Source organism: Faecalibacterium faecis, assembly GCF_040096475.1.
Taxonomy (GTDB): Bacteria; Bacillota; Clostridia; order Oscillospirales; family Ruminococcaceae; genus Faecalibacterium; species Faecalibacterium taiwanense.
Genome location: NZ_JBBMEP010000014.1, coordinates 1 through 57,216 on the forward strand (window position 1 = coordinate 1; position 57,216 = coordinate 57,216).

General features: G+C 48.7%; 59 protein-coding genes, 2 tRNA genes and 2 pseudogenes (1 of these 63 only partly in view). 12 read left to right on the forward strand and 51 right to left on the reverse strand.

Annotated features, from left to right (window positions below; all coding sequences use genetic code 11):
* Positions 1–332: 332 nt before the first annotated feature.
* The 6 genes and pseudogenes from WMO17_RS08465 to WMO17_RS08490 all read right to left on the reverse strand — a co-directional run bounded on the left by WMO17_RS08465 (position 333) and on the right by WMO17_RS08490 (position 4,880).
* The gene (locus WMO17_RS08465) at positions 333–923 is read right to left on the reverse strand and encodes a DUF1003 domain-containing protein (RefSeq protein WP_005924646.1); all 591 of its coding nucleotides are present in this window, start codon (positions 921–923) and stop codon (positions 333–335) included.
* A gap of 51 nt (positions 924–974) precedes the next feature.
* Positions 975–1,196, reverse strand: coding sequence for an MmcQ/YjbR family DNA-binding protein (locus WMO17_RS08470; RefSeq protein ID WP_226815879.1), 222 nt, complete (start codon positions 1,194–1,196; stop codon positions 975–977).
* Between the two features lie 72 nt (positions 1,197–1,268).
* Positions 1,269–2,193 (reverse strand): annotated as a pseudogene (locus WMO17_RS08475) (radical SAM mobile pair protein B); the annotation flags it as partial.
* 46 nt (positions 2,194–2,239) lie between these two features.
* Positions 2,240–2,710: a GNAT family N-acetyltransferase gene (locus WMO17_RS08480; RefSeq protein WP_005924656.1), complete on the reverse strand. Its 471-nt coding sequence runs from the start codon at positions 2,708–2,710 to the stop codon at positions 2,240–2,242.
* On the reverse strand, positions 2,710–4,185 hold the full coding sequence (locus WMO17_RS08485) for an amino acid adenylation domain-containing protein (RefSeq protein WP_055058585.1): 1,476 nt from the start codon (positions 4,183–4,185) through the stop codon (positions 2,710–2,712). Before WMO17_RS08485 ends, WMO17_RS08480 begins: the two co-directional genes overlap by 1 nt.
* Positions 4,186–4,205: 20 nt before the next feature.
* Positions 4,206–4,880: an alpha/beta hydrolase gene (locus tag WMO17_RS08490; RefSeq protein ID WP_349137871.1), complete on the reverse strand. Its 675-nt coding sequence runs from the start codon at positions 4,878–4,880 to the stop codon at positions 4,206–4,208.
* Positions 4,881–5,269: 389 nt separating this feature from the next.
* Here WMO17_RS08490 and WMO17_RS08495 point away from each other — a divergent pair.
* Positions 5,270–5,389: pseudogene (locus WMO17_RS08495) on the forward strand (DUF5131 family protein); the annotation flags it as partial.
* Positions 5,390–5,475: 86 nt separating this feature from the next.
* Here WMO17_RS08495 and WMO17_RS08500 read toward each other — a convergent pair.
* The 6 genes from WMO17_RS08500 to WMO17_RS08525 form a co-directional block, all read right to left on the reverse strand.
* On the reverse strand, positions 5,476–5,679 hold the full coding sequence (locus WMO17_RS08500) for a transposon-transfer assisting family protein (protein WP_015537699.1): 204 nt from the start codon (positions 5,677–5,679) through the stop codon (positions 5,476–5,478).
* Positions 5,669–6,184: a YodL domain-containing protein gene (locus WMO17_RS08505; protein ID WP_349137872.1), complete on the reverse strand. Its 516-nt coding sequence runs from the start codon at positions 6,182–6,184 to the stop codon at positions 5,669–5,671. The genes WMO17_RS08500 and WMO17_RS08505 overlap by 11 nt, the downstream gene beginning before the upstream one ends.
* An 8-nt stretch (positions 6,185–6,192) precedes the next feature.
* Entirely contained in the window at positions 6,193–7,080 is an 888-nt protein-coding gene (locus tag WMO17_RS08510; RefSeq protein ID WP_349137873.1) for an LPD16 domain-containing protein, read from the reverse strand.
* Positions 7,080–8,894, reverse strand: coding sequence for a DNA topoisomerase (locus WMO17_RS08515; protein WP_349137874.1), 1,815 nt, complete (start codon positions 8,892–8,894; stop codon positions 7,080–7,082). Before WMO17_RS08515 ends, WMO17_RS08510 begins: the two co-directional genes overlap by 1 nt.
* Positions 8,881–10,506, reverse strand: a complete 1,626-nt coding sequence (locus WMO17_RS08520) for a recombinase family protein (RefSeq protein WP_349137875.1) — start codon at positions 10,504–10,506, stop codon at positions 8,881–8,883. The genes WMO17_RS08515 and WMO17_RS08520 overlap by 14 nt, the downstream gene beginning before the upstream one ends.
* 677 nt (positions 10,507–11,183) lie before the next feature.
* Positions 11,184–11,390 carry a hypothetical protein gene (locus tag WMO17_RS08525; protein WP_349137876.1) on the reverse strand — a complete coding sequence of 69 codons (207 nt, stop codon included), beginning with the start codon at positions 11,388–11,390 and terminating at the stop codon, positions 11,184–11,186.
* 279 nt (positions 11,391–11,669) lie between these two features.
* Between WMO17_RS08525 and WMO17_RS08530 the strand changes: the two genes are divergently transcribed.
* Together WMO17_RS08530 and WMO17_RS08535 are read left to right on the forward strand one after the other, a co-directional pair.
* Positions 11,670–12,071 (forward strand): helix-turn-helix transcriptional regulator, encoded by a 402-nt coding sequence (locus WMO17_RS08530; protein ID WP_112148167.1) that lies wholly within the window; start codon positions 11,670–11,672, stop codon positions 12,069–12,071.
* Between the two features lie 45 nt (positions 12,072–12,116).
* Positions 12,117–12,671 carry an ImmA/IrrE family metallo-endopeptidase gene (locus WMO17_RS08535; RefSeq protein ID WP_349137877.1) on the forward strand — a complete coding sequence of 185 codons (555 nt, stop codon included), beginning with the start codon at positions 12,117–12,119 and terminating at the stop codon, positions 12,669–12,671.
* A gap of 72 nt (positions 12,672–12,743) precedes the next feature.
* On the opposite strand, the gene WMO17_RS08540 is transcribed toward WMO17_RS08535, so the two are convergent.
* From WMO17_RS08540 to WMO17_RS08675, 31 genes are all read right to left on the reverse strand, one after another.
* Positions 12,744–13,073, reverse strand: coding sequence for a hypothetical protein (locus WMO17_RS08540; RefSeq protein WP_349137878.1), 330 nt, complete (start codon positions 13,071–13,073; stop codon positions 12,744–12,746).
* A 69-nt stretch (positions 13,074–13,142) separates the two neighbouring features.
* Entirely contained in the window at positions 13,143–14,105 is a 963-nt protein-coding gene (locus WMO17_RS08545) for a hypothetical protein (protein WP_349137879.1), read from the reverse strand.
* Positions 14,106–14,257: 152 nt separating this feature from the next.
* Positions 14,258–14,869: a VanZ family protein gene (locus WMO17_RS08550; RefSeq protein WP_349137880.1), complete on the reverse strand. Its 612-nt coding sequence runs from the start codon at positions 14,867–14,869 to the stop codon at positions 14,258–14,260.
* Between the two features lie 6 nt (positions 14,870–14,875).
* On the reverse strand, positions 14,876–15,778 hold the full coding sequence (locus WMO17_RS08555) for a sugar phosphate nucleotidyltransferase (RefSeq protein ID WP_349137881.1): 903 nt from the start codon (positions 15,776–15,778) through the stop codon (positions 14,876–14,878).
* A gap of 215 nt (positions 15,779–15,993) precedes the next feature.
* The gene (locus tag WMO17_RS08560) at positions 15,994–16,542 is read right to left on the reverse strand and encodes a hypothetical protein (RefSeq protein ID WP_353963380.1); all 549 of its coding nucleotides are present in this window, start codon (positions 16,540–16,542) and stop codon (positions 15,994–15,996) included.
* Positions 16,512–17,009, reverse strand: coding sequence for an acyltransferase family protein (locus WMO17_RS13165; protein ID WP_353963381.1), 498 nt, complete (start codon positions 17,007–17,009; stop codon positions 16,512–16,514). The genes WMO17_RS08560 and WMO17_RS13165 overlap by 31 nt, the downstream gene beginning before the upstream one ends.
* Positions 17,006–18,454, reverse strand: a complete 1,449-nt coding sequence (locus WMO17_RS08565) for a flippase (RefSeq protein ID WP_349137883.1) — start codon at positions 18,452–18,454, stop codon at positions 17,006–17,008. Before WMO17_RS08565 ends, WMO17_RS13165 begins: the two co-directional genes overlap by 4 nt.
* Positions 18,455–18,458: 4 nt before the next feature.
* Entirely contained in the window at positions 18,459–19,667 is a 1,209-nt protein-coding gene (locus WMO17_RS08570) for a glycosyltransferase (RefSeq protein ID WP_349137884.1), read from the reverse strand.
* Between the two features lie 9 nt (positions 19,668–19,676).
* The gene (locus WMO17_RS08575) at positions 19,677–20,738 is read right to left on the reverse strand and encodes an acyltransferase family protein (protein ID WP_349137885.1); all 1,062 of its coding nucleotides are present in this window, start codon (positions 20,736–20,738) and stop codon (positions 19,677–19,679) included.
* Between the two features lies 1 nt (position 20,739).
* The gene (locus WMO17_RS08580) at positions 20,740–21,948 is read right to left on the reverse strand and encodes an O-antigen ligase family protein (RefSeq protein WP_349137886.1); all 1,209 of its coding nucleotides are present in this window, start codon (positions 21,946–21,948) and stop codon (positions 20,740–20,742) included.
* 4 nt (positions 21,949–21,952) lie between these two features.
* Positions 21,953–22,876: a glycosyltransferase gene (locus WMO17_RS08585; RefSeq protein WP_349137887.1), complete on the reverse strand. Its 924-nt coding sequence runs from the start codon at positions 22,874–22,876 to the stop codon at positions 21,953–21,955.
* Positions 22,873–23,520 carry a glycosyltransferase family 4 protein gene (locus tag WMO17_RS08590; protein ID WP_349137888.1) on the reverse strand — a complete coding sequence of 216 codons (648 nt, stop codon included), beginning with the start codon at positions 23,518–23,520 and terminating at the stop codon, positions 22,873–22,875. The genes WMO17_RS08585 and WMO17_RS08590 overlap by 4 nt, the downstream gene beginning before the upstream one ends.
* 88 nt (positions 23,521–23,608) lie before the next feature.
* Positions 23,609–23,965, reverse strand: coding sequence for a hypothetical protein (locus WMO17_RS08595; protein ID WP_349137889.1), 357 nt, complete (start codon positions 23,963–23,965; stop codon positions 23,609–23,611).
* Positions 23,965–25,059, reverse strand: a complete 1,095-nt coding sequence (locus tag WMO17_RS08600) for a glycosyltransferase family 4 protein (RefSeq protein WP_349137890.1) — start codon at positions 25,057–25,059, stop codon at positions 23,965–23,967. The genes WMO17_RS08595 and WMO17_RS08600 overlap by 1 nt, the downstream gene beginning before the upstream one ends.
* Positions 25,060–25,061: 2 nt before the next feature.
* Complete coding sequence (locus WMO17_RS08605; RefSeq protein ID WP_349137891.1) at positions 25,062–26,036, reverse strand: DUF6625 family protein; 975 nt, start codon at positions 26,034–26,036, stop codon at positions 25,062–25,064.
* A 28-nt stretch (positions 26,037–26,064) separates the two neighbouring features.
* The gene (locus WMO17_RS08610; RefSeq protein WP_349137892.1) at positions 26,065–26,718 is read right to left on the reverse strand and encodes a D-sedoheptulose-7-phosphate isomerase; all 654 of its coding nucleotides are present in this window, start codon (positions 26,716–26,718) and stop codon (positions 26,065–26,067) included.
* Positions 26,719–26,734: 16 nt separating this feature from the next.
* Complete coding sequence (gene gmhB / locus WMO17_RS08615) at positions 26,735–28,063, reverse strand: D-glycero-beta-D-manno-heptose 1,7-bisphosphate 7-phosphatase (protein WP_349137893.1); 1,329 nt, start codon at positions 28,061–28,063, stop codon at positions 26,735–26,737.
* 21 nt (positions 28,064–28,084) lie between these two features.
* Positions 28,085–29,086 carry a GHMP family kinase ATP-binding protein gene (locus WMO17_RS08620; protein ID WP_349137894.1) on the reverse strand — a complete coding sequence of 334 codons (1,002 nt, stop codon included), beginning with the start codon at positions 29,084–29,086 and terminating at the stop codon, positions 28,085–28,087.
* Between the two features lie 122 nt (positions 29,087–29,208).
* A complete protein-coding gene (locus tag WMO17_RS13170) occupies positions 29,209–29,466 on the reverse strand; it encodes an acyltransferase (protein WP_353963382.1) in 258 nt (85 codons plus the stop codon).
* Between the two features lie 282 nt (positions 29,467–29,748).
* Positions 29,749–30,759: an acyltransferase family protein gene (locus tag WMO17_RS08625; protein WP_349137895.1), complete on the reverse strand. Its 1,011-nt coding sequence runs from the start codon at positions 30,757–30,759 to the stop codon at positions 29,749–29,751.
* Positions 30,759–31,940 (reverse strand): radical SAM protein, encoded by a 1,182-nt coding sequence (locus WMO17_RS08630; RefSeq protein WP_055145751.1) that lies wholly within the window; start codon positions 31,938–31,940, stop codon positions 30,759–30,761. Before WMO17_RS08630 ends, WMO17_RS08625 begins: the two co-directional genes overlap by 1 nt.
* A complete protein-coding gene (locus WMO17_RS13175; RefSeq protein WP_353963383.1) occupies positions 31,933–32,211 on the reverse strand; it encodes a hypothetical protein in 279 nt (92 codons plus the stop codon). Before WMO17_RS13175 ends, WMO17_RS08630 begins: the two co-directional genes overlap by 8 nt.
* Positions 32,099–32,980: an acyltransferase family protein gene (locus WMO17_RS08635; RefSeq protein ID WP_349137896.1), complete on the reverse strand. Its 882-nt coding sequence runs from the start codon at positions 32,978–32,980 to the stop codon at positions 32,099–32,101. The genes WMO17_RS13175 and WMO17_RS08635 overlap by 113 nt, the downstream gene beginning before the upstream one ends.
* Positions 32,977–33,945, reverse strand: coding sequence for a glycosyltransferase (locus WMO17_RS08640; RefSeq protein WP_349137897.1), 969 nt, complete (start codon positions 33,943–33,945; stop codon positions 32,977–32,979). The genes WMO17_RS08635 and WMO17_RS08640 overlap by 4 nt, the downstream gene beginning before the upstream one ends.
* A 17-nt stretch (positions 33,946–33,962) precedes the next feature.
* Positions 33,963–35,162, reverse strand: a complete 1,200-nt coding sequence (locus WMO17_RS08645; RefSeq protein WP_349137898.1) for a glycosyltransferase — start codon at positions 35,160–35,162, stop codon at positions 33,963–33,965.
* Positions 35,163–35,165: 3 nt separating this feature from the next.
* The gene (locus WMO17_RS08650) at positions 35,166–36,290 is read right to left on the reverse strand and encodes a glycosyltransferase family 4 protein (protein WP_349137899.1); all 1,125 of its coding nucleotides are present in this window, start codon (positions 36,288–36,290) and stop codon (positions 35,166–35,168) included.
* 323 nt (positions 36,291–36,613) lie between these two features.
* Positions 36,614–37,054 carry a glycosyltransferase family 4 protein gene (locus WMO17_RS08655; RefSeq protein ID WP_349137900.1) on the reverse strand — a complete coding sequence of 147 codons (441 nt, stop codon included), beginning with the start codon at positions 37,052–37,054 and terminating at the stop codon, positions 36,614–36,616.
* A gap of 89 nt (positions 37,055–37,143) precedes the next feature.
* Positions 37,144–37,542 (reverse strand): hypothetical protein, encoded by a 399-nt coding sequence (locus WMO17_RS08660; RefSeq protein ID WP_349137901.1) that lies wholly within the window; start codon positions 37,540–37,542, stop codon positions 37,144–37,146.
* A gap of 503 nt (positions 37,543–38,045) precedes the next feature.
* The gene (gene gap, locus WMO17_RS08665; RefSeq protein WP_005945602.1) at positions 38,046–39,077 is read right to left on the reverse strand and encodes a type I glyceraldehyde-3-phosphate dehydrogenase; all 1,032 of its coding nucleotides are present in this window, start codon (positions 39,075–39,077) and stop codon (positions 38,046–38,048) included.
* A gap of 198 nt (positions 39,078–39,275) precedes the next feature.
* On the reverse strand, positions 39,276–40,061 hold the full coding sequence (locus tag WMO17_RS08670; protein ID WP_349137902.1) for a hypothetical protein: 786 nt from the start codon (positions 40,059–40,061) through the stop codon (positions 39,276–39,278).
* Complete coding sequence (locus tag WMO17_RS08675) at positions 40,061–41,431, reverse strand: citrate synthase (protein WP_097775297.1); 1,371 nt, start codon at positions 41,429–41,431, stop codon at positions 40,061–40,063. Before WMO17_RS08675 ends, WMO17_RS08670 begins: the two co-directional genes overlap by 1 nt.
* A 246-nt stretch (positions 41,432–41,677) precedes the next feature.
* Between WMO17_RS08675 and spoIID the strand changes: the two genes are divergently transcribed.
* Positions 41,678–42,682, forward strand: coding sequence for a stage II sporulation protein D (gene spoIID, locus WMO17_RS08680; protein ID WP_349137903.1), 1,005 nt, complete (start codon positions 41,678–41,680; stop codon positions 42,680–42,682).
* Between the two features lie 53 nt (positions 42,683–42,735).
* Here spoIID and WMO17_RS08685 read toward each other — a convergent pair whose 3' ends face one another.
* On the reverse strand, positions 42,736–43,755 hold the full coding sequence (locus WMO17_RS08685) for an alpha-hydroxy-acid oxidizing protein (RefSeq protein WP_005945594.1): 1,020 nt from the start codon (positions 43,753–43,755) through the stop codon (positions 42,736–42,738).
* A gap of 247 nt (positions 43,756–44,002) precedes the next feature.
* Between WMO17_RS08685 and WMO17_RS08690 the strand changes: the two genes are divergently transcribed.
* The 3 genes from WMO17_RS08690 to WMO17_RS08700 all read left to right on the forward strand — a co-directional run bounded on the left by WMO17_RS08690 (position 44,003) and on the right by WMO17_RS08700 (position 45,306).
* Positions 44,003–44,094, forward strand: a tRNA-Ser gene (locus WMO17_RS08690).
* 128 nt (positions 44,095–44,222) lie between these two features.
* Positions 44,223–44,314 (forward strand) — tRNA-Ser (locus WMO17_RS08695).
* A gap of 116 nt (positions 44,315–44,430) precedes the next feature.
* Positions 44,431–45,306 (forward strand): hypothetical protein, encoded by an 876-nt coding sequence (locus WMO17_RS08700; RefSeq protein ID WP_097781652.1) that lies wholly within the window; start codon positions 44,431–44,433, stop codon positions 45,304–45,306.
* Between the two features lie 63 nt (positions 45,307–45,369).
* Here WMO17_RS08700 and WMO17_RS08705 read toward each other — a convergent pair whose 3' ends face one another.
* Positions 45,370–46,098, reverse strand: coding sequence for an ATP-binding protein (locus WMO17_RS08705; RefSeq protein ID WP_097775294.1), 729 nt, complete (start codon positions 46,096–46,098; stop codon positions 45,370–45,372).
* An 86-nt stretch (positions 46,099–46,184) separates the two neighbouring features.
* Between WMO17_RS08705 and WMO17_RS08710 the strand changes: the two genes are divergently transcribed.
* On the forward strand, positions 46,185–46,835 hold the full coding sequence (locus WMO17_RS08710) for a Crp/Fnr family transcriptional regulator (protein ID WP_349137904.1): 651 nt from the start codon (positions 46,185–46,187) through the stop codon (positions 46,833–46,835).
* Between the two features lie 71 nt (positions 46,836–46,906).
* On the opposite strand, the gene WMO17_RS08715 is transcribed toward WMO17_RS08710, so the two are convergent.
* Positions 46,907–47,716 carry an RICIN domain-containing protein gene (locus tag WMO17_RS08715; RefSeq protein WP_349137905.1) on the reverse strand — a complete coding sequence of 270 codons (810 nt, stop codon included), beginning with the start codon at positions 47,714–47,716 and terminating at the stop codon, positions 46,907–46,909.
* Positions 47,717–48,089: 373 nt separating this feature from the next.
* Here WMO17_RS08715 and WMO17_RS08720 point away from each other — a divergent pair, with 373 nt between their 5' ends.
* From WMO17_RS08720 to WMO17_RS08735, 4 genes are all read left to right on the forward strand, one after another.
* Positions 48,090–49,472: an MATE family efflux transporter gene (locus WMO17_RS08720; RefSeq protein WP_349137906.1), complete on the forward strand. Its 1,383-nt coding sequence runs from the start codon at positions 48,090–48,092 to the stop codon at positions 49,470–49,472.
* Positions 49,473–49,613: 141 nt separating this feature from the next.
* Complete coding sequence (locus WMO17_RS08725; RefSeq protein ID WP_349137907.1) at positions 49,614–51,233, forward strand: DUF5046 domain-containing protein; 1,620 nt, start codon at positions 49,614–49,616, stop codon at positions 51,231–51,233.
* 20 nt (positions 51,234–51,253) lie between these two features.
* Positions 51,254–52,255, forward strand: a complete 1,002-nt coding sequence (locus WMO17_RS08730; protein ID WP_097775289.1) for a substrate-binding domain-containing protein — start codon at positions 51,254–51,256, stop codon at positions 52,253–52,255.
* An 84-nt stretch (positions 52,256–52,339) separates the two neighbouring features.
* Positions 52,340–52,927: a transporter gene (locus WMO17_RS08735; RefSeq protein ID WP_097781646.1), complete on the forward strand. Its 588-nt coding sequence runs from the start codon at positions 52,340–52,342 to the stop codon at positions 52,925–52,927.
* Between the two features lie 66 nt (positions 52,928–52,993).
* On the opposite strand, the gene plsY is transcribed toward WMO17_RS08735, so the two are convergent.
* From plsY to WMO17_RS08760, 5 genes are all read right to left on the reverse strand, one after another.
* Positions 52,994–53,656: a glycerol-3-phosphate 1-O-acyltransferase PlsY gene (plsY, locus tag WMO17_RS08740; RefSeq protein WP_349137908.1), complete on the reverse strand. Its 663-nt coding sequence runs from the start codon at positions 53,654–53,656 to the stop codon at positions 52,994–52,996.
* Positions 53,657–53,683: 27 nt separating this feature from the next.
* On the reverse strand, positions 53,684–55,027 hold the full coding sequence (gene der, locus WMO17_RS08745; RefSeq protein WP_005944256.1) for a ribosome biogenesis GTPase Der: 1,344 nt from the start codon (positions 55,025–55,027) through the stop codon (positions 53,684–53,686).
* A gap of 156 nt (positions 55,028–55,183) precedes the next feature.
* On the reverse strand, positions 55,184–56,509 hold the full coding sequence (locus WMO17_RS08750) for a DUF512 domain-containing protein (protein ID WP_412375963.1): 1,326 nt from the start codon (positions 56,507–56,509) through the stop codon (positions 55,184–55,186).
* A gap of 99 nt (positions 56,510–56,608) precedes the next feature.
* On the reverse strand, positions 56,609–56,788 hold the full coding sequence (rpmF, locus tag WMO17_RS08755; protein ID WP_005920250.1) for a 50S ribosomal protein L32: 180 nt from the start codon (positions 56,786–56,788) through the stop codon (positions 56,609–56,611).
* 26 nt (positions 56,789–56,814) lie between these two features.
* Positions 56,815–57,216: the 3' portion of a YceD family protein gene (locus WMO17_RS08760; protein WP_005944260.1), read on the reverse strand. Its footprint extends 99 nt past the window's final position; only the last 402 of its 501 coding nucleotides appear in the window; the start codon falls outside the window, past its right edge; it ends in the stop codon at positions 56,815–56,817.

The window sequence follows — 57,216 nt, forward strand, 5'->3', positions numbered from 1 at the left end:
GGAAAACAGTCGGCATAAGCATAAATCATTCCTCCAATCCCGGCGTTCGGGTCGGGGCAAAAAATCTGAAGCGTCCACTCGGAAGAGCTTTCCGGGGAGTCTTGCGGCTCTCCTTTTTCCCTTCCTCCTGAGCACGCCACTGTTATAGCACTGCATTTTAGCACTGTCAATAGTAGAGTGCTAAAATTCACAAAAAAATAATACTTTTGCAACAATATCTTGTATCTGTCTTTCCCCCATTACCACAATGAGACAAAAATCAACACCGGGAGATGGAATCGCACACCGTTTTCTTTCCGGCCTATCCCATTTTGGCGCAAAAAAGCTAGGATTCAGTTGTTTTCCTGCTGCTTTGTATGATTTTTGCCATCGTTTTGCAGCCGCTTTTCCAGTGCGGACTGCTTGGCAAGAATGGCGTTTACTTTATCGTACAGGTCCTCGATCATGATCTCGGTCTTCAGGTTGACTTTATAGTCATTTTCCGCTCTGCGGCGGTCTTTTTCCTCCTGACGGTTCTGGCTCATCATGATCAACGGTGCCTGAATTGCCGCCACACAGGACAGTACCAGATTCAGCAGAATAAACGGATACGGGTCAAACGCTTTGGCAGCCAGCACCGTGTTGACCACCATCCAAAGAATCAGAACACCGGTAAAGGAAAAGATAAACGCCCAGCTTCCGGCAAATTTTGCAATGGAATCTGCTGCACGCTGCCCCAGCGTATACTTTTCTTTTTCGCTTTCAGGACTGACGGAGATCTTACTGTCTGCCAGCAGATTCAGCACTTCCTCATCGGTCATGTCGTGCCGGATGTCCTTGAGCACTTCTTTTAATAGTTTTCTGTTTTCCTTCATAACGGTCACTCCTCTCTCATGGATGTTCTTGGGTGGTAAACGGGAATTTATCAGTATCTCTTTTTGCATGTTTTGGGTATCGTTGCTTCATAACTCATATCAAGCAACATTTTGATTTTGTCATCTGATACGCTGCACATCCAGTGCAACAGTAATCCAGCTATCCTTGCTCATGTGATACGCCGGGAAGAAGCCGGGTTCCTCTCGTAGTGTGCCAATCAGAATTGGGTCACATTTGAAATCGACCACTTCCAGCATTTCTTCGCCTTGCAGCCCCAGCTTGTTCTTTGGTACATCCATAATCAGAGCAAACCACTTCCGATTATTACAATGCCGGAACACCTCATAATTCGGATATTTGAGCCACGGATAATCTGTCTCGGCGTTATATGTCTGATTCTAATTCTGCGCGTTTCATAACCTCACCTCTACAACTTCTAGCTTTCTGCATGTTACTATATAGTTTTGATTACCTGTTCTTCTGCATTTTGGCCGAGGGATAATCTCTTCGTTGAAAAAATAATTGACCACGATAGGCGGATCGTTGAACGGGCGTTTGATGGAATCATCATCCCGGACATACAGTAGCCCTTCCTCTTGGCAAAACTGCCGCATCTGCGCATCCAGCATTGACCAGTAGCTGCGTTCTTTTTTATTGTAAATGGTATCGTACAGCGGCAGCAGGTCTGGATGTTTTTCCGTTATATAGTCAAAAATCGTTTTCTTATAACCGCCCCGCAAGTTTAGGTTTTCCAGCCAGACCAAATTACATTGATTCTTCGCCCGGTGGATGATGGAGGGCAGGTCGGTGAGGCCGGGGAAAATCGGCGAGATAAAGCAGGTGGTGCGCACACCAGCATCATGGAATGCTTTCATAGCGGCCAGCCGCCGCTCAATGCTCACTGCATTGTCCATATCAGCGCGAAAATCTTCGTCCAGTGTGTTTGATCGACCAGGATACCCGCGCATTGGGGAATGTTTTAATGAGGTCAAGGTCACGCAGCACCAGGTCAGACTTGGTAGCAATACTGAGGCTACATTCGCTGCCCTGCATCTGCTCCAAAATGGCGCGGGTGCGGCAGGCGGTTTCCTCCAGCGGCTGATATGGGTCGATCACGTAACAGAGAAACAGTTCTTTCCCTGCATACCGCTCCGGGTGTTTGATTTCCGGCCAAAATTTAACGTCTATGAACTCTCCCCAGGGCTCCGGGTGATTGGTAAAACGCTTCATAAAAGATGCGTAGCAATATTTGCAGCCGTGGCCACAGCCCACATAAGGATTGACCGAATAATCACTCACAGGCAAATTGGATTTTGTGAGGACGCTTTTTACTTCAACGTTTCAGATGATTGGCTCCATTGTATGTATGCTCCTTTGATTTTGCTTATTTTTCACGGGACAGTTTCATCATATCCTTCATATCGGCAAAACCGATTGTTTGATACAGCGGCCTGCCTTTGTTTGAGGTTTCAAGATAAATTTTTGAAATATGCCGCTGACGAGCCTGCTCTACAAGCCACCTGACGATTCTGTTCCCTATGCCGTGTCCGCGAAACTGCGGCCGGGTATAAATGTTCATCAGGTAGGCACATTTCCCGTTTAGATTGTCCGGTGAGGGCATCTCATGATAGAGGCATATCCCGCCGCAGCCGACGATTTCCTCCCCTACGTAGGCAAAGCAGGCAATATGTCCGCCCTGCGGCAGTTCTGTTTGATAGTAGCGGCGATTTTCCGATTCCAGCTCTGTTACAGACCGCTCCGAGGGGATGGAGAATACCTCATGCAAGACTTCCATTCGCCATTGCATCAATACATTCAGGTCCTGGATCGTGGCCTGCCGGATCTGAATCTCCATTATAATGCCCCCGCTTTCATTACCACCGGCAGTTTCGACACATCCGGCTTACCGTTGACATTCAAAGGAATCTGCTTCATCTTCACAAAGAACTCTGGGATCATAAAGGAAGTCAAATTTTCAGACAGTTCTTTTTTTACTTCCGAGACTTTCAGCTTATTGTCGGAAGGCACCACATAGGCGGTCATATAGGACAGTCCATCCTCGTCTGTAAAAGCCCGGACAATAGCCTGCTGCACATCCTTGCACCGATAGAGCCGGGACTCCACCTCGGCAAGTTCCACCCGCTTGCCGTAAATCATGATCTGGTCGTCCTTGCGGTGCAGGAATGCAATGTTGCCATCCGGCAGGATATAGCCCAAATCGCCGCTGCGGTACATGGTGCTACCGTCCGGCTGCCGCTCAAAAGCTCTGTTTTCCTCGGCATGGTCGCCAATGTAGCCCAGAGATACACCGCCGCCATAAATGCAAATCTCACCCGTCTGCCCTTTGGCAACCTCGTTGCCAGACTGATCCAGAATCCTGATTTGCGCACCTAGTACAGGATGACCGATGGGATAGGTACCGTCCTCCAGCACAGTTCCACTATTACAACGGTAATAGGAGGCGCAGACCGTTGTCTCGGAGGGGCCGTAGGTGTTGTAAACCTCTGCTTTGTTCAGCAGGTGATCCACATAAACGCCCCGCAACACATCGCCGCCGCTGATAAGCAGCCGCAGAGAGGACGGAATGACAGACAGGTGGTTCATTTCTGCCAGCAGATACGGAAAGCCGCTGATCATAGTCACATGGTGGCGTTCCACAAAAGCCATCAATGCATGGATGTCGGCCTTATCCTCGTCAGCGGGGATGGCCAGAGCGGCACCATTCAGCAGACTGGTGAACACTTCCTCCACAAAGATGTCAAAAGAACAGACGGAATATTGCAGCATGACATCACCGGGGCCGGGATGGAACTCGTTGGCAAAGGCACGGACATAATGGCAAACATTGCGGTTGGTGACACAGACACCTTTGGGCCGCCCGGTGGTACCTGACGTATACAGCACATAGGCGGGGCGTTCCGGGTCTTCGATGGCGTTGCGCTTCCAGGAGGGCGTCTCCACGCCGCAGATCTCACAATCTGTATAGCGGATGGGGAAACTGCTCAGTTTGGGCGCAAAGGCGTGTTCCGTCAGCACAAAATCCACCTGTGCCTCGGTCATCATGTCATGGATGCGCCCGGTGGGAAAATCCGGCTCGGCTGGGACATATCGGCCGCCGCATTTGAGTACCGCCAGAATCGAGGCAATCATCTCGGTTCGGTGACGCATGACGATGCCGATGCTGTGTACTTCCTGCGGAAAGCTGCACGTGATCATATCCACCATGTTGGACAGCTCTCCAAAAGTCATGGTGCGGTCGTTTTCAATGATAGCCGGGGCATTTTCATGTTCTTTAACTACCTTCTGAAAAAGCGAATAGATCGTATCCATCGTTTTATCTCCTTGTCGGTTTATCTATTTAATATCCAGTGAATGCCAGCCGCTGTGCGCTTGTTGCACGCCTGATAGTGGCTGCCACTGTTCAGTACGAAGGTGGTTTCGATGCCTTTCCCGTGGCACAGTGTTTCTATCTCCTGCGTATTCTGCTGCACAACGTTCAAAATCGGATTATCGGTGGAGCTCTCCTTGTCTCCGAGAGAAAAATACAGACAGTCAGGTTTGCGCTTCATCTCATGGGAGCACACATATTCCATGATGCCATCAAACCAGAAGGAACCTGACATACTCGCTGCGCGGGCAAACACATCCGTTTGGTAGAGAGCGTAGAGGGCGAACAGCCCGGCCAGCGAGTAACCGGCGAGGCCCCGCCAGGCGGGCGCACCGGGAAGGAGCGCTTCCGCTTCCGGCATAATTTCATCCAGAAGCAGTTTCAGGTAATCATCCGCACCCCCGGTGCAGGGCGTATCGTGTTTAGAGATCGGCCCCATATACCACGGTGTCATGTCATGATCCCATTTCAGCTGACTGACCGCCACCAGACTGAAATCTGGGCAGCCGAGCGCCATCAGGTTTTTATACACACTGTTAACGGCATTGGAAAAGGTGTTGAGATAGATAACTGGGCTGCCCGGCTTTGCGCTTGGGTATATGTCCACTCTTTTTTGTTCTATGGTTAAAGAAGTCACCTTGTTGCCTCCTCTCTTGACGATTCATTGTATAAATATTGTACGGTATCCGAAAACGAAAGCAAGTACGCAGAAAGTTCGTACATAGTATCAAACTACTGACCAAGGCTATAAACAGGAGGAAGTAGCCGTTGGCGATGTTGTCTGTCTATATGTTACGGCCCCGGTTTCCGCTGTTCTATATCGGTGCGAAGCTACAGAAGTCAATATTCCTTACCATTATGATGATGGCAACGTACATATGAACCATGTGATGAGATTGAAAAAGCTGGATCAGTACAACCCGTCTTTTCTCCCGTTTGAGAAGCTGAAAGCCTATGGGATTGGTGCGGTACGTGGGCCACGAAGAATGCCTCACAGTCTGATTTGCGAACTGGAAAGGAATCGGTATGAGCAGTGATATTTGGAATCCCTGGCATGGCTGCCGCAAATACAGTGAGGGCTGTGACCACTGCTATATGTACTATCTGGACAATGAACGGGGCAAATCAGGCGGGGAAATTTATAAAGTCAAGACAAATTCCGATTTGTCGAGTTCAGTATACCACACCAAATGCAAAAAGAGAATATGTACGCCGCCCGCAGGCGGCAAAAGTCAGTCCGGGGGAAATTCCAGTTCGGCAAACTCTGCATCGGTCAGCAATTTCAGCTTTTCGATAACTCCCTCCGACAACTCCCGCAGGGCAGTCTCATCGGGCATCAGGTAGCACTGCATGAGCCGCAGTTCGTGGATAAGCCCCAGCCGGGTGCCGGTGTTGTAGAGCATCATCAGCATCAGTTCTTCATGGTCAAAGTTCATGGCCATCCCTCGCTTTCCGGCATCCAGTTGGATTGCACTCCGGGGCATCGCACTTTTCCCTGAGATTCATCAGAACCGAAGCACGTTCCGGCTTTTTATCCAGAAACCCCTGTAAATCTTTGAAGCCGATGCTGTCCACATAATGCACAGACACCTCGCCATTGCGTTTAAGTGCAATCACATCGCTGACGGACAGGCTGTGTCCCTCAAAATCCTGCGGACGGGAGAGGTTGAACATCTGAAACAGTTCTTCCAAAATCTCGTTGTTCGGCACATCCTGCCACATGGCGGGCAAATCAGCATAGTAGGTGACCTCATAATGCTCCGGGTCTGGCGTTTTGCCCCGACGATGCAGTTCCCGCATGGAAGCAAATCTTTCATCGGGGATTTTTTCGTCATGCCGCAGCTGCATCACCATATAAACATCGCACCCTGCGTTCAGAAACTTCTGCGGGATGTCTGTCATGGGTTCACCGTCAAAATTCTGGTTCCATTTTCGCTGCATCGTCCACCTCACAGTTCCGGTGCAGAATGTGCAGAGGATTTTGGCGCAGACGTATCACTTGCCAGTTCTGCCAGCTTTTCCAGTGTGGAAGGGCGATGGTCTGCACTCAGTTCCTCGGCTTCCGCAACTTTATCCATGACGGCATCGTAGTCCTGCAACAGCCGCCGCCCCTTTTCCATGTGATGTGCTTTCAGAATCTGCTCACGGGCTTCCTGAATGGTCAGTTCCGGGGCATCCAACTGCCCGCCGTCCATCACGGAAAAATCGCTGTGGTAAATGGTGTAGTTCCATCCATCCTCACAGGACTGGATGGCAAGATAACCTTTGCCACCCAGTTCCCATGCGGCCTGCTCGTCCTGTGTCTGAATTTCGGGGTAGAAGTCGGCATGGTTCCGCTCCATGACCTCGGCAAACTGGCAGATGTGGAACACATTGCCCAGACCGCCCATGTCAAAGTGATAATCATCCAGATGTTCCAACCGTGCCGTAAAGCTGCGCCCATCCGGGTAATCCACCTGTACAACGCCGCCATCTGGAATGCGGTAGAGATCGTCATAGTGGCTGTTGATGAGACGAATATCCTTCGGCAGCGTTTCCGGCTCCCAGATGCGCCGCCTGCCGATGCCCGCCTGCGGGATGTTTTCGAGAATCTTTACGCTTTCCTGTTGGATGACCTTGCGGTCATCGTCCGAAAGTTCAAACAGATACCAGTTCCGGGCAGCAGAAATGGCGTTCCTGCCATCGGGCGGCAGGTTCTTTTCCGAGATCTGCCCGCTTTCCAGCGGCTCACCAGTTACCTTGTTGTAGGTGGCAAAGCCGACGCCTGCACCGTTTTCCCGGAGGTGGAGATAGCGTTCATCGTTGATAAGGTAGACCGCTTCTTTTTTCTGCTCCATCAGCACCCACCTTCAAATTCCAGAGAAAACTTGCTGCGGCCATCCGCTTCACAGGACAGCAGCACGGTGGCGTTGTAGGTCTTTCCCTTGGCACTCTTGCAGTCCTTCAGCCGGACTCGACCATCCCGCAGCAGCTTGTCTGCCACATGAGCATCCAGCCGCTTGCCCAGACGCTTGAAGAACGCATTGTCCTTCCACAGGACAAAACGGCACTCCCGGTTCTCGCAGAACCAGCCTTTTTCACGCTCCACGACAGGCTTACCGCAGTTCGGGCAGACACCAATAATCTTGCTTTTCATAAGTGCATTCGCTCCTTTTTTCATTTCCGTGTTCTTTACCAGTTCGGTAATCATCGTATTGATCTCGGTCATAAATTCGCTCGGCTCCATTTCGCCACGTTCGATTTGCAGCAGCTTTGTTTCCCAATCGGCGGTCATTTCCGGTGATTGGATTTCTTCGGGCATCACGGTGATGAGGGCTTTTCCCTTGTCGGTGGGCAGCAGCACCTTGGTTTTCTTGGTGCCCTTGCGCTCCAGAAAGCCCTTCTGCACCAGCTTTTCGATGGTGGCAGCTCTGGTTGCTGGAGTGCCGATGCCCTGACGCTCTACACCCTCCGGCATACTGTCTGCACTGGCGGTTTCCATCGCATGAAGTAGAAGGTCCTCGGTGAAATGCTTCGGCGGGGACGTTTGACCTTCTTTCAGTTCGGCACCGGCAATGCTGCACTGGCTCTGCTCCTTCACATCCGGCAGAACCGCCGGTTCTTTTTGCTTGCCCAGCAGCTCGCCCAGCATTTTCCGCTCCACAGCTTTCCATCCCTCGGACAGCACCACCTTGCCCTTTGCGGAGAACTCCTCCCCGGCGCAGATGGTGATAATCGTGGTTTCAGCATAGCGGTGCGGCTCACCCACGGCGCAGAGCAGCCGTGTAGCAATCAGCCGTAGGATATTCCGCTCCCCGGCAGGGAGTGCGGCAAGGTCTGCGTTTGCCATGCTTTTCGTGGGCAGCAGTGCATGGTGGTCGGTGACTTTGCTGCCATCGATGACCTGCTGCACATGGATGGGAATCGGCTCCTCCACTGCAAACGCCTTGCCCGTGGCCGTCACCAGTCCCGGAAGGGATGCCGCCATATCCTCCGTCAAAAACCGGCTGTCTGTGCGGGGGTAGGTGATGAGCCTTTTTTCGTAAAGACTTTGGGCATAATCCAACGTCTGCTGCGCCGTAAATCCCAACAGACGGTTTGCATCCCGCTGCAATGCGGTAAGGTCATAGAGCTGCGGCGGGCTTTCGGATTTCTCCTTGCGTTCCATCTTCTGTACCGTGACACGCTCCTCCTTTCGGCATTTGGAAAGCAGCAGTTCTGCATCCGCTTTCTGAGCAAACCGTTTGCTAGATGCGGCGCCGCCGTCTGCAAGGGTCAGGGCAACCGTGTAGAATTTCTCCGGCACAAAGGCGGCAATGGCAGCTTCCCGAACTACCGTCATAGCGAGCACCGGGGTCATAACACGCCCCACTGCCAGCGGTTGCCCGTACAGGCACGAAAAAAGCCGGGACGCATTGATGCCGACCATCCAGTCGGCGCGTTCCCGGCAGAGTGCTGCATTGTACAGCGCGTCGTATTCAGTTGACGGTTTGAGGTGGGCAAAGCCCTCCCGGATGGCAGATTCCTCCATGCTGGACAGCCACAGACGGGAAAAGGGCTTTTTGCACCCAGCCTGCTGGTACACCAAGCGGAAGATCAGTTCTCCCTCGCGCCCTGCGTCTGCAGGATAGTTCTCGGAGGTGACTTTTCTGACATTGTTACTCGATGGCATCCAATGGGCCGATAAAGCGGTAGAAAATCTGGATTTTCTGGACGTATTCGCCATCGACCTTTTCCGCTTTGGATACCAGAATCTTGTCAATCAGCTGATGCAGAATCTTATAGTTCAGTTCGGTGATGCCAGCGTACTTGCTGACTTCATCAATAAAATCCTGAATCTTGTCCAGCTGACCGTGTTCAGCACGGCCTTCCCGCTCGTACTGCTCAATCTTCTCGGTCAGTTCAGCCTGTTCTTTGTCGTAGCGATCTGCAAGCATTTGAAAACGTTTCTCCGGGAGAAGTCCCTTTGATACGTCCTCATAAAGTTTTGCATACAGGTCTTCGATTTCTGCGATTCGTGCTTTACACTGCTTCAAATCCCGTTTGTGCTGCGCCCGGTCAGAGGACATCCGGAGGTGCATCTGATTTGCAATCTTCTTCACAAGGGCTTCCCGATTGCTCACAGCGGCCTTTGCGTGTGCCTGAATGTCCGCAAGGACAGCTTCATGCAGAACACGGGCTTCCAAGTTGTGAGAGTCACAGGCTTTCGCACCATATTTCCGATAAGTGCTGCAACAATAAAAGGTCTGATCCAGAACACTGTTACGTTTGCGCCTGTGCTCGACCTTGACTAACATCGTTCTGCCGCAGTCTGCACAGCGGACGATGCCTTTGAAGATATTGTCGTAGTCGGTCTTATCGCACATAAAACTACTGGAACGGCTGTAAAGGATTCGCTGCACGTTCTCCCAACGGTCTTGTGGGATGATTGCTTCATGTGTATTCGGAACGATAGCACGTTCTTCAAAAGGAATATAACGCCGCTTTTTGGATTTCATGGACACGGTGGGCTTGGCTTCATAGATGATGTGTCCGGCGTAGACCGGGCTGTGCAGAACCTGACTGATATAGGCACTGTCCCAATCATACATCTTTTCATCATCAATAAAGCGGCCAAACATCTCTTTCTTGTAGTAACACGGCTTCAAGACTTTTTCATCGTGGAGCCGCTTGGCGATGCGGTGAAGCCCCAGCCCTTCCTCTGCCATTGAATAGATATACTCAACAACGGGGGCGGTGTTCGGGTCGATCACAAGGTGATTGTGGTCGGCAGGGTCTTTCTGGTAGCCAAACGGTGCGCCGCTGGAGATATACTTTCCACTTTTCTTGCGTGTCCGAAGGGCACTCTTGATTTTTCGGGAAGTGTCTTTGGCGTACATTTCATTGATGATGTTTCGGAACGGGGCAATATCCATCTGAGATTGCTCGTTGGAATCATAACCATCGTTGATTGCAATATAGCGGACACCGTGTTCAGGAAAGAAGATTTCCATATACGTTCCGGTTTCGATGTGGTTGCGTCCAAGTCGGGACTGGTCTTTGGTAATGACTGTTGCCACCTTTCCTTCCCGGATATCATCCAGAAGTTCCTGAAAGGCAGGGCGGTCAGAGTTCGTACCGCTGTAACCATCATCAACATAGTACTGGCAATTCCCGAAACCGTTGCGTGTGGCATACTCCATAAGCATCGACTTTTGAGTGCGGATGCTCAGGCTTTCGCTGTTTGAACCGTCATCTTTTGACAGTCGGCAGTATAAAGCAGTTACTTTTTTGTCCTTTTCCATGTGTACCTCCATTTGTGCTTTTTGCACAGATAGTGATTCTTGAATGATTTGTGCTTCTGTGAGTGGTTATAATGATTATGGAACACGGTGTTTCGCTTCCCTGCAGAAAACAAAACATAACCGCTGTTGTAGACCGTTAAATGACTGCCCTGATCAAATTCCCTGCGAAGCAGCACGATACCTTCCTCGTAAAGCATCTTGGGAGAAGGAGTGCGCTTTGCATGGGAAGGTGCTCCTACCAGTTCCTTGACCTTTTTCAATGTAAGCATTTTGTCCACCTTTCTGCCTTTCGGCTTCGGGTGAACTGAAAAAAGCAGCAAAAATCGTCTCAGATTCACCCGTTTTTTTTGAACGGGAATCTAAGATTCCTCTTGCTGCTTTCTATTTGTTTGAAGTCCCTATACTAATAGGAATCCACAAAGCCATTTTGGAATACAGTTTTTCAAAAAATTTTGAAAAATAAAAAAGCCGGAACAGGATGAACTACTTACAGGCGCACTACTGCGCTGCATTCGCTCATTCTGTTCCGGCCTATATCACATATTGCTACGGTATCGCTCTAACAAACAGATATTATATTGTAGACCCAAAAGAACGTCTGATGGAGCTGGTCGGCTAACCAGGTGCCGCCTAAGATTCCGCCTCTGCGCTTTCAGTGTCCGATGAAGCACTCTGCTTCAGGCTTCTTTCCGATGGTTCTCTGCTGTGAAAAATTCGATACTCTTCACGGGAAGGCCGTGAATACACTCCACCAGAGATTCAGCAGAAATATAATCTTCACAGTCACCACGCTTGATCTGAAGCATATTCTTTCCATCAACGACACTGCGATTCCCAATCCGCAGCCCCTTTGGGGTGCGGATTTCATGTTCTCCGTTGCTCATCTTCTCACGGCCTCCTTTGTGTTGGTTTAAGTTTCTTTTTTTATTCAATTTCACCTTTTGAACTTCCGCTCTTTTTTCACCTTTTTCGGCTTGCATATTTACGATTTTTACGGTATAATAATCCAAAAGATGATAGAATATAGCATATATTATAAGCAAGTCGTGTCGCCGTGTCAAGAGGAAAATGTGAAAATTCGTTGCATCTTCCAGATTGAATATTTACAAATCCCGTTGCACATTGTTACAGCACGATAACTACGCCATAGAAAGGTTGCAAACATGAAATTTGGAGAGAAAGTTCGCGATCTACGAAAGAAACATTCTTTAACACAGGACGAATTGGCACAATGTCTGGGTATCAACAAACGAACGATCATCGGATGGGAGCGTGATGGCCGCTACCCTCGCAGTGTTGAAATGCTCGAAAAGATGGCTGATATATTCCATGTACCTTTGACCTATTTACAGCCGGATCAGTCTTTATTTATCGAACGTGCCGCCGAAGCCTACGGGAAAAAGGGCAAAATAGAAGCCCAGCATCTCGCATTTGAGCTTACTGAGCTATTTGCCAGCGGAGAGTTGACCCCGCAGGATATGGACGGCATCATGTATGAAATGCACAAAGCCTATTTTAAGTACCGAGAACAAAAACGAGAAAAGGAACGAATAATGAACCTGTAAACCACCGTTCCATTCACTATGCCATCCCCGGAAGGAGATCACATTATGGATTCTGCGTTTATTCACCAAGCCGCCAACGAACTTGTCCAAAATGCCGGAACTCGCAACATCAAACAAATCGCGCGCAGTTGCAGCCTGGACATCAGTGAAACATCCCGCATTAAAGATATGTTGGGTTTACTTTCGCTCTATTTTGATAAGCCATTGATTCTTATCAATCGCCAGCTGGACAAACAGACTAAGCAGATGGTGTGCGGCTATGCGCTGGGACATTATCTGGAGCATCAGCTGCTCATGGACTTGCATACCCTGGACAAGTTTCTGACCATTAAGGACAAGCACATCCTTCTTTACGAGCATAACGCTTTCACATCCCACCTGATGCTGGACAGTGATGAAGTCTATCAAATGACAAAGCGTGGGTTGGACGCGGCGCAAATTTCCGTAGCGAAACGAATTCATCTCAACCTAGTGATGGTGAAACTTCTTGAGCTGCATCATCTGGGATATGATCTAAGGCACTATCACGCCCAGCACCATGCGTTTATCAAACAGTTCAACCTTCCGGCACATTTTCAGTTTGATGTGGCCGCTGGATAAACTTATGTTCTTATAACCCTAAAACCCGTGATGAACAGTGCGTTATGCCTGTCCATCACGGGTTTTTTCCTGTTATTTCAGTTTTGCGAGAATTTCATCGGCACTCATGCCTTGGGCAAGCAGCTTTTTCAGAACGGATTCCGCTTCTGCCTTTTTCGCATCTTCTGCAGCTTTGGCATCTGCCTTTGCCTTTTTTGCTTCCAGCATTTCCACTTCTTTTTCGACTTTCTTCAAAGCAGCCTTCTTCACTTTCAGATCAGCCTTCAAAGTGTCAATGTTTGCGGTGATGGATGCGATTTCCGCTGTGAGAGCTTCCTTTGCGGACTGCTTTTCTGCAATCTGCGTTGCGAAATCAGCAGTCACAGTTTTGGGCTTATTCTTGCTACCTTTTGTTCTGGGCATAGGATACAAACCTCTTTCCAATTATAATAACTAAAGTATATCACTCTGCGAGTCTACGAGCAATATCTATCATATCATCAAATTGGCATTTTTCTTAACCTTATTCAGTACCACATCCGATAAAGCACCTTGGCTATTCAGATGGATTGCCAAAATAATATACTCTGTCAAAAACATATCCGTATACATTTTAAATGTATCTTTGTTTGCATTGATGCTGTTCATTCGAGCCGCAACATTACCATGGAAATTATTGCAACGAGAAGCATAGAGAATACCAAAAAGAACGAACGACATCCTTTCTACTTCTGTGAATTTGTATGTTTTCTTTGTTCCCTGCACATCACAGAATGTAATCTCAACTTCTTCTCCTAGCATGAGTGCTTTTAATTTTGTTCCAAAACTATGTGTTATGGCTCGACTCTTTCCTTTGTTTGCATTGGTAATTCCGAGATCTACTTCATTATTAACAAGCGTCGGATTGGAAATCTTACAGTATGACTTTCCATACGCATTATCCAAAATATCTAATAGCGATGGAATTTTTCGTTTTAACGTTTTATACGAACTAGCCCTATATTTTTCTGCTATGCCTTTCTTTTCCATTGCATACCCTTTAAGCATATACGATGCTACATAGTGAAATGTTTTATCTGGCATTCTTTTCAAGAAAGGCTCTAAAATTGCTTTATATTTATTATTCCAGTCACCTAAAATCGCATCACGAATAAGTTCAATACCCTTTGTGTCCTGACAAAAACCAACATTGTTATCGCTTAATTGCTGAACGTAATACGAATGATTAATTGCCTGCCAACAAAACAACGCTGCCAAATCCGGTCTCTCAGGTAAAACATAATAGCTATCAAACAGATACGTTAATATTTCGTATGGATAAGGTACGCCTTGATTTTCCCAGTTTTCATCATATATATAATCAAGTTTGTCCAAAATATTATTATTACAACGCGGCAGAAGGTCTAAATGACGTTCTTTCGAATAATCCTTTGCAAGTTTCAAAATATCGTCCATAATGATAGCACCTATTTGTTTTTCTACATTTATTCGTTATCACATCTCTGCCGATCATAGATCGTTGCCTGCTGCTCACCACGAAGAGGTGTGTGATTATCCGAGCAACATCGGGAGCTAACGCTCCCAATATTCCACATAATTCTATTCTTTTACAGATGCTTTTTTGCCTTCGTAATTCTGTAGTACATTAAACCGCCAATCATTCCACCGACTGTATTATAGAACAAATCAGACAGTTGGAATGTACCGAGCCTTAAAAACAGCTGTAGCACCTCAATGCTTATCGAAAAAATGAACGCTATCTTTCCGCTATACCACAGTATCTTCTTCCAGCTACTGCCCACTTTCTCTTGAAATGTCCATATAACCATGCTGGTGAACGGCACCATCATGATCACGTTCTCAATGCACTCAGTTGTAAGTTTCTGCTCGCCGTTCACGGTCTCCCAGATGCCCCAGCCACCCATGACATTTGACAAAGGATTTAGCCACAGGTTCCGATTCAGCAGCGTTCGGAACAAGATCATCGATGTCACGAAAACCAGTAAGAACATCTTCCGAAAGAACACGCTCTCTTTAAATTTCTGATACCAAGTCACTATGGCGTTCTTCCATCCTTTGCCTGCTGCGGTAGGCTCATACGCATACAGATAGAAAAACATGGCCAAAAAGGAAAGAAGAAGCGAAAAGCCAAACGGCTCATATAGCGCAGTCAGGGTGTTTGTGAGGATCTTCCCGAATAAATCAATAGTTTCTTTCATCGTCGTTTATAGATCACTGAACAAATCAGCCTTATACACGCCGTTCTCCAGCATCTCCTTGAAACCGCCCTTTACTGCTGCGACATCTTCATGGTAGGTCATACCATACCATGTATCATTGGTTTTCAGAACCTTCACTGACATCTTTCCCTGCTCCAGCAGTTCGCCGATGAAGATAGGGATCAGATACTCTGCTTTCAGCGGATTGCCCGGCACTTCTTTCTCAAAGAACTCTTTGAAGCCTTCCTCCAGTACATCCAGAAACTCCGGAGTCAATCCCCACATGTTCATAGAAACCAGAGAATTTACATCCACAGCCACGCCGTCTGCTTCTGCTCCAGTTGCGGTCTTTACAATGTTCTTGGTTTCCACAACCTCAGTCAAATTGTTCTGATCATCCATCTTGCAGATGCCACGGGTCACACCGCCATTATCAGACAGCGTGTTCTTCAGCACAAAGCCTGCCATGCAGGACTTTCCACCATTCACCAGATATTCATGTACGGCTTTGAAACCTTCTTTGCCATAGTAATCATCTGCATTGATCACAATGAACGGAGTATCAATCACATTTTTCGCTGCAAGGACGGCCTGTCCAGTCCCCCACGGCTTTGTCCGGCCTTCCGGCAGAGTTCCCGGGATATCGTTAATATCCTGGAAAGCATAGTCCACAGTTACATTATGAGCAGCACAAATAGAGGAAATACGGTCACCGATGACCTCTTTGAATTCTTTCTCGATATCCTTACGGATGATAAATACTACATGGTTGAAACCAGCCTCTATCGCATCATGGATTGAGTAATCCATGATGATATGTCCAGCATCATCCACCGGCTCCAACTGCTTGATTCCTGTTCCGAAGCGGCTACCGATACCAGCAGCCATGATAAGTAATGTTGTTTTCATTGTTATTTCTCACTTTTTCTATCAAATTGATTCTACCATAGTTTTCATTCTTCACATCTCTGCCAATCATAGATCGTTGCCTGCTGCTCACCTCGTAGCGGTGTGTGATTATCCGAGCAGCTACCGTGTGGAAATCCACACGGTTTTATTTTGCCAAGCACAGGCAATAATTCGACAGTATTCGGCTTTTGGGTCAAATTTCGTTCATTTTGTATTTACATTTTAGTACCAGGGGGCTGGCACAAAGTGCCTTGTATTCTGCGGAGTCTTTGTATGCAATCACAAAGTATATATTCTATCGCGCAAAGAAAAATTACTTCGCAAACCATCCTTATCGTTTGCGTTTTTATTAAAAATCCAACACATATTTCTACAAATTTATTGATATGCAAATATTGATGTGTTGCCATTATAAAAATCGAATTTCGACCAAAAACAATTAGAAAATGCTTCAGAATTTCGATTTTGCTTAGAAGCTTTGCAAGGTATAGTGTGGCTATACTGCCCATAATACCTAATACAAAAGATATAATCGGTGTTCCCAATTCAAGACCAGAATACTCTATCGGCTTCGCCTCATTTGATACAATAAAAATCACACCCCACATCAAGGCTAGTTTAACCACTGATTTTCTATCCTCATGAACTATTTTTAAGAATACTTTCTGAAGACCAATACCAAGAGAAATCCAAGAAAAAGCTACAATGCCTCTTACAACCGCTGCAAAAACAATTACGCCTTTAAATTCAGAGAGCAACACCAACTTTGAACAAACTGCTCCGATGAAATAAGCGCCCCCCCCCCACACAGCAAATAAAATTTCTCGCTTTTTTGGCCAATGAGCAAAACAAAAGCCAAGCCAATAGTAAGTGCGCTCAAAAACCATAATACGGATACACCATAAAATGAAATTGTATATACAACTTCATTCCACAACTCATGTTTCGTTCGCGTTCCTTCAACACTATATCTCACGATATAGTCAAACACCAAGTATATTCCAGACCACTCAATGTATTTAGTCAAGATCTTTTTAATCTGGATAGCTTTACGAGCTCTCGTTCTAGCAATATTATAAACAATACCAGACAAGATAAAGAACAACGGCATGTGGAATGAATAAATAAAATTCCGCAACGAGGCACTTACACACAAATGTCCCGTAATAACCAGAACCATTCCTATTCCTTTTGATATATCCACTTCTTCGATCCGGTTCGATCCCGTCATTTTTCTTCACTCTTTCTTTGCCTTGTCCAGCGTAATAAAAACACTATTCCTTCCTCTTTTAGCAGCATCAAAATCACCAAATATGTTATTGCTGATATAACAATGTCCGCTAAAATTCGCACAGCAAACAAGTGAACTCCACTCAACAAAACACAACAAATCACAATTGCTATACTACCTAAAGCCGTATTTCGGATTGTCTTGAAAATTCCTGACAATTTCACATATTTTCGTGCATAATAAGCCTGAATTATTAGCGCAGTTCCTTCCGCAAGCAATGTCGTAAAGGCAGCCGCATTTTGCGCAAAAAAAGGAATTAGTATAAGATTTAGAATTAGATTAACTGCTGCACTAATCATTGTAGCCTTAAAAATGATTTTTTCATCCTTAAATGGCATCAATATGCACTGTCCAACAAAGGTTGCCAACACACAGACCGGTAATGCTGCGCACAAAATTACAAGTGATTCTATTGCTCCCATGTACGACTCATCTGCCAAAAGCAATATCACTTCTCTTCTAAGCATAATAACGCCAACCGTTACCGGAGCAATCAAAACAATAACAGTTTGTAATATTGTTTTTAGCTGTTTATTATATTCACTCTGCATATTGTTAGCAATATAATAAGAAAGCCTCGGAATAGCTACCATTAAAGTGGATGTTGCCACCGTCTTTAAAACGGTATATATTTTAGTAGAAACGCTATACAGACCGACATTATAATCGGAACAGATGAATCCCAACACTGTAACGTCCGAATTCACATATATTGTGCACGCTAATGCTGTCGAAAAAATAATCAGAATTGGCTTCAGATGATGTCTTAGATTTAGTGACTTTCTTAAACCAAATCGAATCTTTTTTTGAGCGCAGACACAGTTAACAACATTCGCACCAACATTTGCCGTAACTGTAACGACTGCATATGGAATAACGTCACCTTGTTTTCTCACAAAAACGAATAAAAGCACAATAGACAACATCTGAACTACTATGCTACGAATTGTTAAGAAAAGATAGTCCTCATAAATTCCAAAAATCCATTCCGTACCGATCGTTGTAAAAATAATTTGAACGCTAAATGTAAGCAACAGCGCCGTGTATCCATGGAATTTAGGCACCGTAAGCAGACACATAAAGAAAACAACATATACAATCGCAGTGACGAGCATGTTGATTGACAGGATTTCTCCACAGAATTTCTTTAGTTTTTCTTGATTGTCTCTTATTCCCGCTCCTTCTCTAACAGCATAGCTAGATATTCCAAGTTGTGCGAAGAGTGCAAAATATCCGATAACTGAACTTGCGAAATTGTACTGACCCAAGTCTGTCACACTTAATGTTTTTGCAACATAAGGAAACGAAATCAGCGGAAAAACGATTCCCATCAGACTTTTTACAGCATTTAATGCCATATTTAATTTCAACGATTTTTCTTTCATTATTTTATTTTTTCCCTGCTATATGTAAGAGAGAATCTCGATACCTTTCATATGATATCTCTTTATCAAAATTACTTTTTACAAATTTCTTCTCTGCAATCGACATGGTGGTCAGCTTATCTGCACTATCAAAGAAGGCATCTAATACACGAATATAATCTTCTGCTGTCTGGCAATGAAAATATTCTTTTTCATTTTCAGCATTGATTCCTTCCATTCCTATTTCATTTGTAAGAAGCGGTACACCCGCACTAAGTGCTTCTAAGACCTTAACCTTTATTCCAGCTCCCATAACCAGAGGTGCAATCATGCATGCACAATTTTGCAACCAGGGTCTTATATCCTTTACAAATCCTGTAACTATTACTCTTTCGTCTTGTTGACTTAGGAAAACCAGTTTTTCGTCTGGATGTGATCCGAGCAAAACAAGGTTCCACGACGTATCTTTTAATTTACAAAATACATTTTCATAGAACCAAAGTGCGCTTTTTACGTTTTCAACACGATTCAATGCGCCAAAAAACACAATATTCTTTGTCGTTGGTTTCCATTTAACTGTACTGTAGTCATCATAGTATGGAACAATCGAAGAAAACTTATCTTTACACTGCGGCATCATATTTTTTGCACGTTTTAAATCTTCTCTGCTGTGAAAAAATGTCATATCGCATTGAGCAAGCGCTCCCAATTCCAACCTCTTTAAATCTTCTAACTTTTTAGCCGTGAAGCCTTTTTCTGCAGCTTCTACCTTACGTTGAAAACCAACTACACTCAGGTCATGTTCAGATGCCACAATTTTGCTGTCAGGGAAATAGTTGTGAACCAACTCTCTTGTCAGTACACACTGTGTCCATTCTAAAATAATGATATCCGGCTTATATTTTTCTCTCGCAAGTTCAGCCAATTTCTTTTTTAATAGAAATTCATCGTATGTATTATAGAATCCACAATACTTCTGGAGCGGCCAATATTTCGTAGCCTTACTCATTATAAACCTCAACACTTTGTCTTTTACCGTATATCCGTACTTTGCCGGTACTAGACGATACGGATATGTATGATCCAATTTGTTAAAGTCTTGTTTTGTAACAAATGTCAATAAAGTTACTTCATCATCCTTAGCAAACGAATTTAGGTAATAATATACTGTCTTACCGCCTGCATGGCTCACATTCTCATAAGGAAAAAAAGCCGAAATAAATAATATCTTCATATAAAATCCTCATTGGGCTAATATCAAACGATTCAATGCCCGAATCACTTTCTTATTTAGTAAATGTTCAGCAAAGGAAAGTAAAATTGTTATAGCAATTACTGTTCCTGCATAAGCAATCCCAGCGGTATCAACTGCCAAAAAGTGCTTTACCACACTCATTACAAACCCGTGTGTCAAGTATATTTCATAGGAGAACGCTGCAACCCACTTCAAAAATATACTGTTCAGGCTAAAGAAGTAATCCACCATCATCATCAGATAGACAGCTGCTATTAGCGTAACCTGCTGGATCAACACCTTAGCAACTTCTCCTACACTGTTTCCATACTTTATCTGTAAGACCGTACCAGCTCCCAAGGCTATAAGGCTTACAATCACACTGGTTTTATCATAATGTTTAATCCAACAATAAATCTGCTCTTTATATCTTGCAACCAAAATGCCTACCAATACAATAAGAACAGCATTATACCAATATACAGAGTAGTTTCTAAACACCCCAAACATTATATATCCCACCAACAGCAGTGTCATCACATATAGATTACATTTCCTTGAAGAATTCATTTTTGAAATTTCAAAGAAAACATATACGATAATAATTGCGGCAGAATACCAAGAATACTTAACAATCGGATCCCCTTCTAGGGTTGATGCCACAATATCAAAAAAAGCAATCTGTTCCGCCATATATTGACCGTAGATCCAATATAGCAAACTAATCGTTATATATGGAATGCAAATTGTAACGACACGCCGCAGCAAAGAGTGTTTCTTATGCTTTGCCGCATATGTCTCCCCATACTCCAATCCATACCCTGATATCAAAAAAAAGTATCCAACCAATAGGTATCCTGAAATCACGGAGATGTAACCCAACTGATGAAAAAATCCATCAGCGAACTTCTGAGTAGCTATATGGTGGGCGATTATCAGCAACGCACACATTCCTCGCAGCTGATCTGTATTTTGCTTTTCAAACCATGCTTCCACCGATCGTGTCTTTCTGTATCTTATACCCGCCAAAGAAAGTCCACCGATTACTAAATAAATCAAAAGCTGTGTCATATCACATTCCTCTTTCGAGCTGCTTCATTTTGTCAATCAGTGCCAATTCTACCGCCAACAAACAATAAGTGTAATAATATAACATGTACGGTACGAGTATGGATACTGCAATCAAGTATATACCAATACCAACCCCACACTCGATTCCAAAATCCAATTTCCTTTGCAACTTATATGTACTGATGGAAATATATAAACACATTAGAATATTACAGGCGACCCCAAAAAAGCCATAAAAATACGCTAATCCAAAATAACCATTATCAACAATATAAAAATCTTTTGCCCTACTGATTCTCACAGCCGATGAACTTTGAATGTTCACATATCCTTTACCAAATATCATACTAGGGATATCTTCTGTAACACTTTGTATATAAAACTGCTGTCCTTTGTATCGAACATCAGTTTGACTTTGATAAGAATCGATTCCTTCCCGAAATCCCTCTAAATATTGATCAACTATGGGGATCGGTGCATAAAGCAACACAACAGCGACCGCAAAAATAGAAACAGCCGCTTTCCATTTTTGCCTATTGAAAAGAATCAACAGAATCGTCAGAACCAATGCCAGAACAATAATCCCCGATCTTCCTTTGATTACAGCAATATAATAAAACAGATGAATCGCAAATATAAATCCCCATTTCCAACAAGGACGTTTGATTATCTTATAATACGCATAAAACATGCTAAAAAGTGTTCCCACTTCATTAAAGCGTAGCCGCACTTGGCCAAACCGATAGTCATAGTCCACTATCAGAAACTTAAACGGAAAGACTAAATATTGAATGCTGTAAATCGTTGCCGCAGCAATTCCAACTCCCAGCATAACATTTATCACCCATTTAAATCCCCCTTTGCGGCTCAATATCACATTTTTTATCGGGAAGTAGGCCAGCAAAATAAGGTAATATCTTTGCGGACGCAGTCCCATAAGGATGCTCTGTCCATAACTCTGCTGCGAACGGACTGCAGAACATACTACCATCAAAGCAATTGCAGTCAGAAGTATTTTTGTTGGCTTATCTGTATTTGGTAATCCAACGCCTTTATAGTACAGTAAATACACAAAAAACATTACAACCGCAATAATAACAGCCAAATCCATCTCTGTGATTGGCAAATTCACCAGATAAAAAAAGTGTTCTCCCGTCAAAACCAACAATAGAAAAAGGAGCTCCATAAAATCAATTTTTCTTATTCTCATCTTGTTATGGCTCCTTTCTTAGTTCCTGCACGCCAAATTTCACATAGCTTTTCCAAGCCTTCCAACAAGATGGATCTTTTCTCCAAAATATATAGGTTTCCAATACTCGAATCACGAAAACTAACACCTGGTACGATTTTTTCCAGTGTCTATATTTCCTCATAAAATACAATTCACTTTTAAAGTTTTCTGTCCGCGTCAAAAGATTTACCCCAGGCTTTGTTGAACCGCCATGTTGATGCAAAACCTTTGCATCAGGTTCGTACTGTAACCTCAACTGTGCATTTTGCGATTTTTCTGCGATAATATATTCCTCGTAATACAAAAAAGTAAACGGGTCAAAAAAATGTATTTTTTCAAAGTCCTTCATACGCGCCGCAAATATTGCACCCGATAGCCAATAAACATCTTGTTTTGTCTCTTGTTGTTCCTGCCACTTCAACCACTCTGCTTGATTTTTCTTAAAAATCCGCCCAATCAATGTTTCGCGACACAAATACTGCCACCTATCTGGGCTCTTATGTTTTGCTGTAAGTTGTATTTCTCCTTTTGTACCGACCATGTGCGGTCCTACAAATGAGATGTCTTTGTCATTTTGTAAATCCTCTATCATCAGGTCAATTGCATTATTCATCAAGAATATGTCGTTATTCATAATGACTGCAAACTGACTTTCATCTTGCATCGCTCGTTGTAGCAACTTGTTATTCCCTCGTGCATAACCAAGATTTTCCTCAGATGCAATTAGTGTAACATCTTCAGCTTCTTCGTAATATCTCTTTAGTTCATGCAGGGACTCATTTTTTGAACCATTGTCCAACAAATAGATATGATAATCCACCGTTGTTTTTTCGCGCAGAATATCTATACACTTTTTTGTTTTTTGATATGTATTATAGTTTATGATTATAACTGCAACTTTGCTCATCTTCGCTCCTTCATTTTTTCAAGGTAAATCTCAGTCACATCATTGGCCCATTTTTTTAAACCAAATTCCTTTACGAGAAAGTCTTCGACATGTGCTCGATTCTTTTCCTTCTTTACGACAGAAAGAATCGCATTACTTAATGCCTCTGGATCTTCGGCCGGAATAAAAATCACTCCCGGTATCTTTTCGTAATATAATTGACCACCAATTTTCGTTGCTACCACGTTGCACCCGCAATAGGCGGCCTCGGGTATCGCATAGGCAAGTCCTTCTTCTCTGGATGGTGATACAAAAATGTCCACTGCACGATAATACGTTGCAATATCCTGCCGCGGCGGCAAAAAATGCACCCACTTCGGTAGCATATTTGTTCCTGCAACCTTTTTCAATTTATCCTTGCATATATCCTCATTAATAGAACAAACAATGTACAAATTAATTTGATACCCTTTGTTAACTAAATCATTGATTGCCTTATATGTTATATCTACACCTTTCCTCTCAAAATCGGCTCCAAACATCATTACCGATATTCCCTGATCTAGTCCTATTACTTCATACTCATCTAATCTACTAAAACTGATTGCATTATTAACACATCTGACATCAATCTTGGGGAAATCTCTTTTTATTGAATTTGTCACAGATTCAGAGCATCCAATCATTGTCGCACTACGATAAAAAATATTTCCATATATCTTCCTCAGTGGATGCTCATTATAATCGGAATGGTTATGAAAATGTCTTATTAATACCGGCCTTCCCCCCCCCCATATTCCACAAAGAAGTAAGGATTGCTGTATGCATTCTTATTCCCCAAAAGTGCATATGAACAACATCAATATTGCAATCCTTTACAACTTTTCTTATCCGCTTCACATTGTTAGAAAAGCCTTCTCCTAAGTAAAACACATGCTTATTATCTTTATTGATACTATCAATCCATGAGGCTGACTTTGTTTTTGTTTCATCAGCAAATAAATAGAAGTTTTCGACCTCTGCAATATCATTATTTTCAATCATATCCAACGAATCAATAAAATTTCCTCTATAGGGTGCAGAGTAATTCAAAATCTGCAATACTTTCATTATATTCTCTCCTCCATCTCATATAACTCGTGCAACTTATGTGCTGTAACTTTAATGTCAAATATCCGCGCTTTTTCCACTGCATTTCTGCTCATTGCTTCTATACTTCCATCACACAACTTTTCATACATCTGAGAAATCATTTCAGCAAGTTTCCCAGCATCTACATCTTTTTCAAGAAAGCCCTCTCTTCCACTTGTAATCAATTCTGGAATTGCGCCTTTTTCAAACGCAATGCAAGGCAATCCCGTCGCCATTGCTTCAACAAGTGTAATTCCAAATCCTTCGGGACACCTTGCTGGATGGACAAATACATCTGCTGCATACAGATAATCTCTTACTCGATTACTTTTTCCTTCAAATGAGATTTTGTCTTGGACTCCTAACTCAGCGGCCATTCTTTTGCATTCTAGCATATCAGTTCCTTCACCCACGAAAAACACTTTAACTTTAACATTTTGGGGTAAATCCGAAATCGCTTGAATTAAAAGATCGCAGCCCTTTTCTGGGACAATTCGTCCAACGTATATGATTCTTAAATAATCCTTTCTTTCGCGTTTGATATACTGAAATTTGTCCAAATCGACTCCGTTATAGACAACTTCAATCTTGCTGTCCTCCCCTGGAGTTAATTGCAATGCTGTTCCTTTAACATATTTTGAGATTGCAATTCCGCCTTGTGCCATAGAAAAGCACTTTCTGTAAAGCATTCGATTGACAATGCCCTTCCAGCCAACACCCATTGCGCCTACCATGTCACAGTGCTCATACATGAAAATTTTTGCTGTCGGAATTTTTTTCTTTAAGAATAGGAGAATTCGAAACTCCATAAAACATCCTGTATGTGACACTATAACATCGATGTTATGTTTTCTACAAATATCAAGGTACTCTTGCTTTGCCTTTCTATCTGATTTATGCGAAGCATTAAGGACATAGACAGGTATTCCCTCTGCTTTCATTTCATCCGCCACACAGCCGCCTTCAAACAAAAAGACAAAAACATTTTGATCCTGCGAATACTTACTAATTTCCCGGCTCAACGTAGCAATTCCACCAAATCCACCGGATAACTGCATATGTAAAACGTTCATTCTTATTTTCCTCCCCTGACCAGCGATCTGATTTTATTGTTCACTTTGCCCCTCATTGTTAGCATATGAAGTAACATTTTTTCTATTGTACAATTCGTTTTTATACTATAATCGGAAAGGCTTTCTATATCGTCTACATTATCTGTTTCACAAATTTTATCAGGCATAAAAACATATTGCTTGGGAATCTCATTGTATGGACACTGATAATGTCTCTTTGAACTATGAATGTAAATATACCTGTGCTCGCACAGTGCATTTTTCTTATTTCGATATTTTTCTATAATTTCGCCTCTCGCAAAACAAAAAATTTGCTGCGTATGATTCTGAACTTGAACTCCATACATGCGTTTTGCGTACACATACTTTGTTAATCGCTGATCGTATCCTGATACTATATCTAAAAAAGGAATATATTCCAGCATTCTCCAACTTCTTTTTTTATACATTGCATATATTCCAGGCGTTTCATCAAATTGAAAAATTCTAGGCGAAGAAAAGACTTCATGATAATCCATGATATCCGGACATTCCATAAATCGCCTATTGATTTCATCTGTATTCCTATAAATGCTCAGGTGTCCCAACGGTAGAATTTTATCGTATCCTTCTAAAATTTCATCTGTGATATACTTCCGGATATTTCCCAACACCATATCCGAATCACAGTATCCCCAAAAATCATATTGCCTTAATTCTTCCTGAAAAATCAATCCGTACGCAACTTTGTAATCGCATAATTTATACGGCGTGCCCAATTCAACATCAAAATTAAAAATTCTATCTGCTACATCTTTAATGCATTTTAGTGTTGTATGCAATATTTTTACATTTGGCGGACAAATATCTGCTATGATTTCCTGATCCGTTACAAACAGGAAATCAATTGTTTTATTATATCCACAACTATTTAGCCAGAGGTAAAATTCCGACTTTAGTTCTCCAAAATAACAGCTTATCAATCTAATTTTATACATTAGCCTATTTTACCTCCTATCACTTTTCTTACCCAAAGAATCTATCTTCCAGCATCAAGCACAAGCAGTGATACACTGGAAGATGAAGTTCCTGAATCATATATGTTTCTGTCTGCGGTACTTTGATACAAACGTCACTCATCAGTTCCAATTTGCTGCTCTTTGCACCAGTCAAACCAATGACCTTCATACCTTTGGCATGGGCAGTCGTTGCCGCATACAAAACATTTTTACTGTTTCCACTTGTAGAAATGCCAAGAAACACATCCCCTGCTTTACCGTAACCATTAACCTGCTGTGCAAAACAAAGCAACGGCTCGCAGTCGTTCATATATGCAGTAGATAATGCTGGGTGTCCATCCAACGCAATCGCGGGAAGTGCACCTTGTAAATTTTCCGCAAGAACAGTTCCTAATTCCTGATTTTCTGCCATAAGCTTTTCCGCAAAATCAGCTCTGGGCTTTCTCGGCATTTTAAAGCCTTTCATTAGTTCACCAACAATATGCTCTGCATCTGCAGCCGAACCTCCATTACCTGCCACAAGCAGCTTTCCACCATTTACATAGCACTCTTCCAAAAGCAGATATGCAGAGATAATACTGTTCTTTTCTGATTCAAGTGAAGGGTAACGTTCCACTAATAAATCAATATGCTTCATCAATCTTTTTTCCAACTCACTCATTTCGATACCCTTTCTTTTATTTCAGACACTGTTCTACAAACTCTTTTAATGTCGGTATTGTCACTGTCTGACCATAAGATTCACGACCAATCAACGCTGTTCTGCATCCTGCATTATAACCGGCTTTGATATCGTTTTCTCCATCACCAACCATCCACGACTGTGAAAGATCGATATTGAAATCTTCTGCCGCCTTCAACAGCATACCAGGCTTCGGTTTGCGACAAGTACAATCAATTTTTAGCTCTGGTCTCTCCCCTTCGTATCCCTTATGAGGATGATGAGGGCAATAGTAAATGGCATCCAAATATGCTCCTTCTTTTCCAAGAAGTGTCTCCATCTTATTGTGAATTTCTTCCAGCTCTTCAAAAGACACTTCACCGCGAGCAATTACCGGCTGATTCGTTACAACAACTGCAAGATAGCCAGATTCATTGATTTTACGAACTGCCTCAGCCACACCATCTATCAGTTCAAAATCATCTATATTTCGAAGAAAACCAACATATTTATTAATAGTTCCATCTCTATCAAGAAATACTGCTTTTTGCTTATTTTTTAGATTTTTCCCGGATACTCTTCCTTCTTTATAATCCGCGCATACGGAGTAATACCGTTCCGGGGTACCCATATCTTTCACATATTCTGGGCTGTCATAACAGAACATCTTTCCTGTCCCGGCTAACGGTTTTAATAACTGCCGATCCAAATCAACTTTTACCGGTTTACCGTTTGCACCGATCTTGCCTATTGAATCCGCATCAATATCAACCAGTTCCAGCACTTTCGGGCTGATAACATGCAATCCTGCATTCACTCGGTTTCTATAATACTGCGGCCGCTCGTCTTCTTTTGCAAGCCACTTTTTTACCTCTCCATTTTTATCTGCAACGATTAACCCGCTATCATATGGATGGCTATTCGGGTGGGTAAAAAGTGTAACCATTCCACCATGTTCCTGATGGAAGCCAACAAAACGATTAAAATCAACATCAAACACTGCATCTGCATTTAAAAGTAGAAAATCAGATGTCAGATTATCTTTAATTTTGAACAAGGCACCTGCGTTGCCTAACGGTTCTTTTTCAAAATAGTACTCAATATGTACGCCAAACGGTTTTCCCGTCACAGGGGATGTACCAGATCCATCCCCAAAATAGTCCATAATAATATTACCAAGATGACTCACCGTAATAATAATGTCAGTAAACCCTTGGTCACGCAGACACTCCAGCTCATGTTCCAGTACTGGTTTCCCTTCAATTTTAATCATAGGCTTCGGGATATCACTGGCAACTGAAGAAATACGCGTTCCCTTGCCTCCTGCCATTATTACTACTTTCATCTCTTCATTCCTCACTCAAAATTAGTTCTTTGGTTCGTAGGTTTCCGGTGTATAATGAATCACCCTCGTACCACCATCCTCAAATGCAAACGGAATATGCATCAGGTCACGCATCGCCCAACGCACCGCATCCTGACGTTCAGGCTGAACATAGAATACAAGGAATCCGCCACCACCAGCACCCAGCAATTTTCCGCCCAATGCACCAGCCGCCACGCCTTTTGCATAAAGTTCATCAATACTATTTGTAGAAACAGCCGATCCAGTTTGACGCTTAAGTTTCCAAGTGTGATCCAGCATTCTACCGAAATCATCCAGATCTGCATTCTTGTCTGTCAGAACACGCTCTGCATCATCAACCAGAGCAAGCATCTCTTTCAACTGAGCAGTCTTATCTTGTTTTCCTGCTGCATTTGCTTTCTGCACATCAGAAGAGAAACGGGTAAACCCAGTGAAAAACATCATCAAATTCTGATTAAGTTGCTTCTTTCTCTCCGGTGAAATAATAACCGGCAGGACTTCATATCCATCCGCATTAAAGTTAATTCGGTTAAATCCACCGAAAGAAGCAGCGATTTGATCCTGCCATCCACCAGCTTCCTGACAGAGATTACGCTCCAGATAAATCGCTTCATCTGCTAGTCTTTTCTTGTCAGCATACTTACCCTTTAAAGCATAGAAGGCATTCAGCATTCCAACTGCGAAAGAACTTGATGTTCCTAGGCCAGAACGTGCTGGAAGGTCTGCTTCATATGTAAGACGAATCTCGTGCATGTCTAGCATTTTCATAGCATTGCGGATTGCAGGGTGCTGAATGTCATCAATGTTTGTCACTCGTTCCGTCTTTGAATAGGACAATTCCGTTGAATAGTCAAAAAACCTTGGTAAATGGCGTACATTTACATAGCAATACTTGTCAAATGTGGTAGATAAAACAGCTCCACCGTTTTCCCTAAAAAAACTTTCCATATCTGTTCCGCCGCCAAAAAAGGACATGCGGAATGGTGTTTTTGTAATAATCATATGCTTCTTCTCCTTATTTTCAAAGATATTCACCATTGCGTAATATCTCCAGCTTATTCTACCCTTCTACAGAATAAACAGCAGCAGAGTTTGATAAGGAAGTAGGAACATCCACCATTTATTTATGAATATCCCATCTTCTTAATAACTTTTGCTGGACTCCCAACTGCTACGCAATAGTCCAGCACATCTTTAGTAACCACTGAATTGGCTCCAATCGCGCAATGCTTACCTATCTTTACGTTACCTACAATCACAGCGTTAATTCCAATGTATGAACCATCTCCGATAGACACTTTCTGTCCCTTTTGTACAATTCCTTGATCAATAATCGGAATATCTACATTACGGTACTCATGGTCGCAATCTGTTATATACACATTGGGCGAAAGGAGTACTTTTTCTCCGATTTCCAGAGAATTGGCAATAGATATCCGGCAGCGTTCACCAATTTCGGAGCCTTTTCCAATTCTTACCGTACCCCCCCCCCGACCAGATTTGGGTATAAGGGCGTACCGTTACGGAATCTTCAAAAGTAATATGGTGTTTTCCTTTTAAACTGCAATGCTTGCCAATATACACACGCTGTCCCGCAGTTACACCAAAGATTTTTGCTCGAATCAATCCAAGGCATTCTTTGATTGTCCCTTTAAGTCCCATTCTTATGATACCTTTCTAATAAATTTATTCGGATACAGAAAGAACTCTAACCACTTCGTTTTCTTCATAATCCAAGCAGCTATAATTGGACCTGCAAAGCTGATGCCAAGTCCCAGCATCACATGAATCACAGCACTTTCGATGCCAATCTTCATCAGGAGTGATCTCAATGGTGCAGCAAACAACGTGTGCATCAAGAAAATCGGCATTGTGTACTTTGCAATGAATTCCATGCCTCTACCGAACTTTTCCTCAAAACCCGCCGCCATCATGATAACAGCCACACAAGCCAATAATCCCATTGCGAAAGAGACCACACTACCGCTGATTTCCGCTGTATACACCAAAATACTCAGAATTATAAAAAGCAATCCACATATCATTCCTAATACTTTTTTGCCCTTTGGCTGTACGTTAAACACACAAATGCTCATGCCGAGTACAAACCAGATTTCGTTTGACAGAAATGTCGAAACTGCGTAAATTTCATACCCAATACCGGTTAAAATCAAAAGTTTTGCAAACAAAGAAATTATTATTCCTACTGCTGCCGCTCTTGCGCTGCTAAAAGTCGGTGTGACAAGAAAAATAAAAAAGAGTGCATACAAATACCAGTACGGTGAAGTCGGGTGAAGAAATAATGTATCACTCAAACCTCCAATCTGATCGTTAACACTGCTTGAAAATAACTTTTTTAGCACCCATGTAGCAGTTGTAAAAGTGGCATAGGGTACGCCGAGTGCCAATGCCTTTTTCGACACATTCTTGCACCAACTACTCACGCTATTTACATTGCTGTACTTCTGATATAGGTATCCGCTACAAATAAAGAACAGCGGTACATGGAAGTAGTAAATTGTTGTGTTAAACCACTGGTACAAATCATTTTCAGGCAGAATATTCGCCTTCGTCATGCTTTGGAAGAAATGACCCAGCACAACCAATATACAGGCAATGACTTTTACATCATCGACCCATTTTTCTCTTGTTCTTACCGCTGTCTTTTCACCCATTACTTCGTCTCCATCTGCTGTGCGATATCGGCATCCACAATTTCCTCGCCGGTCTTATGCTTCAGCTGCTCCTTAGAAGCTTCACTCAGACCGTTGTTGATCACACAGTTCATGTCGCAGGTGCTGCACTTATCCAGATCTTCCTTGGTAACTTTTCCATCACGGTAGTCACGGCAAATCTTCAGCTCATACATGCTGTACGGATGTTTGGTGAACAGAGCCTTGAACTTGTGAACCAGAACCCAGGTAGCCGGCTTCCAGATGTACTTGTGCATCGCAGGACTTACGCTGCCGATCATCCAGCAGTCACGGTCGCAGCAACGAACCTTTGCACGAACCTTCTCAGCCTCCGGGCTGTTCCACAGCTCATCCCAGGTCTGATTGTTCAGGTTACCCATAACCTCTTTGTCCTTGGTGCCGTTGCAAGGCATAACATCGCCATACGGATCGATGAAGAAGGTATCGAAGCTCATGTCGCAAGGCAGCAGACGCTTCTGACCGTAGATGTAGTTGATCAGACCGTGATTAAAGTATGCACGGAACCACTTTTTCGGGCTGTTGCTGCGGAGCAGTTCATTGACCAGATTCTCGAAGTTCTTTGCAACCATCGGACGATCGTGGATGATATTCTTCGCCTCAACGAAGTAGAAGCTGTTATGCAGAGAAGCAGTTGCAAACTCCATGCCCATCTCATCGGAAATCTTGTACAGCGGAACCAGGTCAGGAGCATTCTTGTCCTGAACAGTCATACCGAAGCCAACGTCCTTCATGCCCATCTCACGCAGCTTCTTCAGTGTGCCGTAACCACGCTGGTAGCCGTTCTGCAGACCACGAATCTCGTTGTTGGTCTGCTCCAGACCTTCGATAGAGATACGAATACCGATCTGCGGAAACTCTTTGCACAGGTCAACGATGCGGTCAGTAAAGAAGCCGTTGGTAGAGATAACGATACGATCAGACTTCTTGTACAGTTCGCGCACGATATCTTTCAGGTCAGTGCGGATGAACGGCTCACCGCCAGTGATATTTGTGAAATACATCTTCGGCAGTTTCTTGATGGTTTCAATGCTGATTTCCTCTTCCGGCTTGGAAGGTGCTTTATAACGGTTGCACATGGAGCAACGAGCATTGCAGCGGTAAGTGACGATGACCGTACCATTTAACTTCTTTTCTTCAGACATGATTAACTCTCCTAACTCTCTCTTTTAAGAATGTTTCGACTTTATTTAAGAACCACTTGGCACATACCGAAAACACAATCGAACCACAGATGACTGCAACAGCTGTGAAGATATATGCCAGCAGATCATTTTCAAATAGATGAACAAGGTGTAGCTTCTCAAGCACACGATAAATTACCATGTGGCACAGATAAATCTCGAAGCTGATACCACCGAGGAACTTGGCGACTGGATTGACCAGTACCCCCCCCCCGCTTACATCCGAGGGTATAGACCAGTGCTGCCACACAGAAGAACAGCATCGTGAGCGTAGAACTGCCTAATGCAAAATAAGCAGCCGAGGCAATCAGCAGAATCGCTCCGGCGATAACCTTGTGCTTCGATGCGAACTCAGCCAACTCTTTTCGATAGAGGAAGATCAGGCCGCCCGCGATGAAATAGACTGCACTGTACAGAATATTCGACCGTTCATTAAAATTCACTGTCACCCTATCTGCAATGTGGTTTTCATCAAAGAAATATATACTGCACACAAAGTTATAGATTGCAGCACAGACAAATGCCGACCATGCACGCTTCTTATTCTCAAGCAGGAAACAAAAGAATGGGAACAGCAGATAAAATACAAAAATGACTGCCAGCGTCCAACTCACACCGATAACCGATATATTCATATTCGGCAAAAGTCCCTGGCAGAGTGTCAGGTTTGCAAAGACCTCATACAACGCACTTTTACTAGGTGATATTACGAAGTCCACCACACAGAGCAATGCGAAATATGGCCAGATCTTGCTGTACCTTTTGGTGTAGAACTCTCCCACACCGATTTTCTGTTCCTTGAATTTCTGGTAGTAGCCGCAGCACATGCCAAAACCGCTGACCATCATAAAAAGGAACACAAGGTTCGTAAAGGATGGTATAAGCTGGTCAAATACAAATCCACTTGCTTCATATTTTCCATTTGCCAGAATGTGCATCAGTGCAATTCCCAATATGGCATAGGCCTTCAAGCCATCTATTCCCTCATATCTCTCTTTCATCCCGCAAGCATCCCCCACAATGTCTTTGCATATTTTTCCTCTGAGCATTCATTCTCAAGGAAACGCTTGAACTTCTCTGCGCTAGAATCAGCTTCTTCTCTATGCTTCAAGAAGTACTGGATTGTATTTTTCCAGTCTTCAATATCCCTTCCACACAAAGCACCTCTGCCATCGGCGAAATACTCCTGTGTAGTTACCGTATCCGACGTAATTGCCATCTTCCCATTGGCGGCTGCCTGGTAAAAAGCAATCAGTCCAGCCGGTGCCTCCGTATCCAACGGCGTAACTACCAACTGTGACTGACACATGAACTCAAGGAATTCCTGTTCAGGAATATCCGACTTCACCACCATATTTTTGCCGAAGTTATCTTTGTACTCTTCAAACCTATCCCTCGGCATAACACAGTTGAATGTAATTTCTGGCATAGCCTGTGCAATTCTAATCAGAAACTCCCAGTCGCGACCGTTCCGTCCGCCGCAGAATACACTATTCGGCACTACTTCGCCTTCATATTCAATGCTGTAACCACCATGATAGGTGTCATGTAGCAGCGTGTACCTCCTATGGATTCCGAGCATTTCGTTCAAATGCTCACCGTACTTCTTAGAAGTCACCGTCGCCTGAACCTTTTTTGATTTCAGCATCGGCTTGTATAAAAACTTTGCCAGCTTGTTTTTCGCAGTTGCTTTATCTTTGAGCAGAATATTTAGCGCAATAATCTTTCTATTTTTGAACTGTACTTTACACAACCACCAGCACAAAACTGCCATGAAGTCGTACCAACAGATGATAGTGTCACCCTCCCCCGACTGCTTGATCATATCCTTGCAAGCTGCCAGCATTTCTTTGGTGGAATTACATTTCTGTGGAGGATAAATCTGCCGAATCTTGGCTGTTTCATAGCCGTTCAGAAATGTCATATTCTGTTTATCCGCTGGGTTATCAAACAGCATATAAACCATCGGCCTGCCCTCCTCTCTTACTGGTACACCTTCATAATTTTCTCGTAATACTCATCAATGGTATCGAAGCTGATGTTCTTACAGTTCTTGCTATATGCTTCACACAGCTTCTTATCACCCCAGAGCTTTTCTATCTTTTCTTTCAAATCTTTCCCGTTACCGCTCTCAAACAGCTCGCCGGTCTTGTCAACCTGAATCAACTCCGGGATACCACCTATCTCAGCTCCCAGCACTGGTGTGCCATACATCTGGGATTCCATTACGGAGAACGGGCAGTTCTCATACCACTCAGACGGGTAAATGGAGAACCGTGCCTCACGGATCAGCTTCTCCAGTGCCTCGCCTTTCTGGAAGCCAACGTTCTTGATGTTCTTAATACCATTTACTGTCTCTTCCAGCGGGCCAGTACCGGCGAAGATGAACTGCACATCCGGCAGCTCCTTACAGACCTTGATGAGTGTGCCGATGCCCTTTTCTTCAGAGAAGCGGCCGAAGTAGAGGATGTAATCCTTCTTCGGAGTCTCTTTCCACTCCACCTTGTCGATGAAGTTGTGCATTGCCACGGTCTTAGTAGCAAACAGAGGATTGCTGTCCATCTTGCTCTTCATGAACTCGGAGCAGCAGATCATAGTGTCAATGTACTTGTAGGTACCCTTCCACTTCCAGAATTCGGCTTCCATCATGCCGATGGCTGACTTCGCCGTGGAACCGTGAATACACTTGCCTTTCATGCAGTTCACGAAATGACCACCGAGGCACTTCTCACAGTTCTGGTGCGTATTCGGATTGTTCAGCATGTGGTTCGGGCAGACCAGCTGGTAGTCATGTGCCGTGAAGATGATCTTACACTCTCTTCCGGTCTCCTTGCGCCACTTCACGATTTCCAGGATGATGGAAGGAGTCAGTTGGTAGTTAAAATTGTTCAGATGACAGACATCCGGCTTGAAGTCGTCCAGAACTTTTCTCAGCTGCACCCGTGCTTCCTTGCTGTAGATGGTCTTGATCGGGTAGGTCAGCTTACTCAGTTTGCTGCCGCCGTGGAAGTCCATATCTGACGTATAAGCATTGACTCGGTTGCCCACGCAGCGACCTTCATGCTCCATACCGAAGTACTGAACCTCATGTCCGTGCTGCTCTAGCGCCTCACCCAGCTTAAATATGTAGGTTTCTGATCCACCGTTTGGATATAGAAATTTATTTATTATCAATACTCTCATCTATTATTTTCTCCTGTACAGTTTCATCGTTTCCTTTACGACATCATCCCAGTTATATTTCTCGCAGATAAAGTCAGCTGCCTGATTCTTCATTTTCATAACCATTTCAGGATGGTCACAGGCATCTTGCAGTTTTTCTTGCAAGTCCTCTATATTTGACTTTTTAAAAATCAATGCCTTATCTTCCACAACCTCTGTGCACTCTGGAATGTCGGAAACCAGACAGCAGTTTCCATAGCTCATTGCTTCCAGCAGACTTAATGGCATTCCTTCCAGATCAGACGGCAGCGTGTAGATGTAAGCGTTGCTGTATAGTTCATCCAGCATTGCTCCCTGCACAAACCCAGTAAAGAGAATCCGATTGTCACCCTTCGCCAGTTCTTTCAATTCCTCCATAAAGGAATCCGTATCACTAGAGCCGCCTGCGATAACCAGCTTTTTATCCGTCTTGACATTCTTGAAGGCCTCAACCAGATATCGAATCCCCTTTTCTGGCACCAGACGACCGAGGAACAATATGTAGGAATCTTTCTCCAATCCAAAATGATCCGTGATCAGCTTTGCTTCCCGAACCTCTGGCCGATTGACACCATTAGGGATAAAATGTGTCTCCCTTCCGTAGGTCTCCAAGAAATACTTCTGCACGTCTTTGCTTAGAACAATGATCTCGTCCGCATATTTCACAGCATTCTTTTCGCCGCCACGAATGAACTTGGATGCAACGCTTCCGCGCCACTTCTCGCGATCCCAGTCCAAACCGTGGATAGTGCTGATTACACGCTTGCCAAAAAGTTTTGGTATCCAACAGAAAAAGGCAGGACCTTCTGCATGGATATGCACCACATCGTATCTTCCAAATGCACTACAAAGTGCTGCGAAAAAGGAAGAGCTTACCGCCGCAAGTCCCTTCTTCTCAATAGTCGGAACAACCTTTTGACGGATGCCAGCATATTCAATGGTTTTGTCATACTCTGCACCGCTCACATGATGGCCTGCTCTATTGTAGCAAGTTATATCACAACCATTCTGTGCCATTCGGGTGCAGAGTTCTTTTACAACAATCTCTATCCCGCCTTCACGCGAAAGACGTTTCTGTCCGAAAACCGCAAGTCTGATTTTTTCTTCCATTACTTCTCTCCAACCGTCATTCCATAGTTTCTATTCTTGTCCTAGGCTTATACACAATCCCAGCAGTTCTTTTCCTTAAATTGTCATGCTCGTCTTTCACTATTCACCTTTCCTACTTCATAGCACAACAACAAGCCTGTATACAGATTGCAGCAACAATCTATACGCAGGCTTGTCCTCGTACCTCCTTATTCTGTTTTCTGCTCTATCAGCTTTCGCTGTGGTGGGTTAAGTATAGAGCGCAACCAGAAGCCACTAACCCCCGAAATCACGCCGGAACGCAACGCACCATGGTAAACAGAAACAAGTTAAGGTAAAAAAGGTCAAGCCGCGCAAACCCGCATGAAATCAGGATTTTTTCTGGTTACTAACATTATTTCACAGGTTCCATGGACGGTAACAACAACTCTTTTCCCAAACATCTTCGGCAGCCATGCAAAGAATGCCGGACCTTCGGCGTGGATGTGCACCACATCGTATTTTCCAAATGCACTATAAAGTGCCGCAAATGCGGAGGAGCTGACTGCAGCAAGTCCGCGCCGTTCAATGGTCGGAACAGACTTCTGACGGATTCCCTCGTACTCCGTTTTGCCAGCATCGTCATATTCTGCACCACTCACATGATGGCCTGCTCTGTTGTAGCAGGTCACGTCACAGCCATTCTGTGCCATTCGGGTGCAGAGCTCTTTGACAACGATTTCTACTCCGCCTTCTCTCGATAATCGCTTCTGTCCGAACATCGCAATCGCAAGTTTCTTACTCATAAATCTTTCCCACAATCCCACTCAATTTCTTCATTAACATCTCGGCCAACACAAAGAGCGGATAGGCTCGCTTGCCTGTCCGCTGGCTGTCACCCCACCCTCATGGTCGAGATTTCTTCCTGTGCGGCATTTCTGCCGCTCAGAAAGATCAGTCGTTCATTCTTCGGGTAAGAAAATATGAACTTCGGGTTGCGGAGCCTTTCCTTCTCTGCCGTACCCTTGTCCCTATTATGACAGCTGCGTATTATATCTCTAGCCCCGCGCCGTTCAATGGTCGGAACAGACTTCTGACGGATTCCCTCGTACTCCGTTTTACCAGCATCGTCATATTCCGCACTGCTCACATGATGTCCCGATCTGTTGTAGCATGTCACCTGACAGCCCTGCTGCGCCATCCGTGTGCACAGCTCTTTTACCACGATCTCCACGCCGCCCTCTCTCGACCACCTTTTGTGGCCAAAAACAGCAAGCCTCAATTTCTCTTTCATTTTCCCTTTCCTGTCGCTTTCCCCATTTAGGGATCTCATCCCCATACCGTGCCAAACTCCGGCCCGGTTTCCTTTACATCAGAAAAAGCCCGGACGCATCTACGCCCAGGTTTTTGACAGATTTACGCCGCAATTCATTGACATTTTATTTCCAGAATCATCAATATCAATTTCGTAAATGTATTTATTGACACTAAAAATATTTTACCATTTTTTCCTCTGGGGTACAATACTTTGCAGCTGTATCATTGCCTGCATCATGGCTAAGATTTCCGTACTTTATTCCGTCTTTTTGTTGCAACCTATTCATTTTAGAAAGGAACTCGTTCCATTGCTTTTTTGCAGCAAAAAAACACCCTTCCTCTCACGGAAACCCGCAAAAGGAAGGGTGTTGAACTCGTTATCCTGTTGTCGTACCAATCACAGCATGTTCGTACCAGCAAAGCCGGTACCAGCCGTCATTCAGCACGGCATCTCAAGCACTTTTGAGCGTAGAGCTGTGATTAGCAGTTCTCAGCGAAGTACTTAATGGTACGGACCATCTGAGAGGTGTAGGAGTTCTCGTTGTCGTACCAAGACACGACCTGAACCTGATAGGTGTCGTCGTCGATCTTAGCGACCATGGTCTGGGTAGCATCGAACAGAGAGCCGTAACGCATGCCGATGACATCGGAAGAAACGATCTGATCCTCGTTGTAGCCGAAGGACTCAGAAGTAGCAGCCTTCATAGCAGCATTGATGGACTCCTTGGTGACATCCTTGCCCTTGACGACAGCAACCAGAATGGTGGTAGAGCCGGTGGGAACAGGCACACGCTGAGCAGAACCGATCAGCTTGCCGTTCAGCTCGGGGATGACCAGGCCGATAGCCTTAGCAGCGCCGGTGGTGTTGGGAACGATGTTCTGTGCGCCAGCACGAGCACGGCGCAGATCGCCCTTGCGCTGAGGACCATCCAGGATCATCTGGTCGCCGGTGTAAGCATGAACAGTGGTCATGATGCCGGAGACGATGGGGTAGGTCTTGTTCAGGGTGTTAGCCATGGGAGCCAGGCAGTTGGTGGTGCAGGAAGCAGCAGAAATGACCTGATCCTCAGCGGTCAGGGTCTTCTCGTTGACGGAGAAGACAATGGTCTTCAGATCGTTGCCTGCGGGAGCAGAGATAACGACCTTCTTTGCGCCAGCCTGAATGTGAGCCATGCTCTTCTCCTTGCTGGTGTAGAAGCCGGTGCACTCCAGAACGACATCAACGTTCAGTTCGCCCCAGGGAGCGTCCTTTGCGTCCTTAACAGCGTAGATCTTGATCTCCTTGCCGTCAACAATGATGGAGTCCTCGGTAGCCTCGACGGTGTGCTTGCCCTCGCCGATCTTGCCGCAGAAAGAACCCTGAGCAGTATCGTACTTCAGCAGGTGAGCCAGCATCTTAGGGCTGGTCAGGTCGTTGATTGCGACGACCTCGTAACCCTCAGCATCAAACATCTGACGGAAAGCCAGACGACCAATACGACCGAAACCATTGATAGCAACTCTAACAGCCATGTTAATAGTACCTCCTAATTATTTTACCCATAATCGGATAAATCACGGTATCTTTATTTTAGACCAAAACGCAGAAAGTTTCAAGTGTCTGCCAAAAAATTAACAAGACATTCACTGCATTTTTTGCTTTTGTACGATTTTAATTCCTTTCATTCCCTGCTTTTCGGCAATTGCGCCAACAGAGTGCCAACATTTTTGTCAGCTCTCCCCGTTCAAGCAGGCTGTAACGCACGCTCCGCCAATGCCGCCCACGCAGCAAAGGCCCAGTCCGGCAAAGATCTCCGGCCAGACAGCCGGTGCGGCCCAGCTCAGGCCGCTCATCAAAACCAATACGTAGGGCAGCTGCCAGCACAGGCAAAGTGCAAATGCGGCAAGCCCGGCTGCGCACAGTGTTTTGCCATTGCCCGGCTGCGGGACATGCAACGCCCGGGCCAGCGCTGCCAAAAACACCAGTGCCGCAAGCGCCTGCCACACCGCCGCTGTAGGGGTCACGCGGTGCCAGCTGGAGCTGTTCTCCATAAAGCGCAGCAGCACGTTCCAGTAGAACAGCAGACTGCCCGCCACGGCCAGATACAGCCCACCAAAGGGCTTTTTCCACTCGTTGGGGCTGAGCCAGGAGCGGCCCATGGTGCTGAGCCACGTGGAGCACAGGCATTCCAGAATGCACCGCACAAAGCCGCCCAGACCGGAAGCTGCGCCCAGCGCGATCTGTGCACCCGCTGCGGCCAGAAAACATACTGCACCGACAAAAGCCAGAATACCGGCCAGCGGCCTGCGGCTACGCACCGCTTCCGAGCGGGAAGGCTGTGTACGGCCCACAAGCACTGCAGCCAGCACCACGATACCCAGTGCCAGATAGCGCCACCACACCGAGCCGACCACGCACAGACCGGTGACGGCATCGGTGCCAAAGGCAAGGTCTGCCGCGCGCAGCACGCCCAGCAGAATGCTCAGGATAAAAACGAACAAAACAGAAGGATTCATCAGCGTTCCTCGATCGGCTTATATTTCTGGCGCACGCCCAGATACTTGTAAGCGGGACGAATGATACGGTTGGCGAATACCACCTCTTCCACGCGGTGTGCACACCAGCCGGGCACACGGGCAATGGCGAACAGCGGGGTGTAGATATCCTCAGAGATGCCCAGCATGTTGTAGATCAGGCCGCTGAACAGGTCCACGTTGGCGCACACCGGCTTGGTGCTGCCCTTTTCCTCGGCAAAAATGCCGGGGGCCAGCCGTTCGATGCTGCACAGCATATTATACTCTTCCTCAAAGCCTTTGTCGTAGGCCAGATGGCGGGCGCGCTGCTTCAGGATCACTTCACGAGGGTCGCTGATGGTGTACACCGCGTGGCCCATGCCGTAGATCAGGCCGGAGCCATCGCCCGCCTGCTTGCGCAGGATGCGGCGCAGATACTCGCGCACCTCATCGTCGTCCTCGGGGTTTTCCACATGCTTGAGGATATCCTTCAGCTGACGGTTCACCATCAGGTTGGCACCGCCGTGCTTGGGGCCCTTCAGTGCACCGATGGCCGCCGCGATTGCGGAGTAGGTATCGGTGCCGGAGGAGGACAGCACACGGGCGGTAAAGGTGGAGCAGTTGCCGCCGCCGTGGTCGGCGTGCACCAGCAGGCACATATCCAGCAGCTTTGCTTCCTCGTGGGTGAACTTCTGGTCCGGACGGTAGGTGCTGAGGATGTGCTCTGCCGTGCTCTGGCCGGGCTTGGGCAGGTGGAAGAACATGCTCTGCTTATCGTAGTAGCGGCGCTTCATCTGGTAAGCGTTCACCATCATGGTGGGCATGCTGGCGATCAGATTGATGCTCTGGCTCAGGATGTTCTCCAGACTCAGATCCTCGGCGTGCTCATCATAAGAGTAAAGGCCCAGCACGCAGCGCTGCAGCTTATTCATGATATTGGGCGAGGGGGCGTTCATGGTGTCCATGAAGCCTTCCGGCAGGGCGCGGTGCTCTGCCAGGATCTCACAGAAATCGTCCAGCTGCTCCCGGTTGGGCAGACTGCCGAACAGCAGCAGCCAGATCACCTCTTCAAACACAAAGCGGTCATTGCGGTAGGCCTCGTCCACGATCTCGTTGATGTTCACACCGCGGTAGATCAGCTTGCCGGGAGTGGGAATCACATGGCCTTCCTGATCCTTTTTATAGCCCACAACGTCGCAGACGTTGGTCAGGCCGGCCAGCACACCGGTGCCATCCGGGTTGCGCAGGCCGCGCTTGACCCCCAGACGTTCGCTCGTCTCCGGATCGATGTAGTTGTTGGCAACATATTCCTCACACAAAGTCCGCATCGTGTTCGGGTCCAGCGTTGCCACCTCCGAATGTGCAAAATTCATAAGGGGAATTCTCCTTTCATCCTATTTATATACTTTCCCACCCACCCTCAATGATGGGTATAATTCTATATTATCGCTTTTGACGAGTAAATTCAAGCATCAACTGCACCGTTCAGCGCACAAAAAGCCGGTTTGGTGCTTTTTTGCGCTTGCACCACAAAAGGCTTTTTCCCTGTTTCGCATCTTTTTTCAGGGTATATCCGGTATTCTGATTAAAAAAACACCGCTGTCGGAGGGTTTGGGACTATGAAAAAGTTTTTTCTGCCAATCTTTGCGGTCCTGCTGGTGCTGGGCAGCATTCTGCCGCTGGCTGCCTACCGGGTCACACGCGCCGTGCTCAGCGGGGCAAAGCCCGCATCTTCTGCCGTATCTTCACCTGCAGCATCTGCGCAGCCGCCAAATGCCGTGCCTTCTGCGGATGCCGAAACCTTTCTGGTGGAGGATCAGGCCACCGGACAGGTGCTGGAGCTTTCCCGTCAGGAATACGTTCTGGGTGCTGTCGCCGCCGAGATGCCGGTGAGCTGGCCGGACGAAGCGCTCAAGGCACAGGCCGTTGCCGCCCACAGCTATGCGCTCTACTGCCAGGACCACACCACCCTGCAAAGCGGCGCTTGGCTCACTGCCGACCCAGCCCGGCGGCAGGGCTGCCTGACCGAGCCGGTGCTGCGCAGCTACTGGGGCACCGCCTACGAGCAGAATTACGCCCGCCTCTCCGCCCTTGTGGACGAGGTCTTGGATGAGATACTTTATTATGAGAACGCTCCTGCCTGCGCCAGCTACTTTGCCATTTCCAATGGGCAGACCGAGGCCAGTGAAAATGTATGGGGTTCCGCCCTGCCCTACCTCATTTCAGTGGACAGCAGCACCGACCGTTCCGCTGACAACTACGAATACACCGTCACCTTTTCCGCAGAACAGTTGCAGCAGGCCCTTGCAGGCCTTGGCATTTCTGCCGACCTCGCCGCGCCGGAAGGCTGGTTCGGCCCGGCAGCGCTGACCAGCGCCGGATACACAAAAACCGTCACGGTCTGCGGGCAGACCGTTTCCGGCACGACCCTGCGCCGGGCGCTGGGCCTGCGCAGCACATGCTTTACGGTACAGTACCAGAGCGGGAATTTCAGCTTTACCACCCGGGGTTACGGCCACGGTGTGGGCCTGAGCCAGTGGGGCACAAAGGCCATGGCGGAGCAGGGCAAAAGCTATGCCGATATTCTGGCACACTACTACCCCGGCACGCAGCTGCAAGGATGAAAAAGCGGCCCGCACCGCAAAGGCACAGACCGCTTTTCTATTCACTCTTTTTCTTATACCCGCACCATATCCGGGGTGATCTCGGCCAGAGAATGCGCACCGCACATCTGCATGGTGTCAGCCAGCTCACCGGCCAGCTTATCAATGTAGCACTTCACGCCTTCCTCGCCGCCGCCATACACAGCCGTGACGAACGGGCGGCAGATCAGCACGCCGTCTGCACCCAGTGCCAGTGCCTTGAACACATCCACACCGGTGCGGATGCCGCCGTCCACCAGGATCTTCACGCCGGTGCCCTTGAGGGCTGCTGCGATCTCCGGCAGCACCTCGGCAGTGGCCGGGCACTGATCCAGCACGCGGCCGCCGTGGTTGGACACCACGATAGCAGCCGCGCCGGCTTCCTTTGCCTTCAGTGCGCCCTTAACGGTCATAACGCCCTTGACAATGAAGGGGCGTTCGGCCAGCTTGACGATCTCGGCAAGCTCTGCCACGCTCTTGCTGCCTGCTGGCGGAGTCATGTTCTTCAGGAAGGGCAGACCGGCTGCATCCACATCCATGGCCACGGCAAAGCAGCCGCTGGCCTTGGCCTCGGCCATCTTTTCCTTAATGGTATCAATGTTCCAGGGCTTGATGGTGGGCACGCCGCAGCCGTTTGCTGCGCCAATGGCCTTGGTGGCCATCTCCATAACGGTGGGGTTGGTGCCGTCGCCGGTAAAGGCAGCGATGCCGTTCTCTGCACAGGCGCGCACCAGCACATCATTATAGGTCATATCGGTATAGGCTTCCGAGTAGTGCAGGTTCACAGCACCCACCGGGCCTGCAAAGAACGGGTACTTGAAGCTCTTGCCAAACAGCTCAATATGGGTGTCCGGGGTGCCGCCCTCGCACAGGGTGTCCATGTTCACGCGGATTTCGGCCCACTTATTATAATTGCGGATGGCCGTATCGCCCACACCCTTGGCACCGGGGCCGGGGATCTGGTTTTTGCAGGCCACGCCGTTGCACACCGGGCAGGCCTTGCAGTATTTGCCAATGCACTCACGGGCATTGGCCAGCACTTCAGGATAAGTCATAAGAAAGCATCCTCCTTTTTTATTCCACTCTGCGGCCGCAAAGATTTCCCGCCGCAGTACTCTCCTGCTTCATCATAGTCCGGTTCAACCGCTTCGTCAAGGGTTTTTGCTGCATCCCTGAATTTTTTGCCGTTTTTTGCCTGCACAGAGATGTCGTTTTGAAAAAAACCATTTTTTTCAAAAAATCCTTGACAAAAGCGGTTCTTTCAGGTATTATAGTGTGGCGCTACGGCGTACAACCGAATATGGAAAGATGGCTGAGTTGGTCTAAGGCGCACGACTGGAAATCGTGTAACGTGTCAAAAGCGTTCTGGGGTTCGAATCCCCATCTTTCCGCCAGAAATCCGAAACCTTACGGTTTCGGATTTTTTGTTTTATCTTCTCATTTTTCATTTTAAAAAAAAGTGCTTGACAAATGCGCACCTTTCAGGTATTATAGTGTGGCACTGCGGCGTACAACCGAATATGGAAAGATGGCTGAGTTGGTCTAAGGCGCACGACTGGAAATCGTGTAACGTGTCAAAAGCGTTCTGGGGTTCGAATCCCCATCTTTCCGCCAGAAATCCGAAACCTTACGGTTTCGGATTTTTTGTTTTTCCAGCGCTTCTCTGTTCCGCCTTGACTTTTGTCCGCTGTTCCGCTATGCTGAATAAAACATCTGAGGGAGGATTTTTTATGGCATCTTCCAAACGAAAAAAGCACGGCGCGGGCTATGTGGTCCTGATCGCAGTGCTCATCCTTGTACTGCTTGCAGTCGTGGCCGCTGTAACCGGGTACAGTCTGGTAGCCCGCCGGGTGAAAGCGCTGCAGGCAGGCGCGGCCTTTACCTTTGATTATGAGATCACATCCACAGCCGATTCCCCTGCCCTTTACACCATCCTGCAAAAGACAGGCTCCACCAAGGGCACCGTCAACGGCCTGTATGCGCCGGACGCACTGCAGCTGAGCATCTCGGCCCCGGATGCCGTTATCCCGGCAGGCCCGCTCACCCGGGTGTATATCAGCAGCAGCGAGACCTTATACGATGTCGGACAGCTGTACAAAAATATCCGCTCTTCCATCACCGGCAGCTACCCGCTGGCAAGCCTTCTGCTGCCGGACTGGAGCCTTGGCAGTTATATCTCGCAGGCCCAGCTGGCAAGCCTGCTGGGTGTGGACACCACAGCCACCAGCCTGCAGGACATGACCGAGTTTGAGCTGCCGCAGAAAAAGCTGCAGCGCGTACAGCCGGAAAACGCAAAGGACGGCTACCTTTATTTTCAGCTGGATACCGGTGATGCCAGCGCCAATGCACCGGTACTTGTTATCGGGCTGGAAAAGAGCAGGTTCTTTGCGGATGCCATCCCGGTGCACATCCTGCTCACCATCCCGGAACACGGGGTCAGCATCCAGCTCACTGGCACCGTGAGTGCCCAGACCGTGGTGCTCACTGCGCCCACATCCCGCATGAAGGACGAAGACATCCAGACGCTGGTGCAGATCCGCGATACCATCCAGAGCGTGCTGCAGTTCGTGCAGACCGCTGCCAACAGCGTACAGAACGCGGGCTGATCTTTCCGCAAACATCAAAAGCCAGAAACGGCAGCAGTCGTTTCTGGCTTTTGTTCTGTCATTTTACCGGTCGAGGATTCGGCCATCGGTGGAGAAGGTGACTACATTCCACGGGATGAACTTGCCGCTGTTTTTCAGAGCAGTGATGGCAGCGTGCTCCAGCCCGCCGCAGCAGGGCACCTCCATGCGCAGCACGGTCACGCTCTTGATATCATTGCTGCGGATGATCTCGGTCAGCTTTTCGCTGTAATCCACAGCATCCAGCTTCGGGCAGCCGATGATGGTCACATGGCCCCTCATGAACTCCTCGTGGATATTGGCGTAGGCATAGGCGGTGCAGTCGGCGGCGATCAGCAGCTTGGCACCGTCAAAGTAGGGCGCGTTCACCGGCACCAGCTTGATCTGGCAAGGCCACTGTGCCAGCTGGGACTGCATGGGCACTGCGGCTGCGGCAGGTGCGGTCTGCTCACGGTGGAACTGTTTCATCATGCTGCCCGGGCAGCCATGGAACGCCGGTGCGGCGGGCTGTGCCTGCTGCTGGGCGGCAGCGGCCTTTTTCTGCTTGTTTTCCAGCACAGCCTGCTCGTCATAAGCGGCGGCTTCGCGCTCGGTAAAGGTGATGGCACCGGTGGGGCATCCGGGCAGGCAGTCGCCAAAGCCGTCGCAGTAGTCGTCCCGCATCAGCTTGGCCTTGCCGTTCACAAGGCCGATGGCCCCCTCGTGGCAGGCGGTGACGCAGGCACCGCAGCCGTTGCATTTTTCTTCGTCTATATGAATGATTTTGCGGATCATGGAAAAGCCCTCCTTGCTTTGATGTTCTGAGTATACTATAATCAGACCGTGCTTTCGGTTGTTATAACCACAGAAAGAGGATTTTTATGAAAAAGATCGCGTCGCCCCTGTTTCAGGATCTTTCAGAAGCCGAGCTGGATACCCTTGCCGCTGCCAGGCACCTGCGCACCCGGCAGTTTGCAAAGCACGAGGTCATCTTCCGCGCCGGAAGCTGCGTGCGGGAGATCGGCATTGTGCTGCGTGGTTCCGTGCACATTGAAAATCTGGATCTCTGGGGCACCAAAAGCATCCTGAGCAGCGTAGGCGCCGGGCAGGCCTTTGCCGAGACCTACGCCTTTTGCGGCGAGGCCTTGATGGTGGATGCTGTTGCGGCCGAACATTGCGAAATACTGTTCCTGCACACTGCCGCCCTTACCGATGCGCGGATCGAGCCAGCGCTGAAAGACAAGCTGCTGCGCCGTCTGCTGGCGGTATCCATGCGCAAGAACCTCAGCCTTTCGCAGCGCATCTTCTGCACAACGCCCAAGACTGTGCGCGGACGGCTGCTGACCTATTTTTCCGCACAGGCAGCACGCTGCGGCAGGATGGAGTTCGAGGTGCCCTTCAACCGCCAGCAGATGGCCGACTACCTCAATCTGGACCGCAGCGCCCTCTCCAAAGAGCTGTGCAAAATGCGGGACGAAGGTTTGCTGGAATTTGATAAAAACCGCTTTGTTTTAAAGCAGCTTCCAGAATAATCAAAAGCGCCCGCCGGGCAGGGCAGGACCTCCGGCGGGCGCTTTCATTTTAACAGGTCAACAGAACGAGATCAGACCGTCTCCTTCTTCTTGCGGGGTGCGCACTTGCGCTTGGGCTTCTCCGCAGCGGGCTTTTCCTCTGCAGGTACTTCTGCCTTTGCAGGCTCTGCTTTTTCGGCAGCCTTGGCGGCGGTCTTTTTTGCGGCAGTCTTACGGGCAGGCTTTGCGGGCTTTTCTGCCGGTTCTGCGGTCTCTGCCTTCCCCTCTTCTGCAGCTTCTGCCTTGGCGGCAGCCGCCTTTTTGGTGGTGCGGGGCTTGCGGGCCGCAGTCTTCTTGGCCGGTGCCTTTTCTGCAGCGGGTGCAGCTTCGGCGGCAGCCTCCACAGCAGGCGCCTCGGCCTTCTTTGCGGCACGCTTTGCGCGCTCCTTCACCTCGGCAATGGTCCACAGCTGGTCATCTGCGCCGGACACCTCCTGCCAGATCTGCAGCACAGTGCCAACCGCAGCGCCCATGCCAACGGTGTCCACGCACTTGCCGCCGGCCCAGGAAGAGCGCAGGCGCACAGTTCCTTCCGGGGTGGGCTGAACAGTCCACATCTGAGAGGTGCCGCCCACATCCTCCCACAGGTGCAGCCAGGTGCCGTTGGCGGTGCCGGTCATGGTCAGGTCCAGCAGCTTGCCGGATGCGCGGTTGCGGATGCGGTAAACGCCGTCACCCACGCGGATAAAGCTCCACTCCTGCTCAGGCTTATGCTCGTACTTGCCCAGACGGACGGTACCGGCTTCCTTGGTGCCCTCCACGGCCTGAATGACGTTGCCGGTGTGCGCGGCAATGGTGTAAAAGTGATCGGCTTCGATCACGGTCTGTGCAACAGTTTTCATGGTTTGTTCCTCCTATGGATCGCAGCCGCCCGGCTCTGCCTGCGGCTGCCGCTTATATTTTGTATGCAGCCTGTACAGATGCACAGGCTCTTTTGTTTCCCTTATGGTAAATGATACCACATATCGTGATTTTCTACAAGCAATTCGACCAGCCTTTAGCAAAACAGACAAAAACAGTCAAGCTTTCCGTCCGTTTTTCTCCCGCTCCATGGGCATTTCAGGCACCATTCTGTACCGGTTCGGCTCTCGACTTTTTGCCGCAGCTGCGTTATACTATGGAACGTGCATCCCGTGCACACATTCAAATTATCCGCCGCTCTGCTGCTGGGCGGCTTTTCTTGACCTATTCCTTATGATAAAAGGAGGTTCTTTCATGTCAGCAGACGAGCTCAACATTCAGCAATACAAAAAAATGACCGAGACACCCATTCCAAAGCTGATCCTCGGTCTTGCCGCCCCTACCATTTTAAGTATGCTCATCACCAGCATCTACAACTTGGCCGATACCTTTTTTGTGGGCCAGATCTCCACCAGCGCTTCCGGTGCGGTGGGCATTGTTTCCAGCCTGATGGCCATTATTCAGGCGCTTGGCTTTACGCTGGGCCACGGCTCCGGCACCATCATCAGCCGCAGCCTTGGCAGCCGGAACACTGATGCCGCCACCCGCTTTGCTTCCACCAGCTTTTTTACTGCTCTGGCCGTTGGCGTGGTGCTGGCCGTTGTGGGCCTTGCCACTCTGCCCAGCTTCATGATGCTGCTGGGCAGCACCGAGACCATTCTGCCCCACGCCTGCGCTTATGCACGGCCCATCCTCATTGCAGCCCCGCTTATGATCTCCAGCCTTGTGATGAACAACATCCTGCGCTATGAGGGCAAGGCGAACTTTGCCATGATCGGCCTTGTGACCGGCGGCGTGCTGAACATTGTGCTGGATCCCATCTTTATGTTCGCGCTGGGCCTTGGCACCGCCGGTGCAGGCATTGCTACGGCTCTCAGCCAAAGCATCAGCTTCTGCATCCTGCTGTCCATGTTCCTGCGGGGCAAAACCGTCAGTCAGTTCCGTATTGCTGCCGTCACCCGTGAAGCGCGGGAGTTCGGCCTGATCCTGGTGGGCGGCGCGCCCAGCTTTGGCCGTCAGGGCCTGCAGAGCATCGGCGGCATGCTGCTGAACATTGCCGCCCGCAGCTACGGCGATGCCGCTGTGGCCGGCATGAGCATCGTTTCCCGCATTTTCATGTTCATCATTTCGGTCGCCATCGGCGTAGGACAGGGCCTGCAGCCGGTAGCTGCCTTCAACTATGGTGCACGCAAGTTCCGCCGGGTGCGGCAGGCGGCCATCTTCACCATGGGTGCAGCCTTTTGTATGCTGGTGGTGCTGGTGAGCCTGTGCTGGGTCAACAGTGATGCCCTCATCCGCCTGTTCCGTGATGACCCGGATGTTACCGCCGTGGCGCTGCCCGCCTTCCACTATCAGTGCCTTGCCATTCTGCTGCAGCCGGTCATTGTGGTGGCAAACATGACCTTCCAGAGCGTGGGCAAAGCCGGGCGCGCCACCTTTCTGGCCTGTTGCCGTCAGGGCGTGTTCTTCATTCCGCTCATCCTCATTCTGCCCCGCACTTTCGGCCTTGTAGGCGTAGAGATCTGCCAGCCCATTGCGGATGCGCTCACCTTTATTGTTTCCCTGCCGTTCCTGCTGGCCTTCCTCAAGCAGCTGGACCGGATGGACGATGCTGAAAAAGCCAAAGCACAGTCCTGAAAGTCTGTCATAAAACTGTAATCAACAGCCGCGTTTTCCTGCAATGGAATGCGCGGCTGTTTCGTATTATAATTGAACTGGAAAACCTTTCCGGCTTTCTTTTAAACTTTGTTCCTTTCCATACTGTAAGGAGTGATCTTTATGAAGCGTAACGTTTGCCGCATAGGCAGCGCTGCTGTATGCGCTGCCCTGTGCCTTACCCTTGGCTGCAGCTGCAGCGTGCTGCCGCCCGCTTCCGGCAAGCCTGCTGCTCCTGCTTCCTCAGTGCCCACCGATGCACACGGGGATCCGCTTTACGACAGCTCCCGGCTGGACGACGGAAAGCTGCGGATACTTTACGGTTACGACAATTCCGGCGGTGCCTGCACCGTTCTGTGCGGCAGCAAGGTGCTGTACCAGTCCTTCCGCAGCGAGAACGTGAACCTTCTGCAGGACACCGTGACCGGTGAGACCAACTACTGGTTCCGCACCTGGGCCGACCCGGACGCTTATTGCGGACGGCGCAGCGGCCTGTTTGACAAAGGCGGCAATGAAGTCATGACCTTTGAGGGGGAGCAGAACGCCTCCATGCAGAACGGTCTGCTGGTGCTGCAGGAAGCCCACGCCGTGAACGGCAGCTACGAAAACGGCTACGACGATTACGGCACCTGTCAGGTGATCGACCTTTCCACCGGCGAACGTCTGCCCGTGCCGGATGGCGCATACCGCTGCATCGTGTGCGGGGACAGGCTGGTGTTCACCTGCTATGCCCGCCCAGCAGACCTTGCCGAGGACGCATGGGACGATGAACCCGCCCTGCACAGCTGGGTCATTATACAGACGAAGGACGGTACACAGACTTACGGCGCAGATGCCACTACTGCCCTGAGCCTTTCCTATGCACCGGACGTTCTGAACGACTGGGTAGAGCTGGACACCTGCCACGCCAGCGGCGAACCAACGGACGAAACGCTCTATAACCCCGCCACCGGCGAAGGCTTCACCGGCTTCCGACAGGTATGCGGCAGCGGCACCGCCTGCTTCGAGACTAGCGATGGCCGCTACGAGCTGCGGGATCTCACCACCGTGGACCGCACCCTCATTGGCACCTTCGACGACCAGCCCAGCAGCTATTTCCCGGGCTATGTGGTCACATGGCGCACGAGCGGCGACTTCGGCTATGATCTGCACGACCTTGTTACCGGTGAGGTGACACCGCTGTACGCTTCCAGCGTCATGAGCGACACCATCGCCCTTTACTATGAGGACGGACGGTTGAAGGTGTTCAACACCGAAACCGGCGATTTGATCACTGATACCACCGTGGAGCCAGTGGAGGGCCAGCAAAGCGTGATGATGGATAACAAGGGTGACGGCTACGTCTGGCTGGAGCTGCGGGATAACGATAACTTTGAGACCACCGCCACCCGCGTGTACGGCCCCGAGGGCCTTGTCTCCGACCTGACCCATCTGCAGGACAAGTATTATGCCCTAAACTATCTCATCACCACACCGGAGGGCAGGCCGCTGTACTGTGGCAACGCCAATGCGCCCAGCAGCAACGGCTCAATGTGTGACGTGCTGGATGAAAACGGCAACATTGTGTTCTATGGCCTTGGCAGCTGCTACAGCTACTACGACAACAGCCTGAACCAGCTGCCAGAACACGTGTTCGTTGCAAAACGCGGCTTTTACTACGGCTGGATGGATACGAACGGCAAATGGCTTTACTGCCAAAGCATCTTCTCTTCCATCAACGCCGACGATGAAATGGGCTACTGACCCAATAGGAGGAACGCCTTATGAAAAATGCTAAAATTTCCCGCCGCAGCTTTCTGCTTGGCCTTGCCGCCTGCTCTGCCGCAGGCATTCTCACTGCCTGCAAGGGGGATGACACCCCCGCCAGCAGCGCTTCCACCTCGCCGGAAGCACCCGCTTCTTCCGTGAGCGAGCTTGAACCCATCGGGCTGTTTACCGTGGAAGATTTTCCCAAGCTGGACGGCAGCACTGCCTGCATCCCGCTGATGGCCCAGATGATGGCCGATACCACCGGCATCGATCTGGAAGTAGCCCAGAGCGGCATTTCGGTCAGCACCACGGCCTATGCGTGGGAAAACTTCGGCCTGTACCCGGATGAGGAGTACACTGCCAGGATGCTGGTGGTCTACGAAGCGCCGGACTACGTAAAGGAAGAGCTGAAAGAAGCAAACGCCCAGCTGGAACAGAAACCCATTGGCCGGGACGCACTGGTGTTCATCGTGAACGAGAACAATCCGGTCAAGAGCCTGACCCGGCAGCAGCTGAAGGATATCTATGCCGGTAAGATCACCAACTGGAAAGAAGTGGGCGGCGAGGATCTTGCCATCGTGCCCTTCCAGCGGGGCGAAGACTCCGGCAGCCAGACCCTGTTCCGCAAGCTGCTCATTCAGGGCGGCGAACTGATGGACCCGCCCACCGAGCTGGCTCCCGCTGCCATGGGTGAGCTGGTGGATAGCATCGCCGCCTACAACAACAGCGCCAATGCCATCGGCTTCTCGGTCTACTACTACATCGACCAGATGTACTCCCAGCCCGGCCTGCGTCTGCTGGCCGTGGACGGCGTGACCCCTTCCAACGACACCATCGCCAGCGAAAGCTACCCGCTGTGCAACGAGTTCTATGCCGTTCTCCATGCGGACGCTGCCGCCGACAGCCCGGAACGCCAGCTTTACGACTGGCTGGATACCGCCGCCGGACAGGACTGCATCAAAAAATCCGGCTATGTAGCGGTGGCACCCGCCACTGCAGCGAACAGTGCCGTCTGATCTTCTAGCAATTGACAGCTTTCTGCATTTCTGTTACAATATTACACATGAATGTTGAAACTTTTTTGCAAAGGAAGGCTCAATATGGACAATTCCTCCTCCCATGTGGAAAGCCGCTGGCGCACCCAGCTGCGCAACCGCATCATTCAGGCGTCCAGTCTGCTGGAAATTTTGCTCTCCGGCCTTGTGCTCATCGGCCTGCTGCTCAGCGCTGTGCCGCTCATCAAGTGGATGCCCGGCCTGCTGTTTGACGGCAACGAAGTGGAGATCCGCATTTTTCTGGAGCGGAGCCTTGACATCGTGATCGGCATCGAGTTCATCAAAATGCTGGCCAAGCACAGCCCCGGCAGCAGCCTGGAAGTGCTGCTCTACGCCATTGCCCGTCATCTGGTAGTGGGCCATGACTCGGCAGTAGAAAACCTGCTCAGCGTGGGAGCCATCGCCCTGATCTTCATTGTGCGCAAGTTCTTCTTTGTGCCGGCCTTTGGTGCCCACCTGCCGGACGGCCATCCGGCACCGGATCTTTCACCTCGCCAGAGCGGCATCCCCGCCGATGCGTTTCTCTCCCGCCTGAAGGAGCGCGCCAAGGCCGAGGTGGCCGAGGCCATTCCTTCCGAAGAAGAGACTTTTGATGAGTACGATTTTGAGCAGGCCGCCCCGGAACCAAAATAACATAAACAAAAATGCCCCGCAGCACTGCCGGAAAACCAGCAGGCTGCGGGGCATTTTATAATGCTTTTATTTTTTATTGTGCTTTCCGAAGCGGTACTCTTTGCCCTCACGGATGCGCTGGATATTGGCGCGGTGCATATAGATCACCATGCCGGACATAAAGCCGGAGCCAATGGCGCACACCAGCATATCACCAGCGGCATAGCCCTGCAGGGAGCCGTAAATGATGGTCAATACCGGGTAGAGTACTGCCATGGCCACGCTGCCCAGCGACACCATGCCGGTGGGAATCAGGCACACCAGAAAGATAATGGCCAGAAACGGCAGCAGCACCGGCTGGATGGCCAGAATGGCACCAGCTGCCACCAGCACGCCCTTGCCGCCTTTGAACCCGAAGTACAGCGGGTACAGATGGCCCAGCACTGCAAAGATGGCGGCCAGATAGACACCCAGATACGGCGACACACCAGCATCGGCGGGCAGCATGTGGAACAGCCACCGGCCGATGCACACGGCCAGCACGCCCTTGAGCACATCGCCTGTCGCGGTCATGGCGGCAGCCTTCTTGCCAAAGGTGCGCAGCATGTTGGTCATGCCGGCCGCACCGCTGCCATGATTGCGCACATCGTCATGATATACGAATTTGCTGACGAGGATGCCGGTATCCACACTGCCCAGCAGGTACGCCTGCAGGATGGTGGCTGCGGCGATCAGGATCGCTTTCATCATAGAAACGGATGCCTCCTTTGCGGGCGCTTACACGTCCTTTGCGCCCACTTCGCCGGAACCGCGCTCGCGGATCACCAGACGGATGGGGGTGTGTTCCAGACCAAAGTTCTCGCGGATCTGGTTGATCAGATACCGCTGGTAGCTGAAATGGAACAGCTGCTTCGAATTCACAAAGGCCACGAACGTGGGCGGGCGGGTGGATGCCTGCGTCAGATAGAAGATCTTCAGGCGGCGGCCCTTGTCGCTGGGCGGCTGCATCCGGGCTGTGGCGCGGGCCAGCATCTCGTTCAGCACGCCGGTGGGCACGCGGGCACCGTTCTGGCTGTCCACATCGCGGATCAGCTGCATGAGCTTGTTCACGTTGTAGCCGGTCTGAGCCGAGATGAAGATGATAGGAGCATAGCCCATAAAGCTGAAGCACTCGGCATAATCGCGGCGCTGCAGCTCCATGGTGTTGGTCTCCTTGCCTTCCACCGCGTCCCACTTGTTGACGACGATGATGCACGCCTTGCCCTGATCGTGGGCATAACCGGCCACCTTGCTGTCCTGCTCGGTAAAACCGACGGTGGCATCCACAAGGATCAGCGCCACGCGGCTGCGCTCCACAGCGGCCAGTGCGCGCACTACCATATAACGCTCCAGACCGTCGGTGATGTTGCTGCGCTTGCGCAGACCGGCGGTATCGGTAAAGATGAACTTGCCATAAGCGTTGTCCACCGGGGTGTCAATGGCATCACGGGTGGTGCCCGCCTCGTTTGCCACGATCATGCGGTTCTCGCCCAGAATGCGGTTGGTCAGGCTGGACTTGCCCACATTCGGGCGGCCGATGATGGCAACCGGGATGCGGTCCTCTTCCACCACCGTCTCGCTGAAGTCCAGATGGGCGCACACAGCGTCCAGCAGGTCGCCGGTGCCGTGGCCGTGCACGGACGAAATGGGCATCACCTCGTCAAAGCCGAGGTTGTAGAACTCGTACATCTCCATGGGGGCATCGCCCACCTTGTCGCACTTGTTCACGGCCAGAATGATGGGCTTGTGGCTGCGGCGCAGCATGTGGGCCACATCCTCGTCCGCGGCGGTCAGGCCGTCGCGCACGTCCACCACCATGATGATGCAGTCTGCAGTGTCAATGGCGATCTGGGCCTGCTCCCGCATGTGGGCCAGAATGCCCTCGGTAGCCTTGGGCTCAATACCGCCGGTGTCCACCAGCAGGAAGTCATGGCCGTTCCACTCGCAGTTGGCAAAAATGCGGTCACGGGTAATGCCCGGCGTGTCCTCCACAATGGCAAGGCGCTGACCGCACAGCTTGTTGAACAGGGTGGATTTTCCCACGTTAGGGCGGCCCACCACTGCTACGATCGGTTTGCTCATAGGGGTTCCTCCTTTCTTGCAACCCTCTCAGGCACGGCTTACGCCGCGCCAGCTCCCCCGAAAGGGGGAGCTTTTATCACTTCTGCCGAAAGATGCATAAAACCTCGCCCTTCGGGAGAGGTGGCATCGCGCAGCGATGACGGAGAGGGTTTTCTTTTATGCTCTTCTTCTCCTTGCAATGTGCAGGCCGCTGCGCAGCAGGGCGCGGGCTTCGTCGCCGCCAGAGGTCGGCAGCACCTCCACCTTCACGCCAAGGCGCTGGGCCAGCTGGTCAGTGGTGATGTCGTCCAGAAAGGTGTCTTTTTCCTCCCGCAGCATCACGGCGGGCACGCCCAGCGTGCCGCTGGTCAGCCTGCCCTCGCACTGAGCAATGATATCGGTCGCCGTTACAAGCCCGGCCACACCCACATTGCCGCCAAAGAATTTGTTCTTGATGGTGTGCACCGTCACCTCGACCATGGGATACTGGCGGTGCAGCTCAGCCATCATCTGGTGGATGAGCGGCGAAGCCATTTCGCCCGTGACCACGTCCATCTTTTTGGTGCCGTAGATGCGGTGGGGCTTTTCCAGCTCCGCCAGAAATTCCGAGGCATACAGGCGCATCATGCCCACGCCGTTTTCCAGCTGGTCGAAGTCCTCGTAGAACTCTTCCGGCGGGATGGGCCTGCCAGCCTTGAGGTACCATTCATCACTGGGATAAATGATGCGCTTGCCGTGGCGGCGCTTGCACTCATCGCCGAATTCTTCCATGATGTCGATGACTTCGGCGCTGGTCTTTGCATCATACGGTGTCTGCTTGAACAGCTTCTCGCGGTAGTCTGTCACACCGCAGGGCACCGCAGCGATGCTCTGCACCATGGGGGTAAGCTCCAAAAGGTCGGAGAGGGTACGGCGCAGCTCGTCGCCGTCGTTGATGCCGCGGCACAGCACCAGCTGACAGTTGACGGCGATGCCGCCCTCCACCAGACGGGGCAGATACTTGAGCACCTCGCCGCCGCGCTTGTTGGCCAGCATCCGCACACGGAGCTGCGGGTTCGTGGTGTGCACTGAAATGTTGATGGGCGAAATATGCATCTTGATGATGCGGTCGATCTCGTGGTCCTGCATGTTCGTCATGGTGATATAATTGCCGAACAAAAAGGAAAGCCGCTCGTCATCGTCCTTGAAGTAAAGGCTCTCGCGCATACCGGGGGGCAGCTGGTCGATGAAGCAGAACATGCAGTGGTTGGAGCAGGAGTGCTTCTGATCGCCCAGATAGGTCTGGAAATCGCAGCCAAAGGGGCCGCGCTCCGTGCGCTGCACATCCCACTCGCGGATGCCGTCTGCCACCCTTGCTTTCAGGTGGAAGCTTTTGCTGTCGGTGTAGAAATCGTAGTCCAGACTGTCGTTCAGCTCGTTTTCGTCCACGCTCAAAAGCTCGTCACCCGGGCCAAGGCCCAGCACTTCCGCTTCGCTGCCGGGTTCCACCCGTGCGATCTTCATTGCCACCGCATCCACCTCCTTTCAGACAGAACAAGAAGGGGAAGGCATGCGCCCTCCCCTTCTGTACATAACACCATTATGCCACCAATTACGCGCAAATTAGGCCTTCTTGATGACTTCCTCGCCCTTGTAGTAACCGCAGTTGCCACATGCCTGGTGGGGGAGCTTCAGAGAGCCGCAGTTGCTGCACTTGACCAGTGCGGGGGCCTCCAGCTTCCAAACATTGCTGCGACGCTTGTCGCGGCGGGCCTTGGAAAGATGTCTCTTAGGTACTGCCATATTTTTGCACCTCCTTGATGGGTTTATCAGTTCAGCAGTGATTTAAGGATTGCGAGCCTTGTGTCTACGGGAGCTTCGGCATGCTCTGCCGGCTGGCAGGTGCATTCCGCCTTCTTTTTGCCGCACACGGGGCAAAGCCCGGCGCAGTCGGCACTGCAAAGCAGCACCGTGGGGATCTGGAACATAAACTCCTGATTGAGCCATTCATCTACATCCAGATGTCCTTTTTCGTCCAGCGGAAGGTCAAAATCCGGGTCATCCAGATCCCGTTCCTTTACCGTCCACTCCGTATCGACCGTCTCCTCCCGAATGACCGGGTCCAGACAGCGGGCGCACTCTCCGTGCACCGATGCGTTTGCCCGCAGTGTCATCCGGACCTCGTCGCCGTCCGTCTCCGCTTCAAAAACAACGGTGACCGGCTGCGGGAT

Bases quoted from the DNA above. Each gene is read 5' to 3' on its own strand.
- WMO17_RS08465 (WP_005924646.1), bottom strand. From the start codon at position 923: ATGCAAAAAGAGATACTGATAAATTCCCGTTTACCACCCAAGAACATC.
- WMO17_RS08480 (WP_005924656.1), bottom strand. From the start codon at position 2,710: ATGGAGATTCAGATCCGGCAGGCCACGATCCAGGACCTGAATGTATTG.
- WMO17_RS08485 (WP_055058585.1), bottom strand. From the start codon at position 4,185: ATGGATACGATCTATTCGCTTTTTCAGAAGGTAGTTAAAGAACATGAA.
- WMO17_RS08500 (WP_015537699.1), bottom strand. From the start codon at position 5,679: ATGAACTTTGACCATGAAGAACTGATGCTGATGATGCTCTACAACACC.
- WMO17_RS08505 (WP_349137872.1), bottom strand. From the start codon at position 6,184: ATGCAGCGAAAATGGAACCAGAATTTTGACGGTGAACCCATGACAGAC.
- WMO17_RS08510 (WP_349137873.1), bottom strand. From the start codon at position 7,080: ATGGAGCAGAAAAAAGAAGCGGTCTACCTTATCAACGATGAACGCTAT.
- WMO17_RS08515 (WP_349137874.1), bottom strand. From the start codon at position 8,894: ATGCCATCGAGTAACAATGTCAGAAAAGTCACCTCCGAGAACTATCCT.
- WMO17_RS08520 (WP_349137875.1), bottom strand. From the start codon at position 10,506: ATGGAAAAGGACAAAAAAGTAACTGCTTTATACTGCCGACTGTCAAAA.
- WMO17_RS08525 (WP_349137876.1), bottom strand. From the start codon at position 11,390: ATGAGCAACGGAGAACATGAAATCCGCACCCCAAAGGGGCTGCGGATT.
- WMO17_RS08530 (WP_112148167.1), top strand. From the start codon at position 11,670: ATGAAATTTGGAGAGAAAGTTCGCGATCTACGAAAGAAACATTCTTTA.
- WMO17_RS08535 (WP_349137877.1), top strand. From the start codon at position 12,117: ATGGATTCTGCGTTTATTCACCAAGCCGCCAACGAACTTGTCCAAAAT.
- WMO17_RS08540 (WP_349137878.1), bottom strand. From the start codon at position 13,073: ATGCCCAGAACAAAAGGTAGCAAGAATAAGCCCAAAACTGTGACTGCT.
- WMO17_RS08545 (WP_349137879.1), bottom strand. From the start codon at position 14,105: ATGGACGATATTTTGAAACTTGCAAAGGATTATTCGAAAGAACGTCAT.
- WMO17_RS08550 (WP_349137880.1), bottom strand. From the start codon at position 14,869: ATGAAAGAAACTATTGATTTATTCGGGAAGATCCTCACAAACACCCTG.
- WMO17_RS08555 (WP_349137881.1), bottom strand. From the start codon at position 15,778: ATGAAAACAACATTACTTATCATGGCTGCTGGTATCGGTAGCCGCTTC.
- WMO17_RS13165 (WP_353963381.1), bottom strand. From the start codon at position 17,009: ATGACGGGATCGAACCGGATCGAAGAAGTGGATATATCAAAAGGAATA.
- WMO17_RS08565 (WP_349137883.1), bottom strand. From the start codon at position 18,454: ATGAAAGAAAAATCGTTGAAATTAAATATGGCATTAAATGCTGTAAAA.
- WMO17_RS08570 (WP_349137884.1), bottom strand. From the start codon at position 19,667: ATGAAGATATTATTTATTTCGGCTTTTTTTCCTTATGAGAATGTGAGC.
- WMO17_RS08575 (WP_349137885.1), bottom strand. From the start codon at position 20,738: ATGACACAGCTTTTGATTTATTTAGTAATCGGTGGACTTTCTTTGGCG.
- WMO17_RS08580 (WP_349137886.1), bottom strand. From the start codon at position 21,948: ATGAGAATAAGAAAAATTGATTTTATGGAGCTCCTTTTTCTATTGTTG.
- WMO17_RS08585 (WP_349137887.1), bottom strand. From the start codon at position 22,876: ATGAGCAAAGTTGCAGTTATAATCATAAACTATAATACATATCAAAAA.
- WMO17_RS08595 (WP_349137889.1), bottom strand. From the start codon at position 23,965: ATGAAAGTATTGCAGATTTTGAATTACTCTGCACCCTATAGAGGAAAT.
- WMO17_RS08600 (WP_349137890.1), bottom strand. From the start codon at position 25,059: ATGAACGTTTTACATATGCAGTTATCCGGTGGATTTGGTGGAATTGCT.
- WMO17_RS08605 (WP_349137891.1), bottom strand. From the start codon at position 26,036: ATGTATAAAATTAGATTGATAAGCTGTTATTTTGGAGAACTAAAGTCG.
- WMO17_RS08610 (WP_349137892.1), bottom strand. From the start codon at position 26,718: ATGAGTGAGTTGGAAAAAAGATTGATGAAGCATATTGATTTATTAGTG.
- gmhB (WP_349137893.1), bottom strand. From the start codon at position 28,063: ATGAAAGTAGTAATAATGGCAGGAGGCAAGGGAACGCGTATTTCTTCA.
- WMO17_RS08620 (WP_349137894.1), bottom strand. From the start codon at position 29,086: ATGATTATTACAAAAACACCATTCCGCATGTCCTTTTTTGGCGGCGGA.
- WMO17_RS08625 (WP_349137895.1), bottom strand. From the start codon at position 30,759: ATGGGTGAAAAGACAGCGGTAAGAACAAGAGAAAAATGGGTCGATGAT.
- WMO17_RS08630 (WP_055145751.1), bottom strand. From the start codon at position 31,940: ATGTCTGAAGAAAAGAAGTTAAATGGTACGGTCATCGTCACTTACCGC.
- WMO17_RS08635 (WP_349137896.1), bottom strand. From the start codon at position 32,980: ATGAAAGAGAGATATGAGGGAATAGATGGCTTGAAGGCCTATGCCATA.
- WMO17_RS08640 (WP_349137897.1), bottom strand. From the start codon at position 33,945: ATGGTTTATATGCTGTTTGATAACCCAGCGGATAAACAGAATATGACA.
- WMO17_RS08645 (WP_349137898.1), bottom strand. From the start codon at position 35,162: ATGAGAGTATTGATAATAAATAAATTTCTATATCCAAACGGTGGATCA.
- WMO17_RS08650 (WP_349137899.1), bottom strand. From the start codon at position 36,290: ATGGAAGAAAAAATCAGACTTGCGGTTTTCGGACAGAAACGTCTTTCG.
- WMO17_RS08655 (WP_349137900.1), bottom strand. From the start codon at position 37,054: ATGAGTAAGAAACTTGCGATTGCGATGTTCGGACAGAAGCGATTATCG.
- WMO17_RS08660 (WP_349137901.1), bottom strand. From the start codon at position 37,542: ATGAAAGAGAAATTGAGGCTTGCTGTTTTTGGCCACAAAAGGTGGTCG.
- gap (WP_005945602.1), bottom strand. From the start codon at position 39,077: ATGGCTGTTAGAGTTGCTATCAATGGTTTCGGTCGTATTGGTCGTCTG.
- WMO17_RS08670 (WP_349137902.1), bottom strand. From the start codon at position 40,061: ATGAATCCTTCTGTTTTGTTCGTTTTTATCCTGAGCATTCTGCTGGGC.
- WMO17_RS08675 (WP_097775297.1), bottom strand. From the start codon at position 41,431: ATGAATTTTGCACATTCGGAGGTGGCAACGCTGGACCCGAACACGATG.
- spoIID (WP_349137903.1), top strand. From the start codon at position 41,678: ATGAAAAAGTTTTTTCTGCCAATCTTTGCGGTCCTGCTGGTGCTGGGC.
- WMO17_RS08685 (WP_005945594.1), bottom strand. From the start codon at position 43,755: ATGACTTATCCTGAAGTGCTGGCCAATGCCCGTGAGTGCATTGGCAAA.
- WMO17_RS08700 (WP_097781652.1), top strand. From the start codon at position 44,431: ATGGCATCTTCCAAACGAAAAAAGCACGGCGCGGGCTATGTGGTCCTG.
- WMO17_RS08705 (WP_097775294.1), bottom strand. From the start codon at position 46,098: ATGATCCGCAAAATCATTCATATAGACGAAGAAAAATGCAACGGCTGC.
- WMO17_RS08710 (WP_349137904.1), top strand. From the start codon at position 46,185: ATGAAAAAGATCGCGTCGCCCCTGTTTCAGGATCTTTCAGAAGCCGAG.
- WMO17_RS08715 (WP_349137905.1), bottom strand. From the start codon at position 47,716: ATGAAAACTGTTGCACAGACCGTGATCGAAGCCGATCACTTTTACACC.
- WMO17_RS08720 (WP_349137906.1), top strand. From the start codon at position 48,090: ATGTCAGCAGACGAGCTCAACATTCAGCAATACAAAAAAATGACCGAG.
- WMO17_RS08725 (WP_349137907.1), top strand. From the start codon at position 49,614: ATGAAGCGTAACGTTTGCCGCATAGGCAGCGCTGCTGTATGCGCTGCC.
- WMO17_RS08730 (WP_097775289.1), top strand. From the start codon at position 51,254: ATGAAAAATGCTAAAATTTCCCGCCGCAGCTTTCTGCTTGGCCTTGCC.
- WMO17_RS08735 (WP_097781646.1), top strand. From the start codon at position 52,340: ATGGACAATTCCTCCTCCCATGTGGAAAGCCGCTGGCGCACCCAGCTG.
- plsY (WP_349137908.1), bottom strand. From the start codon at position 53,656: ATGATGAAAGCGATCCTGATCGCCGCAGCCACCATCCTGCAGGCGTAC.
- der (WP_005944256.1), bottom strand. From the start codon at position 55,027: ATGAGCAAACCGATCGTAGCAGTGGTGGGCCGCCCTAACGTGGGAAAA.
- WMO17_RS08750 (WP_412375963.1), bottom strand. From the start codon at position 56,509: ATGAAGATCGCACGGGTGGAACCCGGCAGCGAAGCGGAAGTGCTGGGC.
- rpmF (WP_005920250.1), bottom strand. From the start codon at position 56,788: ATGGCAGTACCTAAGAGACATCTTTCCAAGGCCCGCCGCGACAAGCGT.